Raw genomic sequence first — 54,922 nt, 5'->3', positions numbered from 1 at the left:
CGTATCGTCCTGGCAGTCTCTCCGCCACTGAATCACAGCGCGCTGCCCACTCGGTACACAGGGTCAACAATTATCTCCCCTTGTGACTCAAGTCACAACCAAACATGAACAATTGAGAGACCTTTCCGCGGTTTCTCCGGCCGTTCGCCGGATATACCGAATGCACGACATGCGCCGCATGCGAATTCCGCACCCCTTCCACAAGGTTCGGTCCGTGGGTGCCGGCCCGCGCCCGTGGAGCGCGGGAGTCCGCCGCTGGTCCTAGGTCCCCGCTCGGGCGGAGGCCCGATGCGGTGCGTACGGAGCGGAGACTAGCGTTTCCGGTGTGCCGAACACTCCCGTACCCCCGCCCACGATCACCGCTGTACCCGCCGCCCGGCATGCTGAGGGGGTGAGCAATGACGAGTTCCGCGCAGCCATGTCCCGTCTGGCCGCCGGTGTGGTCCTGGTGACCGCGCGGGAGCCGTCGCTGGATCCGGACGACCCGCGGGCACCGGTCGGCGAGGACGTCGGCATGACCGCGACCGCGTTCCTGTCGGTGTCCCTGGACCCGCCGCTGGTGCTGGTCAGCCTGCGCGAGGGCTCCCGCATGGACGACCTGCTCGACGAGCAGCCGTTGTGGTCGGTGTCGGTCCTGTCCGAGAGCCAGCGGCACATCGCGGGCCGCTTCGCGATGAAGGGCCGGATCAGCGACCGCCTCCTCTTCGAGGACATCCCGTACGTGCGGGGCGAGTACAGCGGCGCCCCACTGGTCGGCGGCGCCCTCGCCACCCTGGAGTGCCGCACCGAGCAGAGGGTGCCGGCCGGCGACCACACCCTGGTGATCGGCCGCGTCCTGGCGGCGGACGTACCCAGCGCGGGCGGGGGGCCGCTGACCCACTTCCGGGGCCGCTACCGGCACCTGGCCTGAGCGTTTCCCGAGCCGGAAATCCCTTTTACCGAAAGGGAATTGCGTCCCTACGCTGCCCGGGTGACGAAGACCACAACTCCCCGCCTCGAAGAGATCACCTCGAAAAACCTCGACGCCGCCCTCGGCATACGCGTCCGCCCCGACCAGGAGGTCGCGGTCGCCCCGGTCGTGAGGTCCCTCGCCGAGGCCTACGTCCATCCCGCTTCCGCCTGGCCGCGCCTGATCATGGACGGTGACCGCGCGGTCGGCTTCCTGATGGCCTTCCTCGACATCGACTGGCACGAGGACGGCGGCAGCGTCATCCGCTCGGGCCTGTGGCGGCTGAACATCGCCGCCGAGGAGCAGGGCAAGGGCTACGGCCGCTTCGCCGTGGAATCGGTCGCCGCAAAGATCCGCGCCCGGGGCGGCAAGGAGCTCCACGTCACCTGGCACCCCGGCGGGAACGGCCCGGAGAACTTCTACCTCGGCCTGGGCTTCCGCAAGAACGGGGAGGTCGTCGAGGGGGAGACGGTCGGAGTGCTGAACCTGGCCTGACGGCCGGCCCGGCCCCGCGCGGAGGGCCCCGGACCCGCCTGGATCACCCCGGGTTCCGCTTGGGTCACCCCGGGCCCTGCCCGAGCCACCCCAGGCCCTGCCCGAGCCACCCCAGGCCCTGCTCGAGTCGCCCTCGATTCCGCTCGGAGCACCCGGCTCGCGCCGGGTCACCCCGGGACGCGTAGTACCCGGGTCGTGCCCGGGAGCATCCCCAGCCCCGCCCGGAGCACCTGGACCCGCACAGGGGCGCCCCAGGTCCCACCCGGAGCACCCGGTCCCACACGGCGTCAGCCCCGGTTCCGCGCAGAGCGCCCGGACCAGCCCGAATCACCCCAGCCCCGCCCGGAGCACCCGGACCCGCGCAGGGGCGCCTCCGGTCCCGCCCGGGGTCACCCCCAGTCGCGCGCGGAGCGCCCCCGCTTCGTCTCCGAGCGCTGCTTCTTCTCCCGCAGCCGGCGTTCGTTGATGCCGCGGGGGATGCGGGTCGGCCTGCGGGGCCGGGGCGGGGGCGCGGTGGCCTCGGCGAGGAGCGCCGCGAGGCGCACGGCGGCGGTCTCGCGGTTGCGCCACTGGGAGCGGTGCTCGGAGGCCCGGACGGTGACGACGCCGTCGGACAGCCGCCCCGCCAGCCGCTCCAGCGCCCGCTGCTTCCACACGTCGGGCAGCGCTTCGGTGGCGGCGAGGTCGAAACGCAGCTCGACCTGCGAGTCAGTGGTGTTCACATGCTGCCCGCCGGGCCCCGACGAACGCGAGAAACGCCACATGAGCTCGGCCTCGGGCAGGAGGACGGAGCCGCGGATGACATGGGGACCGGACATGCCGTCCATGGTCTCGCCCCTGACCGGTCCGCGTCACCCGAATATCCCGGGTAAAGAAAGTAAAGCCACCTGGAACCTCGCGTGCCCCTCTCGCGTTCAAGGGGGTAGCTGTAGCTTCTTAGCCGTACGTACACGAGGGAAGGGACTCCCAACAATGGCTGTAAGCCTGTCCAAGGGTGGCAACGTCTCGCTCACCAAGGAGGCTCCGGGCCTGACCGCCGTCACCGTGGGCCTCGGCTGGGACGTCCGCACCACCACCGGTACGGACTTCGACCTCGACGCCTCCGCGATCGCGGTCAACCCGCAGGGCAAGGTGTACTCGGACGGTCACTTCGTCTTCTTCAACAACAAGCAGACCCCGGACAACACCATCGTCCACACCGGCGACAACCGCACCGGCGAGGGCGAGGGCGACGACGAGGCGATCAACGTCAACCTGGCCGGCCTCCCGGCGGACATCGACAAGATCGTCTTCCCGGTGTCGATCTACGACGCCGAGAACCGCAGCCAGAACTTCGGACAGGTGCGCAACGCGTACATCCGCATCCTCAACCAGGCCGGCGGCGCCGAGATCGCCCGCTACGACCTGTCCGAGGACGCGGCCACCGAGACCGCCATGGTCTTCGGCGAGCTGTACCGCAACGGCGCCGAGTGGAAGTTCCGCGCCGTCGGCCAGGGCTACGCCTCGGGCCTGACGGGCATCGCCCAGGACTTCGGCGTCAACGTCTGACGGACGCTCCGCGCCGCGCTTCGGAGCCCCCGGCCCGCCTTCCCGGCGGCCGGGGGCTCCGGCACGGGCAGGGCACGTTCCAGGGCTTCAGGGCTTCAGGGCTTGGAAGGCCGTGCCGGCTTCCCCTCCCCGTACAACCAGTCCGACCAGACCCCGTCGAAGTCCTTGTCCGGGGCCGACCTCTCCACGTACGCCGTGAAGTCGGCGGTGTCCGCGTTGCCGTGGCGGTGGTCCGCCGCCCAGCCGCGGAGGAGTGCGCGGAAGGCGTCGTCGCCGACCGTCCGCCGGACCCTGTGCAGGACCATCGCGCCGCGCTGGTGGACGGGGACACCGAAGACGCGCGCCGCGTCGGGCGGTCGCGCGGGCGGGAACGCCCGGATCACCTCGTTCGTCGCCGCGTCGGGGAAGTACGTCCCGGCGTACATCGCGTCGAAGGTCTCCTGAGCGGTGCCGCCCTCGTGATCTTCCCGCCACCGCCACTCCGCGTAGGTCGCGAACCGTCACCGCCGCCGTCACCGCCGCGGTCACGAGGGCGACGGCGGCGAGCGGACGAGGGCCGTGGGGGCGGCGGGGGTCACGGGGCCGGGAGCGGAGGCGCATCCCGCGATCCCAGGAAGAACACGGCCGCACACCACGGAACGACCCCGGCGGCCCCGCAGGCGTCGAGCCCCGTCCCTCCCCTGCACCGTCCGCCGCCGCCGCACCGCGTCCGCCGTGACACCATCACCTCCGTGCTCGACATCGGCTATGCCCTCTCCAATCGCTTCCCCGACCCGCCGCAGACCGACTACCGCCGCGCGGACGTCCACGCCCTGCGGCACGACCTCTTCTGCGGTGACGTCTACCTCGCCGACACCAAGGAGGACCGGGAACTGTCCACAGCCTGGGGATGGGTGCCGGTGCTCGACTTCGCCTGGGCCCTGTGCGACATCGTGGAACGCGTCGACCAGGACCCGGCCGGTTCCCGCGCCTCCCGCCCCCAGTACGCGGAACTGGACTTCACCGAATCCACCGACCGGCTGCTCTTCGAACGCCGCTTCGGCTGGGTCGACATCGAGGCCGAGTGGCTGCCGGCGGACGAACCGCCCCTGACCTTCTCCCACGCCGAACTCCGCCGCGAGGCCCGCGACTTCCTGCACGACCTGCTCGCCGACCTCATCGACCTGCACGAGGACCTGGGCGAGAACCCGGCCGTCTGGACCCTCCAGGCCCGCTATCCCCGCCTCACGTAACCCACCGCGCCCCTCCGCCCTCCTCCTTCTCTCCGCCCACACCCCTGCCCCCTCAGCCCCTCAGCCCTCCACCCGGATCCCCAGCTCCCCCGCCAGCACCGGTGCCAGATCCAGCAGCTGCCCCGTACTGATCACCGCCCCCGCCAGTCGGTCCACACCCCGGGCGATCTCCAGCGAAGCGGCACCGCGCAGATCGACGTCCGTCAGCGTGGCCCCGCTGAGATCCGCGCCCTTCAGCGCGCAGTCCACGAACTCCACCCGCTCCAGCCGCGCCCCGCCGAAGTCCGGCTCGACCAGCACACAGCTCTCGAAGACGACGTCCCTGAGCCGCGCGGACCGCAGATTCAGGAAATCGATCTTCCCGCCCCGGACCAGCACCCGCTCCAGCTCCGCCCCGTGCAACTGGGTCCCCCCGAGACGCGCGTCCGTCATCTCGACGTCGCGCAGCGTCGCCCCGGAGAGATCCGTACCCACACCCCGCACACCGGCGAGGACCGAGTCCAGCACCCGGGCCCTGGACAGCCGCGTCTCGTCCAGCGCGCACCCCCTCAGCACGCAGTCCATGAACCGCGCCCCCGCGCCGTCCTGCGCCGAGAGGTCCGCCTCGCGGAACTCCAGCCCGTCGTAATCCCCGTCCGGCTCCAGCTCGTCCCCCTCGTACCGCTCCGGCTCCGGCAGCCGCAGCTCCGGACGCCGTGCGCCCTTCACCCCCGCACCGCCCATACCGCCCGCCGGCACCGCTCGCCTCACCATGCCCTCATCCTGCACTCCCCCACTGACAATCGGCCTGACCTGCGAAGACCTCGAACCTGTCACATTCCGGGGCCCTGGGACGTCGTAGCCACGAGTGACCGGAACCACCGGAGAGAGAACCACCGGAGACGGGACCGGATCCACCACCGCCAGGCGCGCCCCCGACCGAGGGAGAACCCAGCCATGCACCGCATCACCGTCATCGGCGGCGGCTTCGCCGGACTGACCGCGGCCATCACCGCCGCCGAGGCAGGAGCCAAAGTCACCCTCCACGAAGCGCACCACACCCTCGGCGGTCGTGCCCGCACCGCCGAGGCCCCCTACCGGACCAACGAGGGCCCCCACGCCCTCTACAGCGGCGGCCCGCACTGGTCCTGGCTCCGGCAACGCGACCTCATCGGCCCCCTCGCGCCCCTCCCGCCCCGGGAAGCCGCCCGCCTCCGGCTCCGCCACCACGGCACCCTGCACCGCGTCCCGCCCCTCGCCATGCTGAAGCTGCTGCGCCGCGCCCATGCCCATGCCCCCGTCGACACCGACTTCCGTACCTGGGCCACCGGCATCGCCGGCGAGGAGGGCGCGCGCGCCGCCGCCCACTACTGTGCCGTCGCCCTCTTCCACCACGACCCCGGCTCCCTCTCCGCCGCCTTCGTCCAGGAACGCCTGCGCCGCGCCACCAAGCTGCCGCCGGAGGCCCACTACCCGCGCGGCGGCTGGGGCGGCCTCATCGACCGCATGGCCTCCCGCGCCTGGAACCTGGGCGTCCGCATGGAGACCCTGTCCCGCGCGGACACGCTCCCCACGGACACCCCGGTCGTCGTCGCCACCTCCCTGAACGCCGCCCGCTACCTCCTCGGCGACCCCGCCCTCACCTGGCCGAGCGGCCGCACCGTTCTCGTCGACCTCGCCCTGCGCACCCGGCGCGGTGACGCGTTCGTCGTGTCCGACCTGGACGCACCCGGCTGGCTGGAGCGGTTCACCGCCCAGGACCGCACCCTCGCCCCCGCCGGCGAACAGCTCCTCCAGGGCCAGATCCCCCTCGCCCCGCACGAGACCAAGGCCGACGGCGTGGCCCGCGCCGAGGAACTCCTGGATCTGGGCTACCCGGGCTGGCGGGAGCGCGTCACCTGGCGGCGGGAGGCGGTGGCGAACGGGCGCACCGGCGCCGTCGACCTGCCCGGCACCAGCTGGCACGACCGGCCCTCCGTCGACCGCGGCGACGGCGTCTACCTCGCGGGCGACCAGGTCGCCGCCCCCGGTGTGCTCTCCGAGGTCTCCTTCAACAGCGCCCTCACGGCCGTCTCCCTCGCCCTCGGCCGGCACGAGCTTGACCTCAAGCGGGCTTGAGGTTGAACAGTGGGCCCCACCACAGCGACCACGCCGAGCCGGTACCCGGTCCGGGCGGTCCGGGCGGTCCGGGCGGTCCGGGCGGTCACCCGGGCCGACTTCCGAACCGGCGTCCCGGACCGGCGTCCCGGACCATGCCCCCAGGAGACGCCCATGCACGCCATCCGCCTGTACGCCTTCGGCCCCGCCGAGAACCTCACCCACGAACAGGTCCCGGATCCGCGGCCGGGCCCCGGCCAGGTGCGTATCACCGTCCGGGCCGCCGGGGTCCACCTCCTGGACACCGCCCTGCGCCAAGGCCATCAGGGGCCCGCGCCCACACCCACCGCCCTGCCCACCGTCCCCGGCCGCGAGGTCGCCGGAGTCGTCGACGCCCTCGGCGACGGCACGCCCGCGGACTGGCTCGGCAAGCGCGTCGTCGCCCACCTCGGATTCGTCCCGGGCGGCTACGCGGAGCTGGCCGTCACGGACGCCGACCGCCTGCACGAGATCCCGGAGCGCCTGGACTTCGCCCAAGCCGTCGCCATGATCGGCACCGGCCGCACGGCCATGGGCATCGTGCAGTTCGCCGAACCCGGCCCCGGGGACGTGGTCGTCGTCCCCGCCGCGGCCGGCGGCATCGGCACCCTCCTCGTGCAGTACGCCAAGAACGCGGGTGCCACCGTCATCGGCCTCGCCGGAGGCCCCGAGAAGACCGCCCGGGTCTCGGCGAACGGCGCCGACCTCGCCGTCGACTACGCGGACCCGGCCTGGACCGCACGCCTCTCCGCCCACGAGGGCAAAGTGACCCTGGTCTACGACGGCGTGGGCGGCGGCATCGCCCGCGCGGTCGTCGCCCTGCTCGCCCCCGGCGGTCGCCACCTCGTCTTCGGCTGGTCCGCCCAGGGCCTCGACAGCACCGACCCCTACCTCGTCGACGGCGTTTCCCTCAACGTTCTCGGCCCCGCGATGATGCGCAGAGCAGGCGGCCCCCACCCCGTACGCACCCTCGAACTGCGTGCCCTCACCGAAGCCGCCGAAGGCCGGCTCACCCCCGCCGTCCACCGCTTCCCCCTCGCCGAGGCCGCCACCGCCCACCGCGCCCTGGAGAACCGGGGCACGACCGGAAAGGTCGTCCTGGAGCCGTGAGCGCCGTACTACGGTGCCCACCGTGATCGACGTACCCGAGGAACTCGCGGCGGCACAGGAGAAGTTCAACGGGGAGGCGGGCCGCGCCTTCGTCTCCCGGCTGCCCGGTCTGGCCGCCGCCTTCCTGGAGTACTGGCACCTGCACGTCACCGGCGCGCCGATGCACGGCGTGAGCGCCCTGGTTCTCCCCGTCGACCGCGCGGACGGCACACCGGCCGTGCTGAAGCTCCAGATCCTGGACGAGGAGACCGAGGGCGAACCGGTCGCCCCGCGGATCTGGGACGGCGACGGAGCGGTCCGCCTGCTGGAGCACGACACGCCCACCGGCACCATGCTCCTGGAACGCCTCGACCCCTCCCGGATGCTCTCCCGCCTCCCGGACGCCCACGAGTCCGTCCTGGTGATCGCCCGCCTCCTCGCCCACCTCACCACCACCCCCGCCCCGCCGGGCATGCGCCGTCTCGGCGACCTCGCCCGCGCCATGCTGGAGCGGACCCCCCGGGCCCTGGACCGCGTCCCGGACCCGGCGGCCCGCCGCATCCTCACCCACTGCGCGGCGGCCGTACGGGAGGTCGTGGACGAGCCCGGCGACCGCCTCCTGCACTGGGACCTGCACGAGGAGAACGTCCTGGCAGCCGACCGTGCCGACTGGCTCGCCATCGACCCCAAGCCGCTGGCCGGCGACCCCGGCTTCGACCTCTGGCCGGCCCTGGCCAACCGCTTCGACGCCGACGACGTCCGCTGGCGCTTCGACGCGATGACCGACGTCCTCGGCCTGGACCGCGAGCGGGCCCGCGCGTGGACGTACGGCCGGCTGCTGCAGAACTGCCTCTGGGACATCGAGGACGGCCGCCCCCTGGAGGACCGCCAACTGGAGATCGCCCGCCGCCTGGGCGGGCGTATGCCCTGAAGCTCCCCGGGCTGCCGACCGGGCGGCAGCCCGAGCAAGGCGGGTCCGGGATGGCAGAAAGGGTGGGACATTCGTCATTGCGGCCATCGTGGCCACTGCGAAGAATGAATGCCAGACGCCGTTTCCCCTGACCGGTGAGATGCACGAGTTCGGCCGTCGGCCGGTCACGCGACGCGCCGCGCGGAAGACGTCTTCATGCCCGGTCGGAGCCCTCCGTCGAGACCGGAACCAGGACCGGCGACGGCCGCACCGCCCGCGCCCGCCGTCGACGCCGCGTCCTCTGCACGAAAAACCCCAGGTCAGAACGTGTTGACCTGGGGTTTCAGTGGAACCCCCTGTCGGATTCGAACCGACGACCTACGCATTACAAGTTGTCCGGTCTTGGTCCGAGGGCGTCCACCGCAATCCAGCATGAGCGCCAAAGCGCAGGTCAGCGGCTCTGGCAGACAACTGCGGACCCCCATGCACACTCCCAGATTCTCGCTTGAGTGAGACCCGCAGTGAGACCGCCACCTGAGCCGAGAGCGCCTCGTGTCTATGCGTGATCGCCATCCACGCGACTCCAGCAGTTGTTGCGCTTGCTTCGAATATTGCGGATACTCTTAGTAGTGAGGCAGCACTGAACACAGTCGAAGACCACCAACAACCCGCCACCGCCCTTACGGCAGTGTTCCCCTGGCCGCGCCAACGACCACGGGATCCACTGCCGTGACTGGCCCGCCGCACCGCCAAGCGGCGACTGACCTCCATGCCCTCACGGCAGTGTTCCCCTGGCCGCGCCAACGACCACGGGATCCACTGCCGTCGCCAGCCCGCCGCACCGCCAAGCGGCGGACTCTTGGCGCCCACCCACAGCATCTAGGGGCGCGCAAATGACCAAGATTGACATCCGTCCGGTGAAGCTTCCGGACGACAAGCAGGAAACCGCGAACCATGCACTTGCACGGGTTCGGACCTACCTGGCCGAACATCAGAATGCATCTCAAATCCGCGTCAACGTACAAGACGGAGGCGACCGTGAGCCCTTGGTCCTCCCTCGGGAGGTTGTAGAACTCCTCGCATCGCTCCTCGCCCACCTGGGTGCCGGCCGCGGCGTCTCCATCGTCCCTTCCGACGCTGAGCTCACCACCCAGCAAGCCGCCGACATGCTCAACGTGTCCCGCCCCTTCCTCATCGGCCTCTTGGACGCCGGTGAGATCAAGTACCGGACCGTTGGCACCCACCGCAGAATCACCGCGTCGTCTTTGCTGGAGTATCAGCGCAAGGACGACCACCGTCGCCGACTGGTGGCTGATGAACTCACCCAGCTCGGCCAGGAGATGGGAATGTTCTAGGTCATGGCTTTCACCGCCGTCTACGACGCCAATGTTCTGTATCCGAGCACCTTGCGCGACGTTCTCATCCGCGTAGCGCAAGCCGGCTTGGTGCAGGCGAAGTGGACGGATCAGATCCTCGACGAGACCTTCCGCAACCTGAAGGAGAAGCGACCCGACCTGGACCCGCACAAGTTAGATAAAACGCGGGCCCTGATGGCAGGCTCAATCCGTGACGTTCTGGTCAAAGGGCACGAACCGCTGGTCGAAATAGTCGACTTGCCTGACCCTGACGACCGACACGTCCTGGCAGCCGCTATCCGCGCGAAAGCGCAAGTCATCGTCACGTTCAACCTGAAGGACTTCCCCGCGAGCAAGCTGTCCGCATGGGACGTACAGGCTGTCCACCCAGACGCTTTCATCGAAGCGCAAGTGGACCTGTCGCCTCAGTTGGTTTACGCAGCCCTGACGCAGATAGCAGACACGTGGAGGGTTCCTCCAAACGCGGTGGTCGCTGATGTGATCGCCACATTGGAGAGGGAAGGCCTGGTGGCGGCAGCCGCAGCGCTGCGAGCCTTGACCTAACTGCCTGGTGGGCAGCCGCGTCCCTGCCGATTCCGGCGGGGACACGGCTGTACTGGCAACGAGGGGGAAGACGGCCGTGCCCCCTTCTGCCAACGCGGACAAAAACTGAGACGGGCTGGTCCAGCAGTTCGAGACGGGATCACGTAGCACCTCACCTGTGAGTTGGGGCGTGCAGCACTCTTCGGACCACGACGATGGCTTTCAAGACCGCGAGTGAGCCCCGCCCCAAAGCAACTGTGACCAGTCGTTTCTCCACTGACGCCACCTCAGTAAGCGTCTTCCTGGCCAGAGGTTGGCAACAGGGTCGTCATGTCACCGTTCCGCAGCGCCTTCGTCGACTGGGCAACGTCTGAGGCCCGTAGTCCTACAGGAGCAAGGCCACCACCTGTCACTCACAGCGACCGCCTGGTCTCGATAGATGCCCCGGCCCTTGGCGAGGGTGCCCCGAACCGTGCCCGGAGGGCTGTTCGAGCCACGCGCGTGCCTGCCCGGAGCGCAAAGGCGGCGGTCTCGTCTTTACGCGGCCGAAGACCAGGAAGAGCAGAAACGCCGGCCCCATCCCGCCGCCGTTCATTCCGTTCCTGCGTGAGCACCAGGCGCAGCAGGAGGAGATGCGTGCGGCGGCCGACGAGCTATGGCAGGAACACAAACTGGTCTTCACCCGGCCGGACGGCCGTCCCCTGGACCCGCGCCAGGACTGGGCGGGATTCAAGGAGCTGCTCGCCGAAGCCGACATCGATAATCGCCGCCTTTACGACGGAAGCCGCCATACCTCCGGCACGATCCTGAACGAACTCGGTGTGGACATGCCGACCATCATGGAGATCCTGCGGCACACCCGGATCGGCCAGAGCCGCCGGTACGTGAAGGGCCGGCCCCACCTCTCGAAGGACGCGATGCGCCGCGTGGGAGACGCCTTCATGCCCCGTCCGGAGTCCCCTGCTGAGACCAGAACGGAGACCGGCGACGGCCGCACCGCCCGCGCCCGCCGTCGACGCCGCGTCCTCTGCACGAAAAACCCCAGGTCAGAACGTGTTGACCTGGGGTTTCAGTGGAGCCCCCTGTCGGATTCGAACCGACGACCTACGCATTACAAGTGCGTTGCTCTGGCCATCTGAGCTAAGGAGGCGCCGCGTACGCGCGGAGTGCGCGAGGGCGGGTCCACTGTACACAGAGCGGCTTTCACCGAGCCACGCGCTTGAGGGCGGCGGGGCCGGTCCGCTCACTCCCGCCCGCTCACTCCAGTCCGTACGCGAAGGTGTACGGCACCTTCGTCTCCCCGTGCCGGTAGGTGAACTCGCCGGTGCCGCGCAGCCCGGCCAGTTCCCCGGTGCCCGAGCCCTCGGCGACCTCGAAGGAGCAGTGGACGGTCCCGTCGGGGTCGAAGCGTCCGCGCTCCTCGAGGACGAAGGTGCCCTCACGCCCGTCGACCCGGCCGCGGACGAGTTCCATTCCGGCGAAGGAGCCGGTGGTGCCGGTCAGGTAGGAGATGGCGTAGTCGCAGGTCGTGGACTCGGCCTCGATGCCGCCCGTGAAGGCGTTGGTGACGGTGGCGTGCGCGAGCCGGGGGTGGGTGTCCTCCGGGCCCACGGGGACCTCCTTCCAGTCGGCGAAGGTGAAGTGGCCGGTGGTCCGGATGGTGGGCATGGAGGTGCTCCTTCGGTCGTGCCGCCGGCGAGGACGGTCCCGCGCCGGCCCGGCACGACCATCCTGGGAGCCGTACCTGACATCTCCTGTCAGGTACGTCCGGGGCGGGGGAGAATGCGTCCCGTGCGTGCCGACCGGCTTCTCTCCCTGCTCCTGCTGCTGCAGAACCGCGGCCTGATGACCGCACCCGAACTCGCGGCGGAGCTGGAGGTCTCGGTGCGCACCGTGTACCGGGACATCGAGGCGCTCGGCGCGTCCGGGGTGCCGGTCCGCGCCGAGCGCGGGCCGGAGGGCGGCTACCGCCTGATGGAGGGGTACCGCACCCGGCTGACCGGGCTGACGGACGCGGAGGCCGGTTCGCTGTTCCTGGCCGGGCTGCCGGGACCGGCCAGGGATCTCGGCCTGGGTGCCGTGCTGGCGAGCGCCCAGCTGAAGGTGGAGGCCGCCCTGCCCGGCGAACTCGCGGATCAGGCCCGGCGGGTGCGTGAGCGGTTCCATCTGGACGCCCCCGCCTGGTTCCGCGACGCGGACCCGGTGCCGCACCTGGAACGGATCGCCGGGGCGGTGTGGGAGCGACGGGTGCTGAGAACCCACTACCGGCGCTGGCGGGGCGAGGTGCGCCGGGAGGTGCGTCCCCTGGGGCTCGTGCTGAAGGGCGGCATCTGGTACCTCGTGGCGCTGTCCGAGGACGTCGTGCGCACCTACCGGGTGTCGCGTTTCCAGGCGGTGGAGGAGACGGTCGACGTGTTCACCCGCCCCGCCGGGTTCGCTCTCGCCGCGTACTGGGCGGAGTCCTCCCGGCGGATGGAGGCGGCGCTGCGGCAGGACACCGCCCGGCTGCGGCTCTCGCCCCGCGGACAGAAGCTGCTGCCGATGCAGTTCGGGGCGGCGGGCGTGCGGGCGCTGCGGGACGCGGGGCCGCCGGACGGCGAGGGCTGGGTCGAGGTGGACCTGTCCGTCGAGTCGGAGGCGGTCGCCACCGGCGACCTGCTCCGACTCGGCACCGAGGCGGAGGTGCTCGGTCCGCCGGTACTGCGGCAGGCGGTCGCGGGGGCCGTGGCGGTCCTCGCCGGGCGTTACGCGGCCGGAGGGTGACGCCCGGCATGCGAAAGTTTCCGCGAAGTTCACAGGGCCGCGGGTACTGACAGACCAGGTGAACGCCGGGTACCGTCCTGTGCCAGTTCACCCTCGTGGACTGCACCACACGGAACCACAACGGAACATCCCGTCGTGGCACCACCTTCCTACTCGGATCGTCCGGCACGTTCCTGCCGGTAGAAGGGGGCCCTTCACCATGGCCACTGTCACGTTCGACAAGGCGACCCGGATCTACCCCGGTTCGACCAAGCCCGCCGTGGACGCGCTCGAGATCGACATCGAGGACGGGGAGTTCCTCGTGCTGGTCGGCCCGTCCGGCTGCGGCAAGTCCACCTCGCTCCGCATGCTCGCGGGGCTCGAGGACGTCAACGGCGGCGCCATCCGCATCGGCGACCGCGACGTCACGCACCTGCCGCCGAAGGACCGGGACATCGCCATGGTGTTCCAGAACTACGCGCTGTACCCGCACATGACGGTCGCCGACAACATGGGCTTCGCGCTCAAAATCGCCGGCGTCAACAAGGCGGAGATCCGGCAGAAGGTCGAGGAGGCCGCGAAGATCCTCGACCTGACGGAGTACCTGGACCGCAAGCCGAAGGCGCTCTCCGGCGGTCAGCGCCAGCGTGTCGCCATGGGCCGCGCCATCGTGCGTGAGCCGCAGGTGTTCCTCATGGACGAGCCGCTGTCCAACCTGGACGCCAAGCTCCGTGTGTCCACCCGTACGCAGATCGCCTCGCTCCAGCGCCGCCTGGGCATCACCACGGTCTACGTCACCCACGACCAGGTCGAGGCCCTGACCATGGGCGACCGGGTCGCGGTCCTCAAGGACGGTCTGCTCCAGCAGGTCGACACCCCGCGCAACATGTACGACAGGCCCGCCAACCTCTTCGTGGCCGGCTTCATCGGTTCCCCGGCGATGAACCTCGTCGAGGTGCCGATCACCGACGGCGGCGTGAAGTTCGGCAACTCGGTGGTCCCGGTGGACCGCGACGCGCTGGCCGCCGCCACCGACAAGACCGTCACGGTCGGTGTCCGCCCCGAGCACTTCGACGTGGCCGGTGCCGAGTCCGACCAGGGCCTCGCGGTCACCGTCAACGTGGTGGAGGAGCTGGGCTCCGACGCGTTCGTGTACGGCACCGCCCAGGTCGGCGACGAGTCCAAGGACCTCGTCGTCCGCGTCGGCGGCCGCAACGTGCCGGAGAAGGGCAGCACGCTGTGCGTCGTGCCGCGGTCCGGCGAGAGCCACGTGTTCTCGACGTCGTCCGGCGCGCGCCTGTCCGACTGAGCCGGGCATCGTCGCATCCGAAACACGACGACCCGGGTAATTCACCCGAGTTGATGAAGAGGGCCCCGCAGTTCGCTGCGGGGCCCTCTTCGTTGCGTCTTCATTGTCGATAAATACCCCGGCATATCGGCCATTTCGAGGAGTGTGCGTCAACGCGCTACCCGGGAATCGCCCCTGTCATGTCACCCGAACCGGTGACTGAATGTCTCCATGCCATTACCGGACGCTACCCTCACACGCGTGAAGCACTCCACTAACCCTCAGACGCGACGCGGCCGGGGCCCCGCCCGCCGGGTCGGCCGCACCCTCGCCTTCGTCCTGCCCGTGGTCCTGGTGTTCTCCGGAACCCTCGCGGTCGCCCGGGTCAACTGGTCGGGGAGCCCTTCGAGTCCGGTCCTCGCCGCCGCCGACACCGCCGTGTCCGGGGCCTCCTCGTCCGGCGCGTCCTCGCGTACCGCCGAACGGGCCCCGCACGAGGTCCTGCGGGACAGGCTCCTGGTCGAGTTGCAGGAGGAGAACCCGGGCGTCGCCCTCACCCACCTCCAGCAGGCGGTGAACGACCGCCCGTCGCTGGCGCGGCACTGCACGTCGATCGCGCGTGCGCTCGGCAAGGCGGCGGTCCGGGTGTACGGCCCCACCAGGGCCCAGTCCTACACCCGTCCGGTCTGCGACACCTCCTTCGCGTCGGGGGTGCTCACCGCCCACGGCTGAGCCCACGCCCGCCCCGCCGCCAGGCTCCCGGCCGGCTCCTCGCCGGGCCCTTCTGCGGGGCCCCTCGGCCGGACCTTTCAGCAACTCCTCGGCCGGGCCCGCCGTCTGTCCCGCAGGCAGCGGGGCGTTGCCCGCCCCGGGGCCCCCGGTCCGGCCCTCAGGGCGCCACGTACAGTGCGCTCATGACCCATCCGAGCGCCGCGTCGCGCCCTGTTCAAGCCGTCGTCCTGGCCGGTGGGCAAGGCTCCCGGCTCCGTCCGTACACCGACGACCGGCCCAAGCCGATGGTCGAGATTCCCGGTACGGGAACCCCGATCATCGGCCATCAGCTCTCCTGGCTCGCCGAGGAGGGCGTGACGGATGTCGTCGTCTCCTGCGGTCATCTCGCCGAGGTGCTGCAGGAGTGGCTGGAGACCGTCGATCTGCCGCTCTCCGTCACCACCGTCGTCGAGACGGAACCGCTCGGCCGCGGCGGCGGTCTGCGGTACGCGGCCGCCCGCCTGCCGCACCCGGACCAGCCCTGGTACGCCACGAACGGCGACATCTGGACCCGTTTCTCGCTGCGCGACATGGCGGACTTCCACACCGAGCGGGACGCCGTCGCGACCCTCGCTCTGGCCCGCCCGCGCCTTCCGTGGGGCGCGGTGCAGACCGACGGGTTCGGTCACATCACCGACTTCATAGAGTCGCCCCCGTCGCCGTTCGAGATCAACGCGGGGGTGTACGTCTTCTCCCCCGAGTTCGCCGGTCTGCTGCCGGAGCGCGGCGACCACGAGCGCACCACGTTCCCGCGGCTGGCCCGTGAGCGCCGGCTGGCCGGGTTCCCGATCCCGCAGGGCTCCTACTGGCGGGCGATCGACACCGCGAAGGACCTGACGGAGGCGGCGAAGGAACTGGCCTCCCAGAGCCGCTGAGTCCCCGCGCCGGCCCCCCAAGCCACACCGCCCTCCAGCCACCCCGCCCTCCAGCCACACCGCCCTCCAGCCACACCGTCCCGGCTCGACGACGGGGTCCCGCACGTCACTCCGTGCGGGACCCCGTCGTCTTCGCGCCTGTGCCGGGCGGCCGGGCGGCCTATCCCAGCAGCCCGCCCACGAGTCGGCCGGGCTGCTCGGGCGCCGGGCCCTCGTCCCCGCCCCCGCCCCCGTCCCCGCCGCCTCCGCCGTCGCTCGGGGCGCCGCTGTCGCCGCCGCCTCCGGTGGTGCCGCCCGTGGTGGCGCCGGCGCTGGTGCTCGGGGCCTGTTCCACCGGGGACGACTGCTGGGGCGGGGCCTCGCCGGTGGTGCCCTGGGTCTGGCTGGGCGCGCCGGTGACACCACCGCCGGTGTCGAGGGTCGCGTCGGGGGTGGCGGCGTCCTCGGACGGACCGGCGCTGCCGGCTCCGGAAGTGGCGCCCTCGGTGGGTGAGGTGGAGGCGGACGGGGTCCCCTCCCGGCGCTCGCCGGGCTCCTGCGGAAGCGGGGAGCCGGGGAGTTCGTTGCGCGGGGCCTCGCCGGGGCCGGGGACGACCACGCGGTCGGCGTCACGCACGGCGCCGCCGAGCAGCGAGCCGGTGAGCAGGGTGAGTCCGCAGACGACGACGGTGACGAGGGCACCGCGGCGCAGCACGTAGCGGCGCAGGTCCCAGAGGTCGGAGCGGGGTCCGAGGCGGCGCCAGGCGCGGGCGACGAGGCGGCCGTCGACGGAGTAGACGGGAGCACCGGCGATGATCAGCGGGGACCAGGCCGCGAGGTAGATGATGTCGGGCACGTCGTAGGCGGGGGCGCTCTTCCAGCTGACGGTGACCAGCAGCGCGGCGGAGAGCAGGGCGCCGATGACGGCGCCGACGCGCTGCCAGCAGCCGAGGATGGTGAGGACGCCGACGATCACCTGGAGGAAGGCGACGAGGAGTCCGGCGCCGATGGGGTGTTCGAGGGCGAACTGCTGGAGCGGCTGGGCGACTTCCCACGGGTGCAGGGTCTTGAGCCACGTCACCATGGAGCCGCGCTCGCCGCCGTCGAAGTAGAGCGGGTCGCAGAGTTTGCCCATGCCGGCGTAGATGGAGACGAAGCCGAGGAAGAGGCGCAACGGGAGCAGGACGACCCCGAGGTTCATCCGGCGGCCGGGGTAGTAGGCGTGCCGGGCCGGGTCGTCGCCGTGGCGCCTGGCGCGGCGGCCGCCGGTGTTCGGGTCGGTGGTGGTCCGGTGCCCGCCGGTGTCCCCGAGGTCGCCGCTGTCGTAGTCCTGTTCGTCGTATCCCTGCCGGCCGTAACCCTGCTCGTCGTAGTCCTGGTCCCCGTAGCCCTGGTCCCCGTAGCCCTGGCCGCCGTACGCCGGTTCGTCGTAGGCGCTGCCGACGGTGCGCATGGGGGGCAGCAGGGGCTGCCGGCCGCCGTGGGTGCGCTGGGGGCCGACGACGGGCGTTTCGAGGGTCTGGGCGGCCGGGTCCTCGGCGTAGCCGTAACCGTCGCCGGGACGGGGGACGACCTGGGTGGCGCCGGCGTCGGTGAACGGTTCGTCGGCGTGGCGGACGCCTTCGTGCCGCATGGTCTGGAGGAGCCGGTGCGCGCCGGTGTCGTCGGGGGCCGAGCGGCCGCTCCAGACGACGGGGCGCCGACGGGCCGCGGACCGGCCCGGGGCGCCCACGGTGGTGACGACGGGGATGCGGGCCGTGTCCTCGGCCGCGATCAGGTGCCGTGCGATCCGCTGGGATTGGACGCGTCGGTTCGAGACGCCCAGCTGCACGCGGAAGCTGGCGTGATTGACGATGACCTGCGCCGGATCGCTCGGCACCTTCACCATGCTCAGCGCGGGAGCGTCGTCGAGTCCCGACGAGCGGTCCCCCGTAGGTGTGCGGGGTGTTCTGGTGTCCACACTCATCTAACCGAGTGACCCGACGTTAGGACACTGCCTTGACGCGCCGGATGTGTCCGGACCGCGTCAAGCATGTCCCCCACCCGTCCGGACAACCTGGAATACCCCGTACGGGTGAAGGTGTCGAACGGTCTTTCAGGCGCGGCGGCGTGCCGCCTCGTACAGCACGACTCCCGCCGCCACACCGGCGTTGAGGGATTCGGTGCCGCCCGGCATCGGGATCCGCACCCGGAAGTCGCAGGTCTCGCCGACGAGTCGGGAGAGCCCCTTGCCCTCGCTGCCGACGACGATCACCACGGGGCCCGCCAGCGCCCCCAGTTCGCCGACCTCGGACTCTCCGTCGGCGGCCAGCCCGACGATCGCGATCCCCGCCTTCTTGTACGCCTCCAGGGTGCGCGTCAGGTTGGTGGCCCGCGCGACGGGCGTACGGGCGGCGGCACCGGCGGACGTCTTCCAGGCGCCGGCGGTCATCCCGGCGGCGCGCCGTTCGGGGACGACGACGCCGTGGCCGCCGAAGGCGGAGACGGAGCGGACGACGGCGCCGAGGTTGCGCGGGTCGGTGACACCGTCGAGGGCGACGATCAGCGGGTCCTGGCCCGCGTCGTGGGCGCCCGCGACGAGGTCCTCGGGGTGCGCGTACTCGTAGGGCGGGACCTGGAGGACCAGGCCCTGGTGGTTCAGCCCGTTGGTCATCCGGTCGAGTTCGGGGCGGGGCGCCTCCATGAGGTTGATGCCGCCGCGCTCGGCCGCGAGCTGGAGCGCCTCGCGCACCCGCTCGTCGTTGTCGATGAACTGCTGGACGTACAGCGTGGAGGCGGGCACGCCCTCGCGCAGTGCCTCGACGACGGGGTTGCGCCCGACGACGAGTTCGGAGGTCGAGCGTCCGCCGCCGCGCCGCTGCGGGGCGCGGCCGACGGTCCGGCGGGCCTTCGCCTGGGCGATGCGCTGCTTGGCGTGCCCCTTGCGCATCTCGGCGGGGGGCGTGGGCCCCTTGCCCTCCAGGCCCCGGCGCCGCTGGCCGCCACTGCCGACCTGCGCGCCCTTCTTGCCGGACATGCGGCGGTTGTTCGCGGCCATGATGTACCCGTCTCCATGAAGTCGTGCGTGCGTACGGATCTGCGTACGCGCGTCGGTGTTGCGTCTGTCACGCCGGTGTGTCGGTGTTACGTCTATGCAGTGTGCCGCCCGGAGGCCCGGACGGCACACTCGATCTTGCGGCCGTGCTGGGGCCGTGCCGCGGCCGCACGTCCGCGTCAGCGTGGGCCGAGGCTCCAGCGTGGACCCTGCGGACCGTCCTCGATGACCAGTCCGGACTGGCCGAGCTGGTCGCGGATGGCGTCCGCGGTGGGCCAGTCCTTGCGGGCCCGGGCGGCCTCGCGCTGGTCGAGGACCATGCGGACGAGGCTGTCGACGACGCCGTTCAGATCGTCGCCGCGGCCGGCATCGCCGGCCCAGTGCGCGTCGAGGGGGTCCAGGCCGAGGACGGCGAGCATGGCGCGCACCTCGGCGAGGCGGGCGACGGCCGCTTCCTTGTCGTCGGCGGCCAGCGCGCTGTTGCCCTGCCGGACGGTGGTGTGCACCACCGCCAGCGCCTGCGGTACGCCGAGGTCGTCGTCCATGGCCTCGGCGAAGGCGGGCGGCACCTCGGCGGCCGGTTCGACGGCGTCCGCGGTGCCGGTCAGCTCGCCGACCCGCTGGATGAAGCCCTCGATCCGCGAGAACGCGGACTCCGCCTCGTGCAGGGCCTCCTCGCTGTACTCGATCATCGAGCGGTAGTGCGGGGTGCCGAGGTAGTAGCGGAGCACGATGGGCCGCCAGCGCTTGACCATCTCGCTGACGAGCACCGAGTTGCCGAGCGACTTCGACATCTTCTCGCCGCTCATGGTGACCCAGGCGTTGTGCACCCAGTACCGGGCGAACTCGTCGCCGTAGGCCTTGGCCTGGGCGATCTCGTTCTCGTGGTGCGGGAAGATCAGGTCGAGGCCCCCGCCGTGGATGTCGAAGACGGGTCCGAGATATTTGTGCGCCATCGCCGAGCACTCGAGGTGCCAGCCGGGACGCCCGCGGCCCCACGGCGACTCCCAGCTCGGCTCTCCGGGCTTGACCGCCTTCCACAGGGCGAAGTCGCGCGGATCGCGCTTGCCGGTCTCGCCCTCGCCCGACGGCTGGAGCAGATTGTCGAGCTCCTGGTTGGACAGCTCCAGGTACTCGGGGAACGAGGTGACGGCGAAGTAGACGTTGCCGTCGGCCTCGTAGGCGTGGCCGCGCTCGATGAGGCCGCGCATCATCTCGACCATCTCGGTGATGTGGCCGGTGGCGCGCGGCTCGTAGGTCGGGGGAAGGCAGCCGAGGGCCTGGTAGCCGTCGGTGAAGGCGCGCTCGTTCTCGTAGCCGATGGACCACCAGGGGCGGCCCTGCTCCACGGACTTCGCGATGATCTTGTCGTCGATGTCCGTGACATTGCGGATGAACGTCGTGCGCAGACCGCGGTACTCGAACCAGCGGCGCATGATGTCGAAGTTCAGCCCCGAGCGGATGTGCCCGATGTGGGGTGCCGCCTGCACGGTGGCACCGCACAGGTAGATCGAGACACAACCCGGCTGGAGCGGGGTGAAGTCACGAATCTGCCGGGCGCTGGTGTCGTACAGGCGAATAGTCACCCCTCCAGGGTAGTCGGCCCGGGGCGGTGCCTCGCGCCCCTTTCCGCCGTCCTCGAACCGTGTTTCGGTCGGTCCTGGTCCGCGCGGACGGCGGTCAGCCCCGGTCCGTGCGGACGACGAGGGCGGTGGCGACGGCCATGAGTCCTTCGCCGCGGCCCGGGAAGCCGAGTCCGTCGGTGGTGGCGCCGGAGACCGACACGGGCGCCCCGGCGGCCTCGGAAAGGATCTTCTGGGCCTCGTCCCGGCGCTTGCCGATCCTGGGGCGGTCCCCGACGACCTGCACCGCGACGTTGCCGATCCGGAATCCGGCCGCCCGCACGATCCGCGCGGCCTCGGTCAGCAGGGTCACGCCGGAGGCGCCGGACCACTCGGGCCGCCCGGTGCCGAAGTGCTGTCCCAGGTCGCCGAGGCCGGCGGCGGAGAACAGGGCGTTGCACGCGGCGTGCGCCACGACGTCGGCGTCGGAGTGCCCGGCGAGTCCGGGCCCCTGGCCCTCCCACTTCAGGCCGGCGCACCACAGCTCCCGGCCGTCCTCGAAGGCATGGATGTCGGTACCGATGCCGACCTGCGGGAGGACGGGCTCGGCGTGGACGGCCTGCGCGCGTACGGCCTGCGGCTCAGAAGCCATCGTTGAGCCTCCTGCGGGCGAGGACCGCCTCGGCGAGGACGAGGTCGAGGGGGCGGGTGACCTTGAACGCCTCCTCGTGGCCGGGCACGGTGACGACGGCCAGGCCCAGCTGCTCGACCATGCTCGCGTCGTCGGTGACGTTGTCGGTCACCGTCTCGTGCGCGCGCACCAGGGTGGCCCGGTCGAAGCCCTGCGGGGTCTGCACGGCACGCAGCAGGGACCGGTCGGGGGTGGCGACCACGGGCTCCGGCTCTCCGGGGACGGCGGCGGGCTCGACCTGCTTGACGGTGTCGGCCAGCGGCAGCGCCGGGACCACGGCGGGGGCACCGTCGCGAACGGCCTCGACGACGGCGTCCACGGTGTCGACGGGGACCAGCGGGCGGGCCGCGTCGTGCACCAGGACGATGTCGAACCCGGGCGGCAGCGCGTCGAGGCCGAGTTTCACGGACTCCTGACGGGTCTCCCCGCCGGGGACGACGACGAACTCGGTGCGGTCGGGCAGCGCGTGCGCGTCGAGCAGCGTCCTGACCTCCGCGGCGCCCTCGGGCGGGGCCACGACGACGACCAGGGAGACGGCACGGGAATCGGCCATCGCGCGGACGGCGTGGATGAGCATGGGCGTGCCGCCCAGGGTGCGGAGCGCCTTGGGCGCGCCCGGACCGAGGCGCACACCCCGGCCGGCGGCCGGGATCACGGCCGCCGTGCGGGCGGCCGTACGGCCGGACACGGGCTGCGCCGGCGACTGCGGGAGTGGCTCGTCAGACATCGGTTCCTGTCAGGTTTGTGTGCTGGATCCGAGTGGGTATGGCCTGGGCGTAGCCCTTGCTCCCGAAGCGGGGGAAGTGCCGGGCGTACCGCCTTGACCAGCCCCTTCCGTGACCCTGGTCGGGTCGGCCGCCCGGACCCGGCACGGGTGCGGGGAAGCGCGGCGGGTGCGAAGCGTACGGGCTGGGCGGCATACGGACGGTGTCACCTACGGATGATGTCGATGATGTCCGGGTACGAACATGCCGCAGCGCCCGGCGACTTCACACACGTCATCGGGCACCGCGGCATTTCGATGTGCTGGTCCTCGAGGTGCACATGGAATTCGGTGTGCTATCGAGCACCGGGCGACGAAGCTCCGTGCGTGCCCCGCCTGCTGCGCTTTCCTCGCCTCAGGAGGCGAGGACCTCGTCGAGGAGAGCCTCGGCCTTGTCCTCGTTGGTCTTCTCCGCGAGAGCGAGCTCGCTGACCAGGATCTGGCGCGCCTTGGCGAGCATGCGCTTCTCACCGGCGGAGAGACCGCGCTCACGCTCACGACGCCACAGGTCACGCACGACTTCCGCGACCTTGATGACATCGCCCGAGGCGAGCTTCTCCAGGTTTGCCTTGTACCGACGGGACCAGTTCGTGGGCTCCTCGGCATACGGCGCGCGCAGCACCTCGAAGACCCGGTCCAGCCCGTCCTGACCGACCACATCACGCACGCCGACGAACTCCGCATTGTCCGCTGGCACACGTACCGTCAGGTCGCCCTGGGCGACCTTCAGCACCAAGTAGGTCTTGTCCACGCCTTTGATCTGGCGAGTTTCGATAGCCTCGATCAGCGCGGCCCCGTGATGGGGATAGACCACGGTGTCGCCAACCTTGAACGTCATGTGACAGGTACCCCTTCCGTGGCTATCAAGGGTAACACGGATACAGCGTGTTCTGAATGGCGTTTTCGCAGGTCAGGGCCATTCTCGGGGCTTGACAACAGCATCAGGAACGTGCTTCGGCCATGGAACGGAAGCAGGTATTCGCAGGTCGGAGGGGCTCTCCAGGGCAAGCGAAACGCGTACGTTACACGCATCCGGAGCTCCCCGGAGACGCCCATACGTCCCCATATGCCTGACTCCAAGTGCTCGACTTCCGCTACTCCGTTCGGTGCGTGCGGCCGGGTTCCAGCCGAATCCGGAATTGATCACGAGCCCTCCGGAACACGCCGACGGTGATCCATTTCCGAACCGTCCGCCGCATTTTCCGGTCCGGCCCCCGCATTCCTTCACGGAATATGCGCCACGCCGAGGGGAGGACACCCCCGGCCGTACTTATGTGAATGCCGGAGGAGTGTCCGGCCGGAGTAACCCGCGAGTCACTTACGCGAGCCGGTGACGGGCATCACGCCCTCACACGCGGGCTCGCTCTCCGGGCATCACGCTCCGGGACCTCCGGGATCACACACGAGCCGAGGGCCGACCACGGCGCCCGTGCGCGCCATCCGGGGTGAACAGTGGGCGCCGCAGAGAGGGTCGGGTGCGGACGCGCGGGAGCGGCTCGATAACCTGAGGCCGCTGACAGGCACCCACTGGCAGCGAACGACAGATACCCAGGGCGGCTGACCGGTCGCCACCGCTCGTACGAGTCAAGGAGTTGCCGCCGCCGTGAGCAGCAGCCTTCGACGCGGGGCCATCGCCGCCGCCGTCATCGCGTTCTCGATCGCCTCGCTCTCCGCTTGCACGGCCGGCAACAACGCCCAGACCCTGCAGGTACAGCCGGACAACGCCGCGGCGACCGTCGGCGTCATCAAGGTCCAGAACGCCATCGTCGTCACCCAGCCGGACCTCCAGTCCACGGGCCCGGCCGTCGTCTCCGCGACCCTGTTCAATGAGGGCCGCACCGACCAGACGCTGGAGTCGATCACCCTCCCCGGCACCGGCAAGACCGCCGAGCTGACCCCCGCCAAGGGCGGCAGTCTGACCGTCCCGGCCGGCGGCCGGCTCATCCTCGGCGGCAAGGGCAACGCCTCGGCCGTGCTGTCCAGCAGCCGTGAGTCCGTCCAGGACGGCAACGCGCAGCCGGTCACCTTCACCTTCAGCGAGACCGGCGACGTGAGCCTGCGCGCGTTCGTCTACCCGGCCGAGAGCTTCTTCACCGACTGGGGCCCGAGCAACATCCCGACCGCGCCGGAGGCCTCGACCAAGCCGTCGGCGGAAGCGTCCGGCAAGGCGACGGGCTCGCCGAGCGCACCCGCGGCCGGCGGGGCCGAGGGCTCCGCCGACACGACGGACGCCCCCGAGGGCACCCCGTCCGACGCCGCCTCGGCCAGCCGGCCGGCCGGCGACTGAGCGGTGGCGCGCGGACGCGTACCCGCGTCCGCGCACTGATACGCCGGTGGGCGGAACCCCTGAGCAGGGGTTCCGCCCACCGGCGTATCAGTGGCCGGTGCCGGGCGATGACGGTCGACGCCGGTCATCGGGCACCGGAAACCGGGCGCCGGGCCGAGGACGGCCCGGTCCCGGAGGCCCGTCTACGGCTCGAACTTGTAGCCGAGCCCGCGGACCGTCACCAGGTAGCGCGGCGCGCCCGGGTCCGGCTCGATCTTGGCGCGCAGCCGCTTGACGTGGACGTCGAGGGTCTTGGTGTCGCCCACGTAGTCGGCGCCCCAGACCCGGTCGATGAGCTGCATCCGGGTCAGTACGCGCCCGGCGTTGCGCAGCAGCATCTCCAGCAGGTCGAACTCCTTCAGGGGCAGGTCGACCTTGGTGCCGCTCACGGTGACCACGTGCCGGTCGACGTCCATGCGGACGGGGCCGGCCTCCAGGGCGGCGGGGGCGACCTCCTCGGGCTCGCCCCTGCGGCGCAGCACGGCGCGGATACGGGCGACCAGCTCGCGTGAGGAGAACGGCTTGGTGACATAGTCGTCGGCCCCTATTTCCAGGCCCACCACCTTGTCGATCTCGCTGTCCTTGGCGGTCACCATGATGACGGGGACGTTGGAGCGGCCGCGCAGCTGGCGGCACACCTCGGTTCCCGGCAGGCCGGGCAGCATCAGGTCGAGGAGGACGAGGTCGGCGCCGTTGCGCTCGAACTCGTCGAGACCGTCGGGCCCGGTGGCCGCGACGGCGACCTCGAAGCCTTCCTTGCGGAGCATGTACGACAGGGCGTCGGAGAAGGATTCCTCGTCCTCGACGACGAGCACTCGGGTCACGGAAGGACCTCCGGGGAGGGAAGCGTTTCGTACGCGGATGGATCAGGGGAATGGGGGGAGCTGACGGTCCGTCCGGCCTCGGCGTCGAGGCCTTCGGGTTCGTCCTGGTGGGACGGCTGGGATGCGCGGTCGCGGGTGGGGGCCGCGGCGGCCTCGGGAAGCCGCAGGGTGAAGGTGGAGCCCTGGCCTTCGGCGCTCCACACGGTGACTTCCCCGCCGTGCGAGGCGGCCACGTGCTTCACGATCGCCAGCCCGAGACCCGTACCGCCCGTGGCACGGGAGCGGGCCGGGTCGACACGGTAGAAGCGCTCGAAGACGCGCTCCTTCTCCTTCTCCGAGATGCCGATGCCCTGGTCGGTCACGGCGATCTCGATCATGTCCCCGCCCGGCCGGCCGATCCTGCGGGCCGCGATGCCGACGCGGGTGCGGGCGGGTGAGTAGTTGACGGCGTTCTCGACGAGGTTGCCGAGGGCGGCGGCGAGCTGGCCGCGGTTGCCCCAGATGCGCAGGTCGCCGAGCTCGATGGCTTCCGCCTGTCGCCCGGCGTCGCTCTGATCGGCTCCTTCGGGCGACCACACGTTGGAGGCCATGGTGATCTGTTTGATGCCCGCCGCGTGCCGGCAGCGGCCGACGGCCTCGGCGACGAGTTCCTCCACGCGGACGGGTTCGGCGTCCTCGAGCGGGTCGTCGTTCTGGACCCGGGAGAGGTCGATGAGTTCCTGCACCAGGTTGGTGAGGCGGACGGCCTCGCCCTGCATGCGGCCGGCGAAGCGCTCCACGGCCTGGGGGTCGTCGGAGGCATCCATGACGGCTTCGGAGAGCAGGGAAAGCGCGCCGACCGGGGTCTTCAGTTCATGGCTGACATTGGCGACGAAGTCCCGCCGTACCGCCTCTATGCGACGGGCCTCGGTGAGGTCCTCCACGAGCAGCAGGACGAGCCGGGAGCCGAGGGGGGCCACCCGGGCGGAGACGGCGAGGGCCTCGCCGCGTCCGGTGCCGCGGCGGGGCAGGTCCAGTTCGACCTGGCGTATCTCGCCGTCGCGCCGGGTGTCGCGGGTCATCTGCAGCATGGGGTCCACGGCGAGCTTGCCGCCGCGGACCAGCCCGAGGGCGTACGCGGCGGAACTGGCCTTGACCACGCCGTCCGCCTCGTCCAGGACGACGGCGGAGGAGCGCAGTACGGACAGCACGGTGTCCACGCCCGGCGGAAGCACCGGGTCCGTGTGCAGCGAGGAACGCGTCGAGCGCCTCTGTTCGCGCTCGCTGAAGCGGAACGCCAGCATGGCGATGACGCCGGTGAGTACTCCGGCGATCGCTGCCACTGCGGCGACCGCCGCGTTCACGTCCATGTGTCCAGGTTAGGCATGCGCCGACCGGTGGCCACAGCCACGGGACGACAAGCTCGAACACTCGTCGCCCAGAGTTCACCTTGGAGCCAGGGATGATTCATGTAAGGGGCCGGATTCGGACGCGTGGAGAACGGAACGTGGGAGCGTGGGGTTCGCACCGTCGGTCGCGCGGGGTTCGCGCTGTCGGCTGCGTGGCGGGGCACCCGCCCCAAAACCCCACGGGGGCCCCGGCCCCCACAACCCCATTGGACGCATGAGAGGAAGCCTGATGCGGGACGCGTATCACGAGGAACTGGATTCGATCGGCGACGGTCTGGTGGAGATGACCCGACTGGTCGGGTCGGCGATCGGGCGCGCCACGACCGCCATCCTCGACGCCGATCTGAAGCTGGCCGAGAACGTGATCGAGGCCGACCAGAAGGTCGACGAGCTCCAGCACGAGCTGGAGGCTCTGGCCATAGCCCTGCTGGCGCGCCAGCAGCCGGTGGCGACCGACCTGCGGATCGTCGTCACCTCGCTGCGGATGTCGGCCGACCTGGAGCGCTCCGGCGACCTGGCGCAGCATGTGGCGAAGCTCGCGCGGCTGCGGTACCCGGAGCGTGCCGTGCCGAGCGACCTGCACGCGACCATTCTGGAGATGGGCCAGCTCGCCCAGCGCCTGATGGCCAAGGCGGCCGAGGTGATCATCACCAAGGACGTCGACCTGGCACTCCAGCTGGAGCAGGACGACGACGCGATGGACCTCCTCCACCGCGCCCTCTTCCAGCACCTGATGGACGACCGCTGGAAGCACGGCATCGAGACGGCCGTCGACGTGACGCTGCTGGGCCGCTACTACGAGCGTTACGCCGACCACGCGGTCTCGGTCGCCAAGCGGGTGGTCTACCTGGTCACGGGCGAGCACGCGGACGAGATCCAGCCGGACATCCAGCCCGACATCCAGGCGGCGCCGGCGACGGATGCCTGACCGGACAGTGCGGGGAATCGGCCAGGGGGCGTGCGCGAGTCCCAATGCGCCGTCGATGCGCCGTTGATGTGCCCAGGGGAGCGGGCATCCAATGGGCACAGGCACCAGTCTCGAGGAGGGACCCATGGCCGATTCCCCCAGCTCCACCGGCACGACACCCGATCCCGCGCGGGAGCGCGAGACCGAGCAGCCGGCCGAGATCAGGAGCCTGACCCTGATCGCCGCGTGCGGCTGCGGCTCGGGCTGCGGCTGCGGCTGCCAGTCGGGCAGCCCCTGCCAGTGCGGCTGAGCCCATCCGCACAACCGTTCGATCTGCATGCGTCGAAGGCCCCGGTGGCCATCGGGGCGACGGCGTCCGCCGTCGCCGCCGTCCGACCACCGGGGCCTTCGGCGTGCCGCGCGGCCGACACAGGCGCAGCATGGAAGGTACGTACGGCCGAAGCCGGAAGGAGGTGCGAGGCCATGACGCAGTACATGGATATCCACCACGGCATGCGCGGCATCACGGCGGACCAGTTGGAGCAGGCCCACGCGGCCGACCTCGCGATACAGCAGGAAGAGGGCGTTCACTTCCAGCAGTCGTGGGCGGACCCGGAGTCCGGCACGCTCTACTGCCTCTCGGAGGCGCCCTCCGCCGAGGCGGTCCAGCGCATCCACGAACGGACCGGCCACGTGGCCGACGAGATCCACGCGGTGCCGTTGTCAGCGCGGTGAGCCACCTGAGGCGCCGACCTCCGGCAGCCCCTCGTCCACCCGCCCCGGAACCAGGGCCTTCTCCCCTCTCGCGGCGACGACCGGCGCCTCCTCGCCGATGACGGTGTGGGCGTGGGCGTGGGTGACGGTCGCGGTCGCGGTCGACACGCGGCGCATCAGCAGCGCGTATCCGAGTCCCGCCACCGTGCCGACGACGGCGCACATGCCCCATAGCCACCGTGCCCCGTACCGGTCGATGACGAGTCCCGACATCAGCGGGGCGACGAGCGCGGCGACGGCCCAGGACATGGTGTACATGCCCTGGTAGCGCCCGCGCCCATGGGCCGGTGACAGCTGGACGACGAGCCCGGTCTGGGTGGGCGCGTTGACGATCTCGGCGAGCGTCCACACGCAGACGGTGAGGGCGAAGATCCCGACCGACCCGGCGAAGGCGGTGAGGCCGAAGCCGTACCCGGCGAGCAGCGCGGAGACCACCAGCAGGCGGCCGGGATCGCGGTGCTCGATGAACCGGGTGACCGGGATCTGCAGGACGACGATGAGGACGCCGTTGACCGCGATGGCCATGCCGTAGTCCGCCGGGGTGAACCCGGCCGCTCCCATCGCGACGGGCAGACCGACGGACCCCTGCTGGAAGATCAGCGCGACGAGGAAGGACAGCCCCACGACGCCCATGAACCGCCCGTCGCGGAGCACGGTCCCGAGCCCGACGGAGTCCTCGCGCGCCTCCCCCGCGACCTGGACGGGCTTCGACTCGGGGAGCTTCACGAAGACGACGATCGCGCAGGCCATCGTCATCACGGCCTCGAGGAGGAACCCGGCGGCGTAGCTGTACTCGGCGATGAACCCGGCGGCCATGGTGGAGACGGCGAACCCGAGGTTGATGGCCCAGTAGTTGAGGGAGAAGGCGCGGATGCGGTCCTCGGGCCGGACGATGTCGGCCATCATCGCCTGGACGGCGGGCCGTGAGGCGTTGGAGGCCATCCCGACGAGGAAGGCGACGACGGCGATGGCGACGGGGTCGCGCACGAAGCCGAGCAGGGCGACGGACACCGCGGTGGACACCTGCGCGACCAGCAGCGTGGGGCGCCGTCCGAGCCGGTCGGTCATCACCCCGGCGCCCAGCGAGGACAGCACCCCGCCGAGGCCGTGCAGGGCGGCGATGAGACCGGCGTAGGTGGCGGAGTAGCCGCGGTCGAGGGTGAGGTAGAGCGCCATGAAGGTGGCGACGAAGCCACCGAGCCGGTTGACGAGGGTGCTCGTCCACAGCCACCAGAAGGCAGGTGGCAGCCCGGACACGGTCTCCCGCATCGCACGCCTGGTACGCCCGATGGACACCACGAAGACCCCCCGAATGTAAGCACCTGAACCGGCAGGCACACATTACGAAGGCCGTCGGGGCGCCCACCACTCGATTAACAGATCCCGTCAACCCGGCGAAGCCGCCCCTCACCCACCGGACAGGGGCGCGGCCCGCGCGGGGCTTCGATTACGCTCGGAGCCATGGCCGACGCACCGTACAAGCTGATCCTCCTCCGCCACGGCGAGAGCGAATGGAACGCGAAGAACCTGTTCACCGGCTGGGTGGACGTCAACCTCACCGAGAAGGGCGAGAAGGAGGCAGTCCGCGGCGGTGAGCTGCTGAAGGACGCCGGCCTGCTGCCCGACGTACTGCACACGTCGCTCCAGAAGCGCGCCATCCGCACCGCCCAGCTCGCGCTGGAGGCCGCGGACCGCCTGTGGATCCCGGTGAACCGTAGCTGGCGCCTGAACGAGCGCCACTACGGCGCCCTCCAGGGCAAGGACAAGGCGCAGACCCTCGCGGAGTTCGGCGAGGAGCAGTTCATGCTGTGGCGCCGCTCCTACGACACCCCGCCGCCCCCGCTGGACACCGACGCCGAGTACTCCCAGTTCCACGACCCGCGCTACGCCACCCTCCCGCCGGAGCTGCGCCCGCGCACGGAGTGCCTGAAGGACGTCGTCGTCCGCATGCTGCCGTACTGGTTCGACAGCATCGTCCCCGACCTCCTGGCCGGCCGCACGGTCCTGGTCGCCGCCCACGGCAACAGCATGCGCGCCCTGGTCAAGCACCTCGACGGCATCTCCGACGCCGACATCGCGGGCCTGAACATCCCGACGGGCATCCCCCTGTCCTACGAACTCGACGCCGACTTCAAGCCGCTCAACCCGGGCGGCACCTACCTCGACCCGGACGCCGCGGCGGCGGCCATCGAGGCGGTCAAGAACCAGGGCAAGAAGAAGTAAGCCCGCACGAACAAGCCCCCTACCTGTGAGTTCTCCGCGAGTAGGGGGCTTGTCGCTGTGCTGGGGCCGTCCCTGGGCCGTCCGGTGTTGTCCTGGCTTCTCCACACGGCACAGCCCGTTCCGAAGGTCAGCACGCAAGGGGAGACGGACAGGGATGGCCGCCGCGAAAGACGCAGCACTCCTGGGGCACGCTGAGATGTGCCAGTACGTCACAGCCGTCGTCGACGCCCTTCGAAAGGTTGGGGCCCCGCCGAGCGAACGATGGGACGAGGCGCGAGCCAGTGCCCTTTACTGGACGGAAGGCGAACCCGTCCTTGCTGGAGGACCGTGGACGCGCGGAACGGTCGTGTTCTGGCGGATGACGGACGGCTGGCACTGCGCTCCCTTGGACGCACACGGAGATCCCGAACGGAAGCACGCACACCCCCTTCCGATTGCCCCCCTGGCCCCGCCCGGCGCCCTTGCTGAGTTCCTGCTGTGGCTGTTCCAGTCAGGTGTGACGCCCCAGCCCGGTCCTGACATGAATACCGAGGAAGGCCGCCGATGACGCTCAGACGGCTTCCGGGTTCGGCTGCACGCCACTGAAGACGGCAGCGACTGCTTTACGAGTGCGCTCCTGGCTGGACGGCATGAGGTGCGCGTACACGCGGAGCGTCAGGCCCGGGTCCGAATGGCCCAGGTACTCGGCGAGGGCCTTGATGTTCTCGCCCGCGTCCAGGAGCACCGAGGCGTAGAAGTGCCGGAGCGCGTGCATGCCGTTCTCGCGGGACTCGGCGTACGGCCGGCCGCGCTCGGGCACGGGGATGACGCCAGCCGCAGCCAGCGCCGGTTTCCACGCCTCCTCGTTGAGCGATGTACGCCAGACGTGCCCGCCGCGCGGCCCGGTGAAGATGAGCCGCTTGGTCACCGGAGGACCGTCGGCGACCTTCCACGGCAAGGTGATCTCGACCGGCGGGAACCGCTTCATGTGCTCCCGAAGCGCGTCGGCCACGGGGCCGGGAAGCGGCACGTCCCGCAGCTTGCTGCCCTTCGGCGGCGCGAACACGGCCTTGCTGCGGCTCAGCTTCAGTTGCTGGACCACGTGGAGCGTGTCCGACTCGAAGTCGATCGCGTCGACGGCCACGCCCAGAATCTCGCCCTGACGGAGCCCGCAGCCGCCGCCCAGGTCGACCATGGCTTGGTAGCGCTCGGGCATGGCGGCCCGGACGGCGAAGACCCGCTCGGGCGTCCAGGGCACGACGCGCTTGTTGTCGACGGTCGGCGGCCGGACGGACCGGGCAGCACACGGGTTGCGGGGAAGGTGGCCGTCGTCCACTGCCGCGCTGAGCGCCGCGCGCACGTTGGAGTAGATCGTCCGGGCGTACGACCCGCGGACGCCGTTCTCCTGCAACTGCCGCACCCAGTCGCGGATGTGCGCCGGCTGGAAGGAGCCGAGCGGACGCGAGCCGAGGTAGGGGAAGGCGTGCAGCCGTAGCTGCGACTCCATCGAGGCTTGAGTGTTCGGGTCGGTTCCCTGCGTGGCGACCCAGCGTTCGGCGTACTGCTGGAAGGTGATCCGGGCGGCGCGCGGGTCGATGTACTGCCCGCGCGCCATGTCCGCCTCGATGTGCGCCAGCCACTGATCAGCGAGCCGCTTCTGACGGTCGGGGAAGCTCTTGGACTTCTCCGTGCCGTCCGGGCCGACGTAGCGAGCGCGGTAACGGAGACCGGACCCGTAGCGCTCGGTCTTGACCTTGCGCACCTTCTCGTCCGGGCCGGTCTCGGTTCTGTACCAGCGGTCCTGAATGTGCCCAGCCATCAGGCGGCAGCCCCTTCCCGCAGGGACTCGACCCAGGCTTGGACGTCCGCAGGGTCGTAGCGCAGGTGCCGGCCGACCCGGAAGCCACGGGGACCGGTGCGCTTGCGACGCCACTGGTAGACCGTCTCGACACTGGGCAGATCGAACATCGCCACCAGGTCGTCGGGAGTCAGGTACCGCGGCGGCAGGCCACGCGGCTCGGAGGCCGCTTCCGCGACAACGCGGCGTCGGCTACCCATGGGTGGGTTCTCCTTCCGTTCCGGGGGCGGGTTCGAGGGTTTCGGCGAGCCAGGCTTCGGCGTCGGTGAGGCCGGTTCCGGCGTAGATCCAGTGCGCGAGGACGAGGGTCGTGTCCGGGTCGGTCTCGGCCGCTGCGGCGGCTTGAGCGCGGCGCCATTCGGCGCGGGCGTGGCGGAGGGCGCCGAGGGTGGTGGAGTAGCGGCGGGACTTGGTGGAGAAGTGGCCGCGGAAGCCGAGCATGTGGGCCCAGGCCCGCAGGCGGAGGTGTTCGAGGTCCTTACGGGCACCGAGGGTCCAGGCGGTGCGGATCAGCCGGCGGGCGTGGTAGCTGATGTCGAGCTGGGCCAGTTCGGCGAGGAACTTCAACGGGCGGTCGAGAGCTCCCGTGGCGGTCTCGGCGCCCTTGGTGGCGTACTTGGCGATGTACGCGGCAACGGCCCGCTCGGTCAGCTCCTGGCCGCCGTCGAAGTCGGCCGAGCGAATGGTGCGGACGTCGAGCTGACGGCCGAAGGCGAAAGCATGGGCCCGGCCGTCGATGACCGGACCGTCCACGCGGGCGGCGGTGGCAGCGGCCCGGATGGCGTCGGTCAGCAGCTCGGCAGTGGCCCAGCCGGGAGGCGGGGTGTCACCGCCCTCGGGGCCGTCGATGCGGATGACGGCATGGAAGTGGACGGCCCCGCGCTTCTGGTACTCGGCGACCTTGGCGAAGGACACCCGGGCGTACTCGCGGAAGGCCCGCTGGGTGAGGCCGGCGCGCTTGGCGACCTCCCGGCGCAGGTAGATGGAGAAGCGCCGCCACAGCGGACCGGCGTGCGCGTTCCACAGCACGGCCGCTTCGTAGTCGTAGGTGTCCGGGTCGAGCGGGGTGCCGAGCGCGGGGTCGTCCAGGCCGTGGACCGCGCCGCACCGGCAGCGCCGGACCGATCCGGCCGGGCCGGTGGGGCGGTTGTGGACCGGGCCGAAGCTCGGCGCGGTGAAGGTGGCGAAGACGCGCGGGTGTGCGGCGACGCGTTCGGGGACGCCCTTGCCGCCGCGCAGTCCGGAGGTGATCAGGTGGAAGGTGTCGCGGCGGTAGGTCTCGGCGCAGGCCGGGCAGCGGGTGGCGCGGCGGTTGTTGCAGCGGACCAGGAGGCGACCGGCCGGGAGGCTGGCCGAGTCCAGGTGGTGAAGGATATTGCCGATCTCGCCCGTGCGGGTGTCGACGTCGTACTCGGTGCGGTGACCGTCGAGGCGTACGGGATGAGTGCAACCGCCCAGGCCCGCAAGCTGCCGGGCAAGGGCGGGCATGGTGCCGAGGGCGGCGAGGGTGCTCAGCTCCGCCAACGGGGGCGAGGTCGAGTGGGTAAGGATGGGAGTCCCTTTCGGCTGTTTCGGTGGCTGTGAGGGACGGCCCCGGGGCGGCGGGATGCTTGGCGGCGTTTGCCGCCCCGGTGGCCGGTCAGCGCCTGTTGGCGCCTGTGACGAGGGAGCGCAGGACCACGGCGGCAATGGCGACGGAGACGGCCGTAACGGCGACCGCCGCCAAGAGCGCGGTGAGGACGATGCCGACAACGACCACGGCGGTGACCGCGCCCACGTAAGGGGTGAGCGGGCGGCCGGCGGACGGCACCGGAGCCTGTCCCTGGTGCTGCGCGGTGAGGGTCGTGGGCAGGTGCGGAGCGTCGGGCAGGTGAGGGCGGAACACCACAGCGGACCTCCTTGTCACTTGTCGGTGCCGTTGACGACGTCGACCCCGGTGCGGGTGCCGGTCTCGATGGCGGGGGCGAGGAAGGTGTGGGAGAGCCAGAAGCCGAACAGGGCGATCACGACGGCGACCCACAGGCGGACGCCGAGGAACTTGATCGCGGCCCAGGCGATGACGCCCAGGACGAAGACGAGCGGGAGCGAGACGGTCATGGGGTCTCCTCAGCGGACGCGGCAGCGGTGGGTGCGGGCGGCCAGCTCGGCGGTGGTGCGGCTGTCGTAGTCGGCGGAGAAGCCGCAGCGCGGAGCCGTGCAGACAGCGGCGTGCTTCTCTCGGCCGCGGCCGTCGTAGTACGTGCCGACCTGGACGGGCCCGATGCGGACGACGTGGCGGAAGCGGGGGTTGGCGGGCATCAGGGCAGCTCCTTCGAGTCCGGGTGGTTCTCGCCGGTGAAGTCGGCGACGTGGTCGAGCAGCCACCGCCGGATCTCTTCGCCCTCGACGGGGTCGGCGGTGAGGATCACGGGTTCGGCGATGAGCATTGCTTCGGTGAGGCGGTTCTGACGGGTCAGCTCGGCAGCGCGGTTGAGGGCGCGGAGCGTGGACGGTCGCATGGGCGGAAGTACTCCCGGGTTCAGGTGAGTTGGGCGGCGATGGCTTCGGCGAGCGGCAGCGGAACGCCGAGCCGGGCGCGAAGGGTCGGGGGGTCGATGGGGGTTCCGGTCCGGGCGCGGTGTTCGTCGGCGACCTTGCGGGCGTGGGCGACGAGGGCGGGCGGGATGGGGGTGGCGGACGGCGGAGCAGGTTCGGGCGCCGCTTCTACGGCGGGCGGTTCAGGCACCGGGGCCGAGGCCGCCTCGGGCTCTTCCATCGAGCCGTGGGCGAGCAGCGTGCCGCCGAGGAAAGCAACGGCCGGCCATCCGGCGACGAGGATGCGCAGCCAGGCCGGTACGGCATCCAGGTCGAGCAGCCCGGCTGTGGCGACGTTGGCGCCGAGCGACGCGGTCAGCGCGACGAGGAACCAGCACCACCCGGCCGCTTTTGACCCGCCGGAGCGCAGTTGCCGCCAGGCCGCCACCAACAGCAGGTCGACGGAGACCGGGTAGGCCCAGGCCTTCCAGCCGTCCTGTCCGGCAGCAGCGGCCAGGTCGTGAAGGTGGGCGAAGGACAGCGCGGCGGCGATCAGGGCTTGGACGAGTACAGCGTCGAGGCGGACGGGCAGGGAACGCACGGCGCCCCTCCTTCCGGTTCCGGGCATGGCGGGGGTAGGGACTTGGCACGGGACGGCCGCACCTGCCGATGGATCACGTGGGATTACTCGGTGACGGGGTGGGGAGCGGTAGCCGTCCCGGAGGCCACTACGGGCACGGGCGGGACGTACGGCCGGAACGGTGCGAGAGCCGTGATGTCCGGGATGAGGTGCGCCGAATCACGGCAGGTGGTCGCAGCATCAGCGAGGGACAGGTAAGGGGTGCGGATGCGGGACCAGCCGCCGGAGGTGTCGCCGACGACAGCGAGGCCGGGCAGTTCGGGGGCGATGGAGCAGGCTGCGAGAACCGCTTCGGGCGCGATGTCGCCGAGCGCCATCTTGGCGGAGGCTTCGTCGTTGACGCGGTGGCAGACACGTCCAGTGAGCTGGGCCCGCAGCATGGTTGCGCCCTTGCCCAGTTCGGCGCCGAAGCGTTGCCCGCACACCTCCAGATAGATGCCGGCCGCGCGGCCGAGCTGGGCGAGCCGGATGAGGTGCGTCACCATCTGATCCCGGCGTTCCTCGTCCTTGCGGGTGGCGACGAGGAAGAGTTCGGCCACCTCGTCGACGAACAGGACGACGGGCGAGGGGCGTTCGCTCTCGGGCAGCCCCCAGACGTCCGAGGTGATCTCCTCGTCCGGGGTACCGGAGGCGATCCCCTGCCGTGCCTTGATCAGGTCGTATCGGTCCTCCATTTCCTTGACCAGAACCGGCAGCAGCTCGGCAGCTTCGTCAGGGTCGGTAGCCAGCGCGGAGAGCCGCGAGGCGAACGGCGCCAGCTCGACGCCGCGCTTGCAGTCGATGCCGACCAGGGCGACGGGTTGGGCAGCGAGGCCGGAGATGAGGTGTCGGAGGTACATGGACTTGCCGGACAGCGTGGCGCCGAGGACGAGTTCATGCGGTACGGCGCGGTAGTCGCGCACGAACGCGGTCGCGTCCTCCCGAAGAGCCACCGGCACCCGCAGAGGCCCACTGTCGACGCGGCGCGGCATCCGCACCTTGCGTAAGACGTCGTAGCCGACGAGCCGAAGTTCGACAATCCCGGGCTTGACGTCCCTGACGTACACGGCGTGAACGCCCCAGGCGTGCCGCAGCCGTTCGGCCGAGGCGGCCACATCCGCGGGTTCCTGCCCGGGGGCGAGCCGTAGCCGTACCCGGAGACCAGTCGAATTGGGCCGGATCACTCCGCGGCGCGGGGGAACCGGTCGCACCTCCCGCCGGGTGGTGGCCCGGACGGCCAGGGCCCGCCAGCGGGGCGGCTCGACGGTCAGCCCGCAGGCGTCCATGGTCGAGGAGTACGAGGCCAACAGCCGGGCCACCGAGAGCGGCAGCCCGACCGTGGACCAGTACGCCGCCGGGTGGGCATGCCGGGCGTAGGCGGCGCCGCCTATCGCAGCGAGCGACCCGCCCAGCTCAGTCCACGTCACCAGGTCCGTCACGGCGATCAGCCCGCCTGAGTCATCGGGAAGGCGCCCGGAGCGATGGCGGTCGCCCGGTAGGCGATGCCGTGCCGCTCCTTGCCGTTGAAGACGCTCTGCCACGGCCGCGCCACCAGCCCCGGAAGCGAGACCGGAGCGCCGACCGTCAGGCCCTCGGTCACGCCGCTCTCCGGGACGGTGACCTGGATCAGCGACGACTCGCCCTCATCGAGGTAGACGACGCCGACGGTCATCAGCGCCTCACCGCTCACAGCGTCCTTCGCGATCTCACCGGTCTGCCGGTTGCGCACCTTCGGCGCAGGTGCCTCGGTGAGCAGGATCGTGGCGGTCGAGGCGTCAACGCGGATCACACGCACAGGGATTACTCCTTCTGAGAGTCGATCAACCTGCCAACCTGACAGGTTGACTTAGCAAGTTTGAAGCTAGGGACGCCAGGTTGACTTGTCAAGTGGGATCGGAGGAGGAGAAGCCGTTTCCTTGGGCATCGGATCGACCACAAACTCGGTTTACCGAGGGGGATCGGTCGGCCAGGCTGGGGCCATGCATCGCAGAATCATGTTCGTGCAGCTCAAGACGGGCTATGACACCGACCGCAGCCCCTCGTGGATTGGGTAGGTGGACTTTTCCAAGACCTGGAAAACGGCCTACTTCCAGGGGCGAACGCTGCAGCGTGCTACAGGCCTCGGCTTGTTCGACGCAAACTTCTACGACGTCGAAACCGACGAGGCGTTCTGGATCTCCGGACCGAAGCGCAACCGGAGTGACACACGGTACGGACCGGAAGAGCCGACCGTAGAAGATGACGCCGCAGACACTTACCGAGCGTTCCTCCAGGGGGCACCGCTTCCCGGCCGGGAAGATGGCTAGCCACGGGCCGAGTCAGTTCAAGCGGTAGGTGTCTTCCAAATCCTGCCGATCAGCGGGAAGTAGCACGTCAGAGACTTGCAGCGCTTGCCCAGAGGCGTCGCACGCGACGACCAGGACGCTGAGGACAGGGACGCCGTCCGGAAGGTCGAGAAGCTCGGCTTCGGCATGCTCGGGCAGGCGGGCCGAGACCCGTTCCGTCACGTGGTCGAAGCGAACCTTCTTCCGCGCCTCCAGGTGCTCACGGGTACTACCGTTCAGCGTTTCGGCCCTCTCCAGGTCGGTGCCCTCGACCAGGCCGGCGGGGAAGTACGAGGAGACCAGCTCGACCGGTTCGCCCTCCTCCTCGACCAGGAATCGGCGCATGAGGACTTCGGCCCGTTTGGGCAGCCCGAGCACGGAGGCGACTCGCGCCGGAACGGGCACGTAGCCGACTTCGATCAACCGCCCAGCAGCTTGCGACTCGTCGCGCGTGAGCGCTTGATGCCCGCGACGGTCCTGGTTCTCGACGACCGCCGGGCGACCCCGCACGATCGTGCCGTATCCCTGCCGGGACTCGAGCCAGCCATCCCGCTTCAGCAGCTCCAGCGCCCGGACGACGGTCGGGCGGGACATCCCGAAGGACTGCACCAGCTGGTTCTCACTCGGTACGCGGGTGCCGGGCGCGTACGTGCCGTCCTCGATGCGACGCTGAAGCGTCTGCGCGAGACGCACGTACTTCGGTGGCTCCACTTCATACGCCATGAACGCCGCCCGTCGAGATTGGCCAAGTCAACTGGTCAACCAGACTAACGACAGATTCAAGGTCGCAGTAGCAGGGAGAAGCTATCCCATCACGCCGGCCAGGCATCAGCGACCACGAAAGAGACGACCGTTCCGCCGAAGCAGCTGGGCCCGGAGTGCCAGGAGTCGGCGATGGAGTCGACCAGGAGCAGTCCCCGCCCGTGGGCGTCGTTCGCTTCCGGGTGCCGCAGCCGTACGTTCGCCGGGAATCCCGGGTTGTGCACGTCGACGCGGAGCGAGGTTTCCTCGCGGTACCACTCGACCCGCACCAGCCACGGGTCGTCCGACCTCCCGTAGCGGATGGCGTTGGTCACCAGTTCCGAGATCATCAGCGTGCAGTCGTCGACCGAGCAGGCCGGGTTGTAGGGAGCAATGAACTTCCGGAACCAGCGCCGGGCGCGGGGGACGGACTCGGGCTCCGGATGCAAGGTCATCGCTCCGAGCCGAGGTGAGTCCTCACAGGGGTGACGGTCGATCGTGTAAGCCATGCGTGCTCACTCCTTGCCGCTGCCGTCGCAGTCGAGGCAGCGCCGCTTCGACGTGGCACGGCTGCGGTCATTAGCCGTGGAGAGCGCCAGCGCCGTTCGGGAGCCGATGCGCTTCCACCCACGCCCCCGACACCCCCGGCAAGCTAACCGCGCATCCTGCACCGGCCGCCGACTCGTCACGTCGTGCCCCCTTCTCCTCCAAGTGGCCTTAGCCACTTCCTGGATAGTGGCATTAGCCACTTCGGAGATGCAAGCGGTTCGCCGCAACTGGCGAGCCGTCAGGTCAGCGGGTAACCCTGCTCGAACGCCCAGCGGTGCGGCGGATAGGTGGCCTCGGCGAACTCCAGAGGCCGGTCCTGGAGGTCGAAGACGACGTGATGGACGATGAGCACCGCGGATCCCGGCTCCAACCGCAGATCGGCCGCTTCCTCGTCCGTGGCGGCCCGAGCACACATACGGTCCTCGGCGTAGCTGCCTTGACGCCCCGTCATCCGCTCGACGTACATGAGCGTCCCTTCCTGGATCCGCTCGGGATCCGTGAGCTTGGGCGCACGCTGGCCGACGTCCACAGCGAACCACGAGGTGGACAGCGTGATCGGACCGTCCTGGTTGTTCGTCACCCGCCGGCGGTGCACGGCTCGGCGATCCTTCACCAGCCCCAGGGCCTCGGCGACGTAGTCCGGAGCCTCCAGCCACCCGGCCGAAGTGATCACCGCGTACTCTCCGGGCGTATAGATCTTCCCGGTCTGCCGGGCCCGCCCGTACAGCTCGCGTGCACGCCGGTTCACTTCGAGGCTGCGCACGTACGTCCCCGAGCCCTGGCGCTTCTCGACCAGGCCCTGATGGCTCAGCGCCTCCAGCGACCGCGCGGCCGTGGGCCGGGACACCTTCCAGTCCGCGGCGAGCTGCCGCTCCGAGGGGACCTCGTCCCCCGGCCGCAGATCGCCCCGAAGGATCTGATCACGGATGTAGTGGGCGATCTGGAGATACTTCGGCTGAGCCTCTTCAATCTGTGGCATCTCCCCTCCTTTCCCTGCCCAAGTGGCTATGGCCTTTGGCCACTATAGGGTGGGTGGCCAACCCGCGAACCCGTACTCTGAACGCATGACGCGGTTGATCGTCGCAGCAGGAGGAGGGGGCGACGCAGTCGCCGCCGCCATGCTTCACGCCGCCCTCTACGGCGACGAGGACCAGGCGGTGATCCTCACGTACGCCTGGGACCGCCTTCTGATCGACCCGCTCCCAGGACCACGAGGAGCCGACAGTTTCACGGGACTTGAGCCCATCACTCGATCCGTCTGGTCGGTACCGACCGAGGCACAACCGATCGCCCCGGCAGGCTCCACCCTCCCCCGCCTTGCGGCAGAGCTCCCGCACACGCTGGCCCTGCTCGACCCCCACCACGGCGCCGAGGGCATCACCCGCCGGCTGGAAGAGCTAGTGGACCACTTGAGCCCCACGTCGATCGATCTGCTGGATGTCGGCGGAGACATCCTCGCCCGAGGCGACGAGCCCACGCTCAAGAGCCCACTTGCCGACGCCCTCACACTCGCCGCCTGCTGCCAGGTCAACGCCCCGATCCGATTGCTGGTCGCAGGTCCCGGGCTGGACGGCGAAATCTCCCCCGATGACCTGCGTCCCCTGCTCGGCACCCTCGTGCACACCTTCACGGCCCAGGACGTGGAGGCGATCGGCAGCATCCTGGAGTGGCACCCCTCAGAGGCAACCGCCATGCTCGCCGCAACAGCCCGAGGAGCCCGCGGCATCTGCGAGGTGCGCGACGCCCGCCTTCCCGTACCCCTCACCGACGAGGGCCCCACAGTCCACGAAGTCGACCTGGACGACGCAGTGAGCCGCAACAGCCTGGCCCGCGCCATCATGACGACCGCCAGCCTGGACGAAGCCGAGGCCCACAGCCGCGAGATCTGCGGCTTCTCGGAGATCGACTACGAACGCAACAAGGCAGCGTGGCTAACCGAGCAGCCTCCGACGAAGCTGGAGCCCGACGACGTACTGTCTCGACTCGATCAGTTCCAGAGTGAGGCCCGAACCCGCGGGGTCACCCATACGACGTTCCGCCACATCACCGAGGCCCTGAACCTCAGCGGCTCCCAGCGCGACGAGCTACGCCGGCTCCTCATTCACAGCCGACCGGACCAGTACGACGCCCCGCTGTGGAACATCGGAGCATGAGCTCGTTCGCAAGCGACCCGGGCCTGAACGAAGTCCGGGACGCAGCAGGCCACGGCACAGAAGTCGACGTAGCCGTACACCTTCACGACGGCACGGTCAGGCTCTCGATCCTCTGGACACAAGAGATCCTGCTGAACGCCGACGACGCCGACCAGGTGGCCCAGGCACTCCAACGCGCCGCAGGACAAGCACGCAAGATCACCGCAGCCAGACGATCGGACAGATCAACTGAAGCCTGAGTCCCACTGAGTTACAACCTTCTCTACGGGTTCAAGGCGGCTCGCTCCGCTCCCCGCGCGCGGCCCGGCCCCCGGCCGGGCCTGCGCTCCTGTCTCCGCCCCGCTCCAGCCCGGCCGGCGCCCGTGCCGCGGATGGATGGATGGATGGGCCGAGAACGATGAGTCGTGTGCCACACAGGAGCGGCCACAGTCAAAACGATGCCTCCGGCGGGGATCGGCCAGCACCGGGATGAAGGGGGCGCCGTTCCCGGCCTCGGGCCCGTAGTGGCGGACGGGATGGGAGCCGAGGGTGAGCGTTGGAGGGGCACTCACCATCACCTTTTCCTGGATTCTCATCCCGGCGGCCTCAATTAGACCTTAACCTGACTGCACATCAAAAGAGGAAGGCATGCGGTAAGTAATCGTCAGGAGGGCAAACTCCCGCGCTGCCAACTTTCCATCAGTCACAATACGACTACAGGCGTTCCGACAAAGTATGCATTCCCGGATTTCGGAAGGTGATTATGAGCGGACAGGTTGCGGTAGATGAAGCGTCCATCATTCAGGCTTTGCGAAGAGTATTCCAATTCGATGGAACTCAAAGCGGAGATTTCACTCTACAGACACCTCTTCGAGTGACTCGCGAGAAGTCAGTAACTGGCACAAGTGGCACCGAAATATCCGCCATCGCAAAACGCCTCAACGAGGCAAAAAAGAGAGACGAAAGCTCCTTCCAATGGGAAAACGAAGCAGAGTTCTCATTGGTTTCGCTTGATCAAATCGGCGCCTTCGATAGATTTTTCGAAGACAGAGAATTTACGGGACAGGGAGACAACCCTGTGACTTTCAGATTCGGTAGGCCATCCCGAGAGTTCGCCGCCTACCTACTTTGCACCGTTATGCAAAATGATTCCTTCATGAGGTCAGGAAGAGGAAGGATGATACTGAATCGAATCAGAGGCGGCGATCATCGATCCCTGGATGTGTCGCTAAGGCCTAGATCTTCGCGGCAACCGCTCGAAGTTGAATCGCTTTTTGATGTCATTGCGGAGGGTTTGCGCGCTACAACTTTGCGCATTACTGCCACCAAAGCTAACTCAGACTTTGAGACACTTGCCAACTCTTTCCTATTCCACGCCGCTTACAACATCGATGCGGCGGCCCGGATCGGCCTAGAGTCGTGGTTCCGACCCCAGACTATCCAGCGGAACCGAAGGACCCAAGCTGACACCTTTGAAGCACCTAGGCAAACGTATGACACGGACCTGGTGCACCACTATCTCATGGGCGTAGCGGCAGAAATTCCACTGCTGGAATACCTGGCCTACTACCACATCGCCGAACATTTCTTCGACAAGGTCTTTAACGAGGACTTGGTAAATCAAGTTCGATCGAGTATAGCCGACCCCTCTTTCTCGGCTCGTCGAACTAAAGACATCCAGTCGGTAATCCGGATCGTTACAAAGGTTCAGCGCCAAGTCAAGAATGAAGGTGGCGTGAACGAGCAACGGTCACTGCAATTGGTGCTCGACAGATTCGTCGATGTGCCTCGCCTTGCCGCCGACCTCGTCGCTTACGACGCTACCTTGGTCGACTACTACAACAACAACGAAGCCCCCTTCGCCGGCGCGAACAAAGTGAACTTTCACGGGACAGATGAGGATGTCACACGAGGGGCGATTGCAAAGAGGATTTACAAGGTGAGGAATGCTCTAGTGCACGCCAAAGAGGGTGAACTACCGAAATATGCACCGTTCGCACATGACGAGGAGCTGGCGCGCGAAATTCCTCTAATGCGGTTTACGGCTGAGCAGATCGTCATCGCCCATGGAAAGGTCCTGTGACTCTCCGGGCATCCTTAGATCGGGGATTCTCCCTCGCGCGGACAGCCACAACTCGGAGTCGTTCCTCGCATCTGATCTGAGACCTCGGTCTAGGCAGATCATTGCCCTGGTCTTTGCCCAGTGCGTGTACGGCCGCCACCGTTCACCGCCCGTACACGCATCCCCTCTTAACTCAGTTGGCTCATATATCGGGTTCGAGCTGCTTTTTCTTGCGGTCGCGGGCGAACCCGACGAAACTAATGATCAGGAATTTGAGACCAAACGATGGAACGATGATTCCTGAATAAATCCAAAACGTGCCCCACCACCCATCATCTCCGTTAGGATCCATTATCGGAATCCAAAGAAAGTTGCTCGCAATGATAGAGAGCCAACTCCCCGTCTCCCGAGGGACTCGCCCGGCTCTGAACTCGAAGAATATAGTAAGCGCCATGAACAGCATGAAGTGGTAGAGGCTGAGCACCCAGATGACTGGGTTCACCCAGTCTGCGGACCCTTCAACGAAGCGGATTTGTCGAGGCCACTCCCACAGCATGATGAGAACAAGGACTTGGATGGGGAGGGATCGAATTAGATCCTTGCGAAAAACACGGAGACGTTCTTCATGCCGAAGCGCAAAGTCGGCAAGTTCCTCAAATAGCGGGTTGGGTGCCGTCTCGGGATCTAGCCCACGCCTGGCTCGGACGGCTTCGGTTAGCGCATCCTCCTGATTCGCCGCGCGAATCCGCATCCTGGCGTCACCAGCATAAGCCGCGACCTCCGCATAGAAGGTGTCGATCGTGTCAGAGTTGAGCCGCGAGGTGTTAGCTAGTTGAACCCATCCGGGACTCTTATCTACGGACCGTAACTGTTCAGTAAGGTTTACCCAGAACAGTTCCTTCTTTTTCATGTCGTAGACGACGCCGATGATAGGGATGCGACTTTGCCCCCAGTCGTCGAAATGGTCATCTATGGGGATCGCATACCCGTTGACCCTTTTATACTTCTTGCCACTCTTCACCTGAATGGCAATCCAGTAAGGCGTCCTCTTGCTGCCGCGCGTGAAGTTAACGATCATGTCCTCGCCGTGATCGTTCCCTCCGTCGATCTCCTGAACGAGGTGATCGTGTTCCTCAAGAAGGGCGCGAAGGGCGTTAACGCCCGCCCTCTCGATCTTGCGACTGCCACGGACAGTTGACACTGGCCCCCCTGAAGTCAGCGACCGCCAGGATATCGGCAGGCACCGACAACCGGGGCTGGTCACGTCCGCCTAACCACCCGCTGACCTGGTCTTCTCAAAAGTCGTTCGTTGTATTGGTCTTTGTCCAGTGCACTGACGGCCGCCATCGTTCGCTGCCGTCTGCTTACCGTCTCTGACCTGCTATTTGACCCCTGCGAACGCCCCGAACAGCCGCGCGGACAGTTGGAAAGCGTGCACCAGTGCTGACGCTGGCGTACAGGCCGCATCGGTGCTCAGCCCCGCTGTCAGACAGGCACTGTACGGTCCGCTCCATGGCTGAAAGACCTACGACGAACTGGCGCGATGGCATAGTCAAGGAAGCCGAAGAGCTTGCCGCCGGCACCCTGGACCCCGAGTGCGCTTGCATGGCAGAACTGTTCCCCGAAGAACTGCTCACGTCGACCGATGCCGTCCTCGACACCTTCGAGAGGGAGCTTCCCGGCCTGAGCGAGGCAGACGACGCGCAGATCTTCGGCGTCGTGGAACGCGTCGTCCTGGCCCTGAACGCCGTGAACGAAGCCCACAACGAAAGCGCCTACGAAACCGACGAGCGCGAGCAACTGTGCGACTTCATCGACCAATCGCTGACCGAGCACGGCATCGACATCGTCGCACTGGCCGCCCGGCATGGACTCGGCCGTTACCAGATCACGGACAAGTGGCGGAAGTGGTGAGCCGCTCGCTGAGGCTGCCCGCTGGGCACCCGTTCCTGACACAGCACCACTGCCGCACCACAGCCGCACCAGATCCAGCGGGGAACAGCGGGGAACCACGGTGAAAGCAACCGAGCCCGGCGAGACGACCGTTCAACCGTTCGCCCAGGTCAGCTCCACAACCCGCCCCAAATGCCCGCAGCTTCCCAAGCTGATAGCTCCAGGCGCCGCCGTCACGGGTCGGCCGTCGTAGCTTGCTCGGGTCGACGGCATTGGCAGCGTGGTTGAGGCCGGTGGGGGTGCAGCGAGACACACGCGTGCGTGGTCGGTTGACGCACCCGCCGTCGTGGCTGACTGTCATCGGCTGAGGTTCAGACTGGCCGCATCGAAAGTGCCGATCGTCAACCGAACGCGCTGAAGCTGGGCCGTCCCTGGGCCGTCCGAGGCTGCTCGACAGTGGCCAATGACGACCAACGACGACCACCAGGCGCACAGGCCCACCGCCTCTGAGCAGGGAAAACCCAGCTCACCAAGATCCCTGACAAGACCCAGGGCAAGAAGAAGTAAGCCCGCAGCCAGTAAGCCCCCAGCCTGCGGTTCCCGGCAGGGCGGGGGCTTCTTGGTGAGGTGGAGCCGTCTCCTGGCCGTCAATTGCCCGGCTGAGCCGTCGGACGCCGCCGAGGTGCGGGCCCGGACTGCTTACGCGCCTCGGCGAGCCGACGGCCGCGTGCCTCGGCGAGGAGCCGGCGAGACCCCGCCTCCACGTCGGCCGGCTCGCACCACCGGTCCGTCCACTGCTGTCGTCCGAGTTCTCTGCACCGGGCCCGCCGGAAGGCCCGCCGGATCGCTCGGGACCGCCCGACCTCGGCGCCACCTGTCGTGCGCAGAGTAGATGTCAGTGCGGCGCAGGGTTGTGTCAGTGAGCAAGCCATGGTGGGTGCACTCAGATGTGCAACTCGGGCGGGAAGCCGGTCCAGCGCAGCTCGGCGGGCAGATGCCGCATGTCGTTGAAGAAGAGGACGGTGGCGGGCCGACCGGGCGCGTATCGGATGACCGTCAGGGCGGCGTTGCAGTGGTTGAGGCCGAGCCAGCGCCACTTCGGCGCATGCATAGCGTCCCGGACGAGCCAGGCGACCAGGAAGTTGTGTGTGACGAGCAGCTCGTGCCGGTCCTCTTCGCCTGTGACTTGAATCGCTTGATGTCGTGATTCTGGCGGAGCTATCTGTCCTACGGTCCGTTGCCGGCCTCGGCTCAACCGGTGACGTTTGCGGTGCTCGAAGTCCGCAGGTAGCTGTACACGGTTTCGCGGCTGATGCCGAACTCCTTGGCCAGCGCGGCCTTTTGTTCCCCGGCGGCGGCCCTCTCACGTAGCTGCCCGGCCTGCTCGGGGGTGAGGGCGGGCTTGCGGCCGGTGTAGGCGCCGCGCTGTTTGGCGGCGGCGATGCCCTCCTTCTGGCGTTCGAGGATCAGGGCGCGCTCGAACTCGGCGAATGCGCCCATGACCGACAGCAGCAGCGTGGCCATCGGGGAGTCCTCGCCGGTGAAGGTGTACCCCAACCGCACGGCGGCCACAGTCGTTAGGGCAGGAGGCCGAGCTCCCGCTGGATCCCGATCCCTGATCTGCGGTCCACCCGCTATGGACGCAGCTCCAGGGAGATGTGCGGGGACAAGGCGCGGATGAAGTCGGGCGCGTCGAAGATTTTGCCTGCGGAGGCGGCGCCGACCGTCCTGGTCCGTCCCGTGAGGATGCGGTCAACCGCTTCCACCACGAGTGGCGCGGTGACGGCGTAGATGTCCTGACCCCTCGCCGCAGCGCGCCGTTCGGTGCCGCCGGAGCGCACGACGACGTCGACGAGGAAGGTCTGCGCGGACCGCCCGCGCGCGTCGACCGCGGCTGGCGTCGGTGTGTCCGGGGCCGCCACGTCCCTGGCCGCTTCGACCGTCATGTAGGTGCGCACTTCGGGGATGGACAGGTGGCTGGGAATAGTGACGACGTCGGCCATCGTGAACTCCCCGATGACGGCCCGGGGGCCCATCGGGTCGGGGAAGGGCCACTCCAGGGTCGGCGGGCTGTCATGGCGGTGCTCCAGCCGCCCGTTCGTGTACACGACGCGTCCGCCGCGCCGCCGCTGCCGGGAAACCGCGCCCGCCGTACGAGTCCCGGCGGTGGGGTGCCAACTGCTCAGCCCGTACGCGATGTGGGCCTCGTCAGCCGCCGTCCAGTCGCCCATCGCGGCGGTGACCAGGAGGTCGCCGAGGCCGCCGTAGAAGGCCATCGCTGGGACGATCACCACTCCTGCGGAGCGAGCGCGGTCGGTGAAGTGCGTGAACGTATCGGCGTTGGCCTCGATCTCGGCCGCCACGTCCACATACGGGATCCCAGCGCGAAGGGCCGCCTCGATCACGGGGGTAGCCGTCGTAGCGAAAGGCCCGGCACAATTGATCACGGCCGCCGCATCGGCCATTGCGCGGTCGAGCGAGGCCGGGTCATCGACCGACGCTGGGCGGGCGTCCAGCTCGGTTTCGTACGCCAGCGCCTTCAGCTTGTCGGCGTCGCGGCCGGAGAGGACCGGGAGAAACCCACGCTCCCTCAGCTCCGCCACCACGAACCGCCCGGTGTGCCCGTACGCGCCGAACACCGCCACCGTCTGGCCCGATCCCATGGGTTCTCCCCTGTACTCGAATGATCCGCTGCGATCTGTCACGGACATCCTGGCGAGCCCCGGCACCTCACCGCGACTGTCTGGAACGCCATGCCCCATACAATTCCGGACATGACTACTGTCGCGCTGGCCGTCACCGACGGCATGCTGCATTTCGAGCTGGCCCTGGCGTGCGAGGTCTTCGGAGCCAACATGACCGGCGTGGCAGACCCCTGGTACAGCGTCGCCACCTGCGGACCGAGCGCCGTGCGGCTCGGCCGGTTCCGACTGGAGCCCGACCACAGACTCGACCGCCTCTCGCGCGCCGACACCGTGATCGTCCCGGGCTGGGCCGACGTCGACGAGGATCCGCCCGGAGCCCTGGTCGACGCGGTCCGCATGGCTCACGAGGCGGGCGCACGCGTGGCCTCCCTCTGCACGGGCGCCTTCGTGCTGGCCGCCGCCGGCCTGCTGGACGGCAAGCGTGCGACCACGCACTGGGCGCACACCCAGGAACTGGCCGCCCGCTACCCCCGAGTGACGGTGGACCCGGGCGTCCTCTACGTGGATAACGGCAGCGTGCTCACTTCTGCGGGCAAAGCCGCCGCCATGGACCTGTGCCTGCACCTCGTCCGCCTCGACCACGGCTCGTCGATCGCCAATACCCTCGCCCGCCGCCTGGTCATGCCGCCACACCGGGACGGCGGCCAGGCCCAGTTCGTGACCACCCCCGTCCCCGCGCCGGACAACCACCCGCTCGCCGAACTCTTCCCCTGGGTGATCCAACGGCTGGACCATCCGCTCACCGTGGAGGACCTGGCCCGCCAGGCACGGATGAGCTCGCGCAACCTGGGCCGCCACTTCAGGTCGGCGACCGGCACCACCCCACTGCAATGGCTGCTCACCCAACGGATCCGCCACGCCCAGGAGTTGCTGGAGACCACCAACGACACCGTCGACACCATCGCGGCGGCCACCGGCATGAACACCGCGACGACACTGCGCCGGCACTTCAACCGCACGGTCGGCGTGCCTCCGGACACCTACCGTCGCACCTTCCGCGCGCGGACCCGCCCCGACCCGAACGACACGACGCAGACGACTTCAGACATCTACGCAGACGAGTTCGGAAACTGACACCACGTTCACTCGTACGGGTGAACGCGACAGGTGTTCGGGAAGTGCGCCGGGCCCCTGTCGGAGACTGCCGATCATGCAGGGGGAGGACGCGTCCAGACGCGCCGCGACAGTGGCCCGGCTGGCCCAGTTGAGGGACGCCGAGCAGCTGTCGGCCGCGCACGTCCGGCTGGCGGCCGAGGGATTGGGCGTCACCGAGCGCACGGTGTGGCGGTGGCTGTCCGCCGGCACCACCCCCGAACCCCGCGGTCCTGCCCCATACGTACTGAGCGATGCCGACCGTGAGGCGTACGCGTTGTACCGGGGGAACGTCTCCGCCGTGCACCGCGCCCGCCAGGCGGTCGTTGACGGCGACGGCACCACGGCGGGCGCCCCGGTCCCCGACTTCCTGCGCGAGGGATGGGCGGGTGCCGCCCCGGCTGCCCTGCGCACGTTGCAGGTCGCCTTTGCCCGCGAGCTCACCCCGGCCGAGCGCGAGGCGTGGAAGGTCGGCGAGTCGGGGCGCCGGGCGAAGTCGGTCTATCTGCAACGCCCGGACGAACCGCGCGGCCGGACCTGGGAGATGGACCACAAGCAGCTGCCGATCCTCGTGCACCCGCCGAGGGGCAAGCCGATCTGCCCGTGGATGACCACGATCGTCGACGACGGCACCCGGGCCCTGCTCGGGTGGTCGCTGGCGGTGACCCCGCACGCGGGCACGGTCCTCACCGCGATGCGCATGGCCCTGGTCCACGAGCCGGAGCTCTCGCCGTTCGGCGCGGTGCCGGCCCGCGTACGGATCGACCGCGGTCTGGAGTTCGCCGCCGGGACGATCCGCGACGTGATGGCCGCGCTGTGCGTCACCGTCCACCGCCTTCCGGCGTTCACCCCGCATCGAAAAGGCAAGGTGGAGCGCGTCAACCTGACGATCGAGCAGACCCTGATCTCCCTCATGCCCGGCTTCACCGGCGGGCCCCGGGACGCCTCGGGACGCCTGTACGGACCCGTCGGCGACAGCCCGGCCGCCAAGCGCGCCGCCGAAACGGCGGGCACCGGGCCGATGCCCATCGAGGTGTTCGTCGAACGGCTCGCCGCCTGGGCGCGCTGGTACAACACCGAGCGCCCGCACCGGATGCTCCAGCGGCGCACCCCGCTCCAGGCGTGGGAAGAGGACGAGGCGCCGCTGCACCGGATCGAGACGGAGAAGCTGCGGCACCTGCTGATGGCCGGGGACGAGCGGGTCATCGGCAAGGACGGCATCCGCTTCAACGGGTTCGCCTACGTCGCCCCGGAGATCCAGGGCCGGGGTGGTCAGGTCGTCCAGATCCGCTACATGCCGCACGATGACCGGACCATCGAGGTCTACCTGGCGGGCAAGCACCTGTGCACCGCGACCCCGACCGGGCAGCTCACCCCGGAGCAGACCGAAGCCTTCCGCCAGCAGCAGCGCGACGAGGCCGCCCGGCACGGCCGCGAACAGCGCAAAGCCTCCCGCCGTGCGCGGCGCGAGCTCACTCCTATGACCGGTGACACCCCGCCCGCCGAATCCCGTCTCGTCGCGGAGAAGGTCGGCCGTGACTCCTCGCGCAAGGCTCTGGACGCGGCCCTGCGGGCCCGCTCCTCCACGTCCCTGCTCGGAATCACCCCCATCATCAAGAAGGAGTCATAGATGCCCCGGCACTTCGCCGACCTGACCGGCGCCGCCACGTTGCCGACGGGCACCTTCCAGCTTGCCCACCGCATCGTGGACGACTTGGTCGCCAACAACGCCACCGGCGTCATCCACGGCCCGGCCGGCACCGGCAAGACATACGCGGTCGAGGCCACCCTGGAGGACCAGGCCAGCCGCGGCGGACCGGCGGTGTGCTCGCTGTCCTTCACCGCCCGGCCGACCATGCGTCTGGTCGCCGACCACCTCCTGGCCGCGCTCACCGGCATCGAGGCCCCCAAGTCCCGCAACCGGTTCCACATCACCAACCGGCTCTTGGACCTGCTCTCCCACCCCAAGCGTCTCGTTGTCGTGGACGAGGCCCAACGCCTCAACAGCGACTGCATCGAGCTGCTGCGGCACCTGCACGACGACCCGAAGACGAAGTTCGCCCTGCTCTACGTCGGCGGTGACGGCTGTTGGGAGGTCCTCTCCCGCGAGCCGATGCTCCGCTCCCGCGTCTTTCGCCGCCTGCCCTTCCGCCCCCTGGCGGCGAACGAGATCCCCGACCTCATGAGGGACTACCACCCCATCTACACCGACGCGGACGACGCACTGCTGCGGCAGATCGACGAGCTGTACGGGCAGGGCACCATGCGCGACTGGGCCGCCTTCACCCACACCGCCGCCGGACTGTGCCAGGCCGCCGGCCGGACCCGGGTCGACGTCGAGGTCATCGACAACGCCCTCACCCTCCTCGGCGGCGGCGTGTATGCCTGACACCACCACCGCACCCGACCAGGGTCTCAACCGGTACCGAGCGGCCGGGCCCCGCCTGGTCTTCGTCCGCAACCGAGACGACGACCACCGCATCGTGCGCCGCCTGGCCGCCGTCGAGGGCCCCAGCCGGCTCGTCGTACGCCCCACCCCCGCCGGCCGCACCAGCGACCTGGCCCTGGACATCCTCACCGCCACCGGCCGCAGCCCCGCCACCCTGCTCGCCGACCGCACCCCCGCGCCCGACGCGTGGCGTCAGGCCGCCGCCTGGCTGTCCGCCGACCAGATTCGCCACGTCGTCATCGACCGCGCCCACCGGCTCCCCGACGGGGCCCTCGAACTGCTCGCCGAACTCGGACGCCGCACCGGCTCCACGGTGTGGTTCATCTGGCCCGTCACCGAGAATGACAGGTACGTCGAGCCGCCCATGCGCGAATTCCGTGACGCCGGGTACCGGTTCGACGCGATCGACCTGATCGCCTTCATGCGCGAGCTCCCGCCGTCACCGCGGGCCCTGACCAATGGCCTGCGCGCCGACACCAAGACCCCGTGGGCCGAAGGAACGGGCCCCGACCTGCCCTTGCAGGACTTCCCCGTCTTCCTCACCCACTGCCGCGCCAAGCTGCCCGGCAACACCTTCACCGCCGTCACCGACGTCTACGAGCGCGAGGTCCACCTCGCCGACCAGTGGCTGTCCCGCCGCGGCCTGACCGGGCACCACAGCGCACCCGGCAGCGAACGGCACACCCGCGCCCTCGGAGCCCGTCTCACCTTCTACCTGCGCGACCACCGCATCGGTCCGGCCCCCGACCAGGCCCACGCTCTCGTACGGCTCCGCGCCGTCCAGGTCGTCCTGTTCCTGCGCGGCTACCTCCTGCGCTGGCAGATGGAAACCCTCGGCACCGGCCCCACCACCCGCCTCCTCAGCCAGCTCACCCCGCGCATCTGCGACAAGCTCCGCACCGCCGGCTCTCCCGAAGCCGCCGCCGCGAGTGCCCTGTCCATCCACCTCTCCCACGGACCCACCGGCTTCGGCCTGATCACCTGCGGCAACACCGCCCCCGACGGAAGCAGCGTCCGCCTCCCGCATACCGGCAGCCAGTACGAGGCCGAGGAGACCCGCTACCTCCGCGTCCCCTGGAAGTGGAGCTCCCACCACCACACCCCCGTCGAACTCACCGCCCTCCAGGTCCTCCACCTCCAATCCGACGATCCCGTGCCCCTGCCTGAGCACGCCGCCCCGCTCGTCGCAGCCCACCTCGCCTCCCGGCGCAGCCAGGGCGCCACCGACACCGACCCGCTGTTCATCCACGACAAGGATCCCGGCCGCAAGAGCCCGGAGCTCCACCTGCGCGAAGCGGTCATGCGGACCTGCCACCGCATCCACTTCAACCCGGCCTGGCTCCACCGCTCCCACTGCCGCCACGGTGACGAGACCGCCCACGACGCCGCGGCCGCCGGGTGGATGCACTACCGCGGCCTCGACCTCATCGCCCTCAGCAACGACATACGAAGCCGCCTGTGAGAAAGCGGCAGCGGTCCACCCCGTGGCCGCGCGAGATCAAGCGCGAAGGCCCCCGCCGGCGCCGGGACGGTGTTCAGACTTCCCAGCTCATCAAGCGGCGCCTGCTCGCCGCCGGGATGACCGGCTGGCAGCTTGCCGACCTCCTGGGCGTGCACGAGCATCAGATCGACCTCGAAGAACTTCCCGACCTGCCCGTCCGCGTCCTGCTCGAACTCGCCCGCCGCCTCGATATCCACCCCGCCGACCTGATGACCGGCTCCGACGAACTCTTCGAGCGCCCCCGCGAACGTCAGGTCCGCGACCGCCGTTCCGTCGGGGCCGACCGCGACGCGCTCACCGTCATCACCGCGCTCGCGTACGCGGACGGTCCCCTCACCGCCGATGCCCTCGCGCTCGCCCTGATCTGGACCCGCCACCGGCTCGACGCGGCCCTCGATTACGCCCGCGTCCACCCCGACGTCGGCGGCGCGCTCGTCCTGCGCGAGGTCCCGCCGGAGGCATACACCGCCACCCCGCGCCTCGACGTCCTCGCCCCGCACGAGGCCGACGCCCTCGCCGGGCGGAAGAACCCCCGCCCATCCGTACGCGGACCCATCCAGCCCACCGAGGCCGAGGTACTCCTCCGCGTCTGGGTCGACGGCGGCATCGACACGAACGACGCCGCGCAGCGCCAGGCCCTCGATGATCTCGCTGCAGCCGACATGGTCACCCGCGGCGACATTATCGACCGCTTCCACGACCACGTGCTCTACAGCCTGCGGATGCTTCCCGAGCCGTCACCGTCTACTGACACGGACTCTGCGTTCCCACTGTCATAACCCTGCGCATCCCACTGACATCTGCCGTGCGCACGACACGGACTGCTTACGCGCCTCGGCGAGCCGACGGCCGCGTGCCTCGGCGAGGAGCCGGCGAGACCCCGCCTCCACGTCGGCCGGCTCGCACCACCGGTCCGTCCACTGCTGTCGTCCGAGTTCTCTGCACCGGGCCCGCCGGAAGGCCCGCCGGATCGCTCGGGACCGCCCGGCCTCGGCGCCACCCGGGGCAGCAATCACGACCCCCTTAACGCATACTCCAGTATGCTTGCCGTATGTCCTCGACGACTCGCATCACCGTCACCCTGCCCAGCGACCAGGTGGCGGAACTCCGCAAGCTCACGGACAACGTGTCCGGCTACGTGGCGGAAGCGGTCGCCCGCCAGATCCGGCACCAGTTGCTGGGCGACGACCTGCGACGCCATGAAGAAGAGCACGGGGAGTTCAGCGACGAGGAACTGGCGGAGGCCCGGTCGAAGATCTTCGGCGCCCCTGCCCCCTCCAAGGACGCGGACGCCGCATGACGGGGCGCGTCGAGACCGTGGTCCTGGGCTCGGAAGGGCTTTCGGCCTGGATCGCGCAGGACCGCAAGTTCCTCGCGCTGCTGCGGGTGTTCCACGAGATGGGTGCCGACCTCGTCATCGGAGCGAACACCATCGTGGAGGTCAGCCACTCGCGTACCGACATTCCACGCCTCAACTGGGTCCTGTCGCGCGTCAAGGTGGAACCGGTCACCGAGCAGGCGGCGAAGGCCGCCGCAGAGCTCCTCAAAGCAGCAGGGCTAAATGGCCACAAGTACGCCATCGACGCCACCGTGGCCGAAGTAGCCCTTCGCCAGCCACAGCCGGTCGCGCTGCTGACGTCCGACAGCGACGACATGACCAAGCTCTGTGGCAGCCGCGTCCGGATCATCTCCCTGTGACTCACCGGCCCCTTCGAGAAGACGCGCCTCGGCACTCACTCATCGGGATGCTCCATGGCGTGCAACCTTGGTGGACGTCCACAGCGCCCCCGCTGCTCGCGCCCCACCCATAGGTGAGAGCGCGAGTTCGAGGCCCCCACCTCGGCCGGCTCCACACCGGCCGCGTAGAGCCTCTGCTCCAGAACCTCCCAGTCCTGCACGGCTTTCTTGGGCATGGCCACCCCCTCGCCCTAATCGCTGGCGCACTCGTGGTGGAGCTGCTCGGCCAGGGGGATGCGGTCGCGGTACCAGCGCTCCCAGTCTCCGGCCTTGTCACCGCCGAGGAGCAGCAAGGCCGGGCGCGTCGGATCGAAGCCGAAAAGACCTCGCAAACCATCGATCCTCGCACGCAATCGCGATGGCGTCCCTTGTCGTGCAACACCG

The 54,922-nt window shown here is 69.6% G+C and carries 58 protein-coding genes, 1 tRNA gene and 4 pseudogenes; 31 read left to right on the top strand and 32 right to left on the bottom strand.

What is annotated here, in order from left to right; translation table 11 throughout:
• The first annotated feature begins 325 nt into the window (after positions 1–325).
• Positions 326–910, top strand: a complete 585-nt coding sequence (locus tag ACFP2V_RS06070; protein ID WP_381206567.1) for a flavin reductase family protein — start codon at positions 326–328, stop codon at positions 908–910.
• 60 nt (positions 911–970) lie between these two features.
• A complete protein-coding gene (locus tag ACFP2V_RS06065; protein ID WP_381206564.1) occupies positions 971–1,444 on the top strand; it encodes a GNAT family N-acetyltransferase in 474 nt (157 codons plus the stop codon).
• 389 nt (positions 1,445–1,833) lie between these two features.
• Here ACFP2V_RS06065 and arfB read toward each other — a convergent pair whose 3' ends face one another.
• Complete coding sequence (gene arfB / locus ACFP2V_RS06060; RefSeq protein WP_381206560.1) at positions 1,834–2,271, bottom strand: alternative ribosome rescue aminoacyl-tRNA hydrolase ArfB; 438 nt, start codon at positions 2,269–2,271, stop codon at positions 1,834–1,836.
• Between the two features lie 145 nt (positions 2,272–2,416).
• On the opposite strand from arfB, the gene ACFP2V_RS06055 reads away from it, so the two are divergent.
• Complete coding sequence (locus tag ACFP2V_RS06055) at positions 2,417–2,992, top strand: TerD family protein (RefSeq protein ID WP_381206556.1); 576 nt, start codon at positions 2,417–2,419, stop codon at positions 2,990–2,992.
• 95 nt (positions 2,993–3,087) lie between these two features.
• Here the strand turns inward: ACFP2V_RS06055 and ACFP2V_RS06050 are convergent.
• Positions 3,088–3,489: pseudogene (locus tag ACFP2V_RS06050) on the bottom strand (M1 family aminopeptidase); the annotation flags it as partial.
• A gap of 234 nt (positions 3,490–3,723) precedes the next feature.
• On the opposite strand from ACFP2V_RS06050, the gene ACFP2V_RS06045 reads away from it, so the two are divergent.
• The gene (locus ACFP2V_RS06045; protein ID WP_381206553.1) at positions 3,724–4,224 is read left to right on the top strand and encodes a hypothetical protein; all 501 of its coding nucleotides are present in this window, start codon (positions 3,724–3,726) and stop codon (positions 4,222–4,224) included.
• Between the two features lie 60 nt (positions 4,225–4,284).
• Here ACFP2V_RS06045 and ACFP2V_RS06040 read toward each other — a convergent pair whose 3' ends face one another.
• Positions 4,285–4,977 carry a pentapeptide repeat-containing protein gene (locus tag ACFP2V_RS06040; RefSeq protein ID WP_381207521.1) on the bottom strand — a complete coding sequence of 231 codons (693 nt, stop codon included), beginning with the start codon at positions 4,975–4,977 and terminating at the stop codon, positions 4,285–4,287.
• A gap of 63 nt (positions 4,978–5,040) precedes the next feature.
• On the opposite strand from ACFP2V_RS06040, the gene ACFP2V_RS06035 reads away from it, so the two are divergent.
• The 6 genes and pseudogenes from ACFP2V_RS06035 to ACFP2V_RS06010 all read left to right on the top strand — a co-directional run.
• Positions 5,041–6,321: an NAD(P)-binding protein gene (locus ACFP2V_RS06035; protein WP_381207518.1), complete on the top strand. Its 1,281-nt coding sequence runs from the start codon at positions 5,041–5,043 to the stop codon at positions 6,319–6,321.
• A 153-nt stretch (positions 6,322–6,474) separates the two neighbouring features.
• Positions 6,475–7,449, top strand: coding sequence for a zinc-binding dehydrogenase (locus tag ACFP2V_RS06030; RefSeq protein WP_381206550.1), 975 nt, complete (start codon positions 6,475–6,477; stop codon positions 7,447–7,449).
• A 13-nt stretch (positions 7,450–7,462) separates the two neighbouring features.
• On the top strand, positions 7,463–8,359 hold the full coding sequence (locus tag ACFP2V_RS06025; RefSeq protein ID WP_381206547.1) for an aminoglycoside phosphotransferase family protein: 897 nt from the start codon (positions 7,463–7,465) through the stop codon (positions 8,357–8,359).
• A gap of 872 nt (positions 8,360–9,231) precedes the next feature.
• Positions 9,232–9,693 (top strand): helix-turn-helix domain-containing protein, encoded by a 462-nt coding sequence (locus ACFP2V_RS06020; RefSeq protein WP_381206544.1) that lies wholly within the window; start codon positions 9,232–9,234, stop codon positions 9,691–9,693.
• A gap of 3 nt (positions 9,694–9,696) precedes the next feature.
• A complete protein-coding gene (locus tag ACFP2V_RS06015; RefSeq protein ID WP_381206541.1) occupies positions 9,697–10,257 on the top strand; it encodes a PIN domain-containing protein in 561 nt (186 codons plus the stop codon).
• Between the two features lie 611 nt (positions 10,258–10,868).
• A pseudogene (locus ACFP2V_RS06010) lies at positions 10,869–11,114 on the top strand (tyrosine-type recombinase/integrase); the annotation flags it as partial.
• A gap of 195 nt (positions 11,115–11,309) precedes the next feature.
• Here ACFP2V_RS06010 and ACFP2V_RS06005 read toward each other — a convergent pair.
• Together ACFP2V_RS06005 and ACFP2V_RS06000 are read right to left on the bottom strand one after the other, a co-directional pair.
• A tRNA-Thr gene (locus tag ACFP2V_RS06005) sits at positions 11,310–11,386 on the bottom strand.
• A 107-nt stretch (positions 11,387–11,493) separates the two neighbouring features.
• Positions 11,494–11,904 (bottom strand): DUF3224 domain-containing protein, encoded by a 411-nt coding sequence (locus ACFP2V_RS06000; protein WP_381206539.1) that lies wholly within the window; start codon positions 11,902–11,904, stop codon positions 11,494–11,496.
• A 123-nt stretch (positions 11,905–12,027) separates the two neighbouring features.
• On the opposite strand from ACFP2V_RS06000, the gene ACFP2V_RS05995 reads away from it, so the two are divergent.
• The 4 genes from ACFP2V_RS05995 (at position 12,028) to ACFP2V_RS05980 (ending at position 15,912) form a co-directional block, all read left to right on the top strand.
• A complete protein-coding gene (locus ACFP2V_RS05995) occupies positions 12,028–12,999 on the top strand; it encodes a helix-turn-helix transcriptional regulator (protein ID WP_461092116.1) in 972 nt (323 codons plus the stop codon).
• 199 nt (positions 13,000–13,198) lie between these two features.
• Complete coding sequence (locus tag ACFP2V_RS05990) at positions 13,199–14,287, top strand: ABC transporter ATP-binding protein (RefSeq protein WP_381206533.1); 1,089 nt, start codon at positions 13,199–13,201, stop codon at positions 14,285–14,287.
• A 240-nt stretch (positions 14,288–14,527) separates the two neighbouring features.
• Positions 14,528–14,998, top strand: coding sequence for a hypothetical protein (locus ACFP2V_RS05985; RefSeq protein WP_381206530.1), 471 nt, complete (start codon positions 14,528–14,530; stop codon positions 14,996–14,998).
• Positions 14,999–15,180: 182 nt separating this feature from the next.
• Entirely contained in the window at positions 15,181–15,912 is a 732-nt protein-coding gene (locus tag ACFP2V_RS05980) for a nucleotidyltransferase family protein (RefSeq protein ID WP_381206527.1), read from the top strand.
• A gap of 160 nt (positions 15,913–16,072) precedes the next feature.
• Here the strand turns inward: ACFP2V_RS05980 and ACFP2V_RS05975 are convergent, their stop codons facing one another.
• From ACFP2V_RS05975 to ACFP2V_RS05950, 6 genes are all read right to left on the bottom strand, one after another.
• Positions 16,073–17,857, bottom strand: coding sequence for a DoxX family protein (locus tag ACFP2V_RS05975; protein WP_381206524.1), 1,785 nt, complete (start codon positions 17,855–17,857; stop codon positions 16,073–16,075).
• A 129-nt stretch (positions 17,858–17,986) separates the two neighbouring features.
• Entirely contained in the window at positions 17,987–18,928 is a 942-nt protein-coding gene (rlmB, locus tag ACFP2V_RS05970; protein ID WP_381206521.1) for a 23S rRNA (guanosine(2251)-2'-O)-methyltransferase RlmB, read from the bottom strand.
• A 176-nt stretch (positions 18,929–19,104) separates the two neighbouring features.
• Positions 19,105–20,511 carry a cysteine--tRNA ligase gene (gene cysS, locus ACFP2V_RS05965; protein WP_381206518.1) on the bottom strand — a complete coding sequence of 469 codons (1,407 nt, stop codon included), beginning with the start codon at positions 20,509–20,511 and terminating at the stop codon, positions 19,105–19,107.
• A gap of 94 nt (positions 20,512–20,605) precedes the next feature.
• Positions 20,606–21,139 (bottom strand): 2-C-methyl-D-erythritol 2,4-cyclodiphosphate synthase, encoded by a 534-nt coding sequence (gene ispF / locus ACFP2V_RS05960; RefSeq protein WP_381206514.1) that lies wholly within the window; start codon positions 21,137–21,139, stop codon positions 20,606–20,608.
• Positions 21,129–21,905, bottom strand: coding sequence for a 2-C-methyl-D-erythritol 4-phosphate cytidylyltransferase (gene ispD / locus ACFP2V_RS05955; protein ID WP_381206511.1), 777 nt, complete (start codon positions 21,903–21,905; stop codon positions 21,129–21,131). The genes ispF and ispD overlap by 11 nt, the downstream gene beginning before the upstream one ends.
• A gap of 391 nt (positions 21,906–22,296) precedes the next feature.
• Complete coding sequence (locus ACFP2V_RS05950; protein WP_042168913.1) at positions 22,297–22,779, bottom strand: CarD family transcriptional regulator; 483 nt, start codon at positions 22,777–22,779, stop codon at positions 22,297–22,299.
• Between the two features lie 765 nt (positions 22,780–23,544).
• Here ACFP2V_RS05950 and ACFP2V_RS05945 point away from each other — a divergent pair.
• Complete coding sequence (locus ACFP2V_RS05945) at positions 23,545–24,228, top strand: copper chaperone PCu(A)C domain-containing protein (protein ID WP_381206507.1); 684 nt, start codon at positions 23,545–23,547, stop codon at positions 24,226–24,228.
• A gap of 182 nt (positions 24,229–24,410) precedes the next feature.
• Here ACFP2V_RS05945 and phoP read toward each other — a convergent pair whose 3' ends face one another.
• The gene (phoP, locus tag ACFP2V_RS05940) at positions 24,411–25,082 is read right to left on the bottom strand and encodes a two-component system response regulator PhoP (RefSeq protein WP_465269202.1); all 672 of its coding nucleotides are present in this window, start codon (positions 25,080–25,082) and stop codon (positions 24,411–24,413) included.
• 5 nt (positions 25,083–25,087) lie between these two features.
• Positions 25,088–26,440 (bottom strand): two-component system sensor histidine kinase PhoR, encoded by a 1,353-nt coding sequence (phoR, locus tag ACFP2V_RS05935; protein ID WP_381206503.1) that lies wholly within the window; start codon positions 26,438–26,440, stop codon positions 25,088–25,090.
• A 268-nt stretch (positions 26,441–26,708) separates the two neighbouring features.
• Here phoR and phoU point away from each other — a divergent pair, with 268 nt between their 5' ends.
• From phoU to ACFP2V_RS05920, 3 genes are all read left to right on the top strand, one after another.
• Complete coding sequence (gene phoU / locus ACFP2V_RS05930) at positions 26,709–27,407, top strand: phosphate signaling complex protein PhoU (protein WP_381206501.1); 699 nt, start codon at positions 26,709–26,711, stop codon at positions 27,405–27,407.
• 124 nt (positions 27,408–27,531) lie between these two features.
• The gene (locus tag ACFP2V_RS05925) at positions 27,532–27,696 is read left to right on the top strand and encodes a hypothetical protein (RefSeq protein WP_381206498.1); all 165 of its coding nucleotides are present in this window, start codon (positions 27,532–27,534) and stop codon (positions 27,694–27,696) included.
• A 173-nt stretch (positions 27,697–27,869) separates the two neighbouring features.
• Entirely contained in the window at positions 27,870–28,121 is a 252-nt protein-coding gene (locus ACFP2V_RS05920; protein WP_381206495.1) for an SCO4226 family nickel-binding protein, read from the top strand.
• Here the strand turns inward: ACFP2V_RS05920 and ACFP2V_RS05915 are convergent.
• Positions 28,110–29,429, bottom strand: a complete 1,320-nt coding sequence (locus ACFP2V_RS05915; RefSeq protein WP_381206492.1) for an MDR family MFS transporter — start codon at positions 29,427–29,429, stop codon at positions 28,110–28,112. The genes ACFP2V_RS05920 and ACFP2V_RS05915 overlap by 12 nt on opposite strands.
• A gap of 192 nt (positions 29,430–29,621) precedes the next feature.
• On the opposite strand from ACFP2V_RS05915, the gene ACFP2V_RS05910 reads away from it, so the two are divergent.
• The gene (locus tag ACFP2V_RS05910; protein ID WP_381206489.1) at positions 29,622–30,383 is read left to right on the top strand and encodes a phosphoglyceromutase; all 762 of its coding nucleotides are present in this window, start codon (positions 29,622–29,624) and stop codon (positions 30,381–30,383) included.
• Positions 30,384–30,933: 550 nt separating this feature from the next.
• Here the strand turns inward: ACFP2V_RS05910 and ACFP2V_RS05905 are convergent.
• The 10 genes from ACFP2V_RS05905 to ACFP2V_RS05860 all read right to left on the bottom strand — a co-directional run bounded on the left by ACFP2V_RS05905 (position 30,934) and on the right by ACFP2V_RS05860 (position 37,148).
• Positions 30,934–32,181: a tyrosine-type recombinase/integrase gene (locus tag ACFP2V_RS05905; protein WP_381206486.1), complete on the bottom strand. Its 1,248-nt coding sequence runs from the start codon at positions 32,179–32,181 to the stop codon at positions 30,934–30,936.
• Positions 32,181–32,420 (bottom strand): helix-turn-helix transcriptional regulator, encoded by a 240-nt coding sequence (locus ACFP2V_RS05900; protein ID WP_359892610.1) that lies wholly within the window; start codon positions 32,418–32,420, stop codon positions 32,181–32,183. Before ACFP2V_RS05900 ends, ACFP2V_RS05905 begins: the two co-directional genes overlap by 1 nt.
• Complete coding sequence (locus ACFP2V_RS05895) at positions 32,413–33,708, bottom strand: replication initiator (protein ID WP_381207515.1); 1,296 nt, start codon at positions 33,706–33,708, stop codon at positions 32,413–32,415. The genes ACFP2V_RS05900 and ACFP2V_RS05895 overlap by 8 nt, the downstream gene beginning before the upstream one ends.
• Before the next feature lie 151 nt (positions 33,709–33,859).
• Positions 33,860–34,105 (bottom strand): SpdD protein, encoded by a 246-nt coding sequence (locus ACFP2V_RS05890; protein WP_381207512.1) that lies wholly within the window; start codon positions 34,103–34,105, stop codon positions 33,860–33,862.
• A 17-nt stretch (positions 34,106–34,122) separates the two neighbouring features.
• Positions 34,123–34,317 carry a hypothetical protein gene (locus ACFP2V_RS05885; RefSeq protein ID WP_150472011.1) on the bottom strand — a complete coding sequence of 65 codons (195 nt, stop codon included), beginning with the start codon at positions 34,315–34,317 and terminating at the stop codon, positions 34,123–34,125.
• Positions 34,318–34,326: 9 nt separating this feature from the next.
• Complete coding sequence (locus ACFP2V_RS05880) at positions 34,327–34,518, bottom strand: mobile element transfer protein (RefSeq protein WP_381206482.1); 192 nt, start codon at positions 34,516–34,518, stop codon at positions 34,327–34,329.
• A complete protein-coding gene (locus ACFP2V_RS05875) occupies positions 34,518–34,718 on the bottom strand; it encodes a hypothetical protein (RefSeq protein WP_381206478.1) in 201 nt (66 codons plus the stop codon). The genes ACFP2V_RS05880 and ACFP2V_RS05875 overlap by 1 nt, the downstream gene beginning before the upstream one ends.
• Positions 34,719–34,738: 20 nt before the next feature.
• Positions 34,739–35,335, bottom strand: coding sequence for a DUF2637 domain-containing protein (locus ACFP2V_RS05870; protein WP_381206475.1), 597 nt, complete (start codon positions 35,333–35,335; stop codon positions 34,739–34,741).
• Positions 35,336–35,418: 83 nt separating this feature from the next.
• Positions 35,419–36,792, bottom strand: coding sequence for an FtsK/SpoIIIE domain-containing protein (locus tag ACFP2V_RS05865; RefSeq protein WP_381206472.1), 1,374 nt, complete (start codon positions 36,790–36,792; stop codon positions 35,419–35,421).
• Between the two features lie 5 nt (positions 36,793–36,797).
• Positions 36,798–37,148: an SCO3933 family regulatory protein gene (locus ACFP2V_RS05860; RefSeq protein ID WP_381206469.1), complete on the bottom strand. Its 351-nt coding sequence runs from the start codon at positions 37,146–37,148 to the stop codon at positions 36,798–36,800.
• Between the two features lie 259 nt (positions 37,149–37,407).
• Here ACFP2V_RS05860 and ACFP2V_RS05855 point away from each other — a divergent pair, with 259 nt between their 5' ends.
• The gene (locus ACFP2V_RS05855) at positions 37,408–37,659 is read left to right on the top strand and encodes a hypothetical protein (RefSeq protein WP_381206466.1); all 252 of its coding nucleotides are present in this window, start codon (positions 37,408–37,410) and stop codon (positions 37,657–37,659) included.
• Positions 37,660–37,671: 12 nt separating this feature from the next.
• Here the strand turns inward: ACFP2V_RS05855 and ACFP2V_RS05850 are convergent, their stop codons facing one another.
• The 3 genes from ACFP2V_RS05850 to ACFP2V_RS05840 all read right to left on the bottom strand — a co-directional run bounded on the left by ACFP2V_RS05850 (position 37,672) and on the right by ACFP2V_RS05840 (position 39,946).
• On the bottom strand, positions 37,672–38,400 hold the full coding sequence (locus tag ACFP2V_RS05850) for a GntR family transcriptional regulator (protein WP_381206463.1): 729 nt from the start codon (positions 38,398–38,400) through the stop codon (positions 37,672–37,674).
• A gap of 89 nt (positions 38,401–38,489) precedes the next feature.
• Entirely contained in the window at positions 38,490–38,927 is a 438-nt protein-coding gene (locus ACFP2V_RS05845; protein WP_381206460.1) for an ATP-binding protein, read from the bottom strand.
• Between the two features lie 278 nt (positions 38,928–39,205).
• Complete coding sequence (locus ACFP2V_RS05840) at positions 39,206–39,946, bottom strand: GntR family transcriptional regulator (protein ID WP_381206457.1); 741 nt, start codon at positions 39,944–39,946, stop codon at positions 39,206–39,208.
• An 85-nt stretch (positions 39,947–40,031) separates the two neighbouring features.
• On the opposite strand from ACFP2V_RS05840, the gene ACFP2V_RS05835 reads away from it, so the two are divergent.
• The 3 genes from ACFP2V_RS05835 to ACFP2V_RS05825 all read left to right on the top strand — a co-directional run bounded on the left by ACFP2V_RS05835 (position 40,032) and on the right by ACFP2V_RS05825 (position 43,182).
• On the top strand, positions 40,032–41,120 hold the full coding sequence (locus ACFP2V_RS05835) for a DUF1152 domain-containing protein (RefSeq protein WP_381206454.1): 1,089 nt from the start codon (positions 40,032–40,034) through the stop codon (positions 41,118–41,120).
• Positions 41,117–41,359: a hypothetical protein gene (locus tag ACFP2V_RS05830; protein ID WP_381206451.1), complete on the top strand. Its 243-nt coding sequence runs from the start codon at positions 41,117–41,119 to the stop codon at positions 41,357–41,359. The genes ACFP2V_RS05835 and ACFP2V_RS05830 overlap by 4 nt, the downstream gene beginning before the upstream one ends.
• 503 nt (positions 41,360–41,862) lie before the next feature.
• Positions 41,863–43,182 carry a hypothetical protein gene (locus ACFP2V_RS05825; RefSeq protein WP_381206448.1) on the top strand — a complete coding sequence of 440 codons (1,320 nt, stop codon included), beginning with the start codon at positions 41,863–41,865 and terminating at the stop codon, positions 43,180–43,182.
• A 181-nt stretch (positions 43,183–43,363) separates the two neighbouring features.
• Here ACFP2V_RS05825 and ACFP2V_RS05820 read toward each other — a convergent pair whose 3' ends face one another.
• Complete coding sequence (locus ACFP2V_RS05820) at positions 43,364–44,362, bottom strand: DUF4365 domain-containing protein (protein ID WP_381206446.1); 999 nt, start codon at positions 44,360–44,362, stop codon at positions 43,364–43,366.
• A gap of 311 nt (positions 44,363–44,673) precedes the next feature.
• Here ACFP2V_RS05820 and ACFP2V_RS05815 point away from each other — a divergent pair, with 311 nt between their 5' ends.
• Entirely contained in the window at positions 44,674–45,075 is a 402-nt protein-coding gene (locus ACFP2V_RS05815; protein WP_381206443.1) for a hypothetical protein, read from the top strand.
• Positions 45,076–45,997: 922 nt separating this feature from the next.
• Here the strand turns inward: ACFP2V_RS05815 and ACFP2V_RS05810 are convergent.
• The 3 genes and pseudogenes from ACFP2V_RS05810 to ACFP2V_RS05800 all read right to left on the bottom strand — a co-directional run.
• Positions 45,998–46,234, bottom strand: a pseudogene (locus ACFP2V_RS05810) (histidine phosphatase family protein); the annotation flags it as partial.
• Positions 46,235–46,305: 71 nt separating this feature from the next.
• On the bottom strand, positions 46,306–46,617 hold the full coding sequence (locus ACFP2V_RS05805; RefSeq protein WP_461092130.1) for a helix-turn-helix domain-containing protein: 312 nt from the start codon (positions 46,615–46,617) through the stop codon (positions 46,306–46,308).
• A 71-nt stretch (positions 46,618–46,688) separates the two neighbouring features.
• Positions 46,689–47,717 (bottom strand): saccharopine dehydrogenase family protein, encoded by a 1,029-nt coding sequence (locus tag ACFP2V_RS05800; RefSeq protein ID WP_381206440.1) that lies wholly within the window; start codon positions 47,715–47,717, stop codon positions 46,689–46,691.
• A gap of 111 nt (positions 47,718–47,828) precedes the next feature.
• Here ACFP2V_RS05800 and ACFP2V_RS05795 point away from each other — a divergent pair, with 111 nt between their 5' ends.
• From ACFP2V_RS05795 to ACFP2V_RS05765, 7 genes are all read left to right on the top strand, one after another.
• Positions 47,829–48,833 carry a helix-turn-helix domain-containing protein gene (locus ACFP2V_RS05795; RefSeq protein ID WP_381206436.1) on the top strand — a complete coding sequence of 335 codons (1,005 nt, stop codon included), beginning with the start codon at positions 47,829–47,831 and terminating at the stop codon, positions 48,831–48,833.
• Positions 48,834–48,909: 76 nt separating this feature from the next.
• Positions 48,910–50,481 carry a Mu transposase C-terminal domain-containing protein gene (locus tag ACFP2V_RS05790; protein WP_381206433.1) on the top strand — a complete coding sequence of 524 codons (1,572 nt, stop codon included), beginning with the start codon at positions 48,910–48,912 and terminating at the stop codon, positions 50,479–50,481.
• A complete protein-coding gene (locus ACFP2V_RS05785; RefSeq protein ID WP_381206430.1) occupies positions 50,482–51,240 on the top strand; it encodes an AAA family ATPase in 759 nt (252 codons plus the stop codon). It abuts the gene before it with no gap.
• Positions 51,233–52,762: a P-loop NTPase family protein gene (locus tag ACFP2V_RS05780; protein WP_381206427.1), complete on the top strand. Its 1,530-nt coding sequence runs from the start codon at positions 51,233–51,235 to the stop codon at positions 52,760–52,762. Before ACFP2V_RS05785 ends, ACFP2V_RS05780 begins: the two co-directional genes overlap by 8 nt.
• Complete coding sequence (locus tag ACFP2V_RS05775; protein ID WP_381206425.1) at positions 52,759–53,580, top strand: hypothetical protein; 822 nt, start codon at positions 52,759–52,761, stop codon at positions 53,578–53,580. The genes ACFP2V_RS05780 and ACFP2V_RS05775 overlap by 4 nt, the downstream gene beginning before the upstream one ends.
• A 272-nt stretch (positions 53,581–53,852) precedes the next feature.
• The gene (locus tag ACFP2V_RS05770; RefSeq protein ID WP_381206422.1) at positions 53,853–54,101 is read left to right on the top strand and encodes a type II toxin-antitoxin system CcdA family antitoxin; all 249 of its coding nucleotides are present in this window, start codon (positions 53,853–53,855) and stop codon (positions 54,099–54,101) included.
• A complete protein-coding gene (locus ACFP2V_RS05765) occupies positions 54,098–54,499 on the top strand; it encodes a DNA-binding protein (protein ID WP_381206419.1) in 402 nt (133 codons plus the stop codon). Before ACFP2V_RS05770 ends, ACFP2V_RS05765 begins: the two co-directional genes overlap by 4 nt.
• 230 nt (positions 54,500–54,729) lie before the next feature.
• Here ACFP2V_RS05765 and ACFP2V_RS05760 read toward each other — a convergent pair.
• Positions 54,730–54,922, bottom strand: a pseudogene (locus ACFP2V_RS05760) (hypothetical protein); the annotation flags it as partial.

The organism is Streptomyces incanus (genome assembly GCF_042656345.1).
In the GTDB taxonomy this organism is placed as follows: domain Bacteria; phylum Actinomycetota; class Actinomycetes; order Streptomycetales; family Streptomycetaceae; genus Streptomyces; species Streptomyces incanus.
The sequence above is the reverse complement of the archived record's forward strand: the minus strand, read 5'-3'. Positions and strand labels throughout refer to the sequence as shown.

Coding starts and splice junctions, on each gene's coding strand:
- ACFP2V_RS05895 (WP_381207515.1), bottom strand. CDS start 33,708: ATGCCCGCCCTTGCCCGGCAGCTTGCGGGCCTGGGCGGTTGCACTCAT.
- ACFP2V_RS05950 (WP_042168913.1), bottom strand. CDS start 22,779: ATGACGTTCAAGGTTGGCGACACCGTGGTCTATCCCCATCACGGGGCC.
- ACFP2V_RS05835 (WP_381206454.1), top strand. CDS start 40,032: ATGACGCGGTTGATCGTCGCAGCAGGAGGAGGGGGCGACGCAGTCGCC.
- ACFP2V_RS05885 (WP_150472011.1), bottom strand. CDS start 34,317: ATGACCGTCTCGCTCCCGCTCGTCTTCGTCCTGGGCGTCATCGCCTGG.
- ACFP2V_RS05925 (WP_381206498.1), top strand. CDS start 27,532: ATGGCCGATTCCCCCAGCTCCACCGGCACGACACCCGATCCCGCGCGG.
- ACFP2V_RS05795 (WP_381206436.1), top strand. CDS start 47,829: ATGACTACTGTCGCGCTGGCCGTCACCGACGGCATGCTGCATTTCGAG.
- ACFP2V_RS05845 (WP_381206460.1), bottom strand. CDS start 38,927: ATGGCTTACACGATCGACCGTCACCCCTGTGAGGACTCACCTCGGCTC.
- ACFP2V_RS05815 (WP_381206443.1), top strand. CDS start 44,674: ATGGCTGAAAGACCTACGACGAACTGGCGCGATGGCATAGTCAAGGAA.
- ACFP2V_RS05830 (WP_381206451.1), top strand. CDS start 41,117: ATGAGCTCGTTCGCAAGCGACCCGGGCCTGAACGAAGTCCGGGACGCA.
- ispF (WP_381206514.1), bottom strand. CDS start 21,139: ATGGCTTCTGAGCCGCAGGCCGTACGCGCGCAGGCCGTCCACGCCGAG.
- ACFP2V_RS05765 (WP_381206419.1), top strand. CDS start 54,098: ATGACGGGGCGCGTCGAGACCGTGGTCCTGGGCTCGGAAGGGCTTTCG.
- ACFP2V_RS06000 (WP_381206539.1), bottom strand. CDS start 11,904: ATGCCCACCATCCGGACCACCGGCCACTTCACCTTCGCCGACTGGAAG.
- ACFP2V_RS05790 (WP_381206433.1), top strand. CDS start 48,910: ATGCAGGGGGAGGACGCGTCCAGACGCGCCGCGACAGTGGCCCGGCTG.
- ACFP2V_RS05875 (WP_381206478.1), bottom strand. CDS start 34,718: ATGCGACCGTCCACGCTCCGCGCCCTCAACCGCGCTGCCGAGCTGACC.
- ACFP2V_RS05770 (WP_381206422.1), top strand. CDS start 53,853: ATGTCCTCGACGACTCGCATCACCGTCACCCTGCCCAGCGACCAGGTG.
- ACFP2V_RS05825 (WP_381206448.1), top strand. CDS start 41,863: ATGAGCGGACAGGTTGCGGTAGATGAAGCGTCCATCATTCAGGCTTTG.
- arfB (WP_381206560.1), bottom strand. CDS start 2,271: ATGGACGGCATGTCCGGTCCCCATGTCATCCGCGGCTCCGTCCTCCTG.
- ACFP2V_RS05780 (WP_381206427.1), top strand. CDS start 51,233: ATGCCTGACACCACCACCGCACCCGACCAGGGTCTCAACCGGTACCGA.
- ACFP2V_RS05990 (WP_381206533.1), top strand. CDS start 13,199: ATGGCCACTGTCACGTTCGACAAGGCGACCCGGATCTACCCCGGTTCG.
- ACFP2V_RS05905 (WP_381206486.1), bottom strand. CDS start 32,181: ATGGCTGGGCACATTCAGGACCGCTGGTACAGAACCGAGACCGGCCCG.
- ACFP2V_RS06055 (WP_381206556.1), top strand. CDS start 2,417: ATGGCTGTAAGCCTGTCCAAGGGTGGCAACGTCTCGCTCACCAAGGAG.
- ACFP2V_RS06015 (WP_381206541.1), top strand. CDS start 9,697: ATGGCTTTCACCGCCGTCTACGACGCCAATGTTCTGTATCCGAGCACC.
- ACFP2V_RS05800 (WP_381206440.1), bottom strand. CDS start 47,717: ATGGGATCGGGCCAGACGGTGGCGGTGTTCGGCGCGTACGGGCACACC.
- ACFP2V_RS05900 (WP_359892610.1), bottom strand. CDS start 32,420: ATGGGTAGCCGACGCCGCGTTGTCGCGGAAGCGGCCTCCGAGCCGCGT.
- ispD (WP_381206511.1), bottom strand. CDS start 21,905: ATGTCTGACGAGCCACTCCCGCAGTCGCCGGCGCAGCCCGTGTCCGGC.
- ACFP2V_RS05920 (WP_381206495.1), top strand. CDS start 27,870: ATGACGCAGTACATGGATATCCACCACGGCATGCGCGGCATCACGGCG.
- ACFP2V_RS05975 (WP_381206524.1), bottom strand. CDS start 17,857: ATGAGTGTGGACACCAGAACACCCCGCACACCTACGGGGGACCGCTCG.
- ACFP2V_RS05785 (WP_381206430.1), top strand. CDS start 50,482: ATGCCCCGGCACTTCGCCGACCTGACCGGCGCCGCCACGTTGCCGACG.
- phoU (WP_381206501.1), top strand. CDS start 26,709: ATGCGGGACGCGTATCACGAGGAACTGGATTCGATCGGCGACGGTCTG.
- ACFP2V_RS05850 (WP_381206463.1), bottom strand. CDS start 38,400: ATGGCGTATGAAGTGGAGCCACCGAAGTACGTGCGTCTCGCGCAGACG.
- ACFP2V_RS05980 (WP_381206527.1), top strand. CDS start 15,181: ATGACCCATCCGAGCGCCGCGTCGCGCCCTGTTCAAGCCGTCGTCCTG.
- ACFP2V_RS06020 (WP_381206544.1), top strand. CDS start 9,232: ATGACCAAGATTGACATCCGTCCGGTGAAGCTTCCGGACGACAAGCAG.
- ACFP2V_RS05880 (WP_381206482.1), bottom strand. CDS start 34,518: ATGCCCGCCAACCCCCGCTTCCGCCACGTCGTCCGCATCGGGCCCGTC.
- ACFP2V_RS06040 (WP_381207521.1), bottom strand. CDS start 4,977: ATGGTGAGGCGAGCGGTGCCGGCGGGCGGTATGGGCGGTGCGGGGGTG.
- ACFP2V_RS05840 (WP_381206457.1), bottom strand. CDS start 39,946: ATGCCACAGATTGAAGAGGCTCAGCCGAAGTATCTCCAGATCGCCCAC.
- ACFP2V_RS05910 (WP_381206489.1), top strand. CDS start 29,622: ATGGCCGACGCACCGTACAAGCTGATCCTCCTCCGCCACGGCGAGAGC.
- phoR (WP_381206503.1), bottom strand. CDS start 26,440: ATGGACGTGAACGCGGCGGTCGCCGCAGTGGCAGCGATCGCCGGAGTA.
- rlmB (WP_381206521.1), bottom strand. CDS start 18,928: ATGGCCGCGAACAACCGCCGCATGTCCGGCAAGAAGGGCGCGCAGGTC.
- ACFP2V_RS05915 (WP_381206492.1), bottom strand. CDS start 29,429: ATGCGGGAGACCGTGTCCGGGCTGCCACCTGCCTTCTGGTGGCTGTGG.
- ACFP2V_RS06030 (WP_381206550.1), top strand. CDS start 6,475: ATGCACGCCATCCGCCTGTACGCCTTCGGCCCCGCCGAGAACCTCACC.